This window comes from Microbacterium sp. NPDC055521, from assembly GCF_053619695.1.
The window spans coordinates 56776-114446 of the sequence record NZ_JBSHJX010000010.1 but is presented as its reverse complement, the minus strand read 5'-3'; the positions used below and the strand labels follow the sequence as shown (position 1 = coordinate 114446).

Here is a 57671-nt window from a genome sequence, read left to right as displayed (position 1 = left end):
TTCGAAGAGGGCCGCGGGCCCTTCCGCTGGGCCGCGCTCTCGGGCGACCCCGAGGACATCTACAAGACCGACCGCGCCATCGCAGAGCTGTTCCCCGACGACACCGCGCTGCACCGCTGGCTGGAGAAGGCAGGCGAGAAGGTGCACTTCGAAGGTCTTCCCGCACGCATCTGCTGGCTGGGATACAAGGAGCGTCACCTTGCCGGGCTGAAGTTCAACGAGATGGTGGCCTCCGGAGAGCTCTCGGCGCCCATCGTGATCGGCCGCGACCACCTCGACTCGGGCTCCGTCGCATCGCCTTACCGTGAGACCGAGGCGATGAAGGACGGCTCGGATGCCATCGCCGACTGGCCGCTGCTCAACGCTCTGCTGAACACCTCGTCGGGTGCCAGCTGGGTCTCGCTGCACCATGGCGGCGGCGTCGGCATCGGCCGCTCGATCCACGCCGGTCAGGTGACCGTGGCCGACGGCACCCCGCTCGCGGCCGAGAAGCTCGAGCGTGTGCTGACCAACGACCCGGGTACCGGCGTGATGCGGCACGTGGATGCCGGGTACGACCACGCACGCGACATCGCCCGGGAACGCGGACTCAAGGTGCCGATGCTATGAGCACCACGCTCATCACGAACGTCGGCGAGCTGACGACGAATGTCAGCACCCCGGCTGACCGGTGCGGCACCGTGCACGACGCCGCCGTGCTGATCGAAGACGGACTGATCTCGTGGGTCGGCTCGTCGCGCGACGCACCGGCCGCCGATGCGATGGTCGACGCCGGCGGGCGCGCGGTCACCCCGGGCTTCGTCGACAGCCACAGCCACATCGTCTTCGGCGGCGATCGGGCAGCCGAGTTCGAAGCGCGCATGGCGGGGCAGAGGTACGCCGCCGGCGGCATCCGCTCCACCGTCGCCGCCACCCGCGACGCGAGCGACGACGAGCTGCGGGCGCGGGTGCGCGGCTTCGTCGCCGAGATGCTCGCACAGGGCACCACGACCGTCGAGATCAAGAGCGGCTACGGGCTCGACGTCGAGACCGAGCAGCGCCTGGTGCGTCTCGCCGCCGAGGTGACCGAGGAGGTCACCTACCTCGGCGCGCACGTCGTGCCGGTCGAGTACGCCGACCGCGGCGACGACTACGTCGATCTGGTGATCGGTGAGATGCTGGATGCCTGTGCCCCGCACGCGAAGTGGATCGACGTCTTCTGCGAGACCGGCGCGTTCAGCGTGCCGCAGTCGCGGCGGGTGCTCGAAGCGGGCGTCGCCCGGGGACTGCAGCCGCGGATGCATGCCGGCCAGCTCGGCCCCGGCGACGGTGTGCGGCTGGCCGTCGAGCTCGGCGCCGCGTCGGTCGATCATGGCACGTACCTGACCGACGACGACGTCGCTGCGCTCGCAGCCTCCCTCACCGTGCTCACCCTGCTGCCGGGCGTGGAGTTCTCGACCCGGCAGCCGTACCCCGATGCGCGTCGCCTCATCGACGCCGGCGTCACGGTCGCCATCGCCTGCGATACGAACCCCGGCTCGAGTTTCACCTCGTCGATGCCGTTCTGCATCGCCGTCGCCGTGCGCGACATGGGCATGACGCCGGCCGAGGCGGTCTGGGCGGCCACCGCCGGGGGAGCGGCGGCGCTGCGGCGCTCGGACATCGGCGTGATCGCCCCCGGCGCGCGCGCCGACGTCGTGCTGCTGGACGCCCCGACGCGGGTGCACCTCGCGTACCGGCCGGGAGTGCCGCTCGTGCAACAGGTGTGGAAGGACGGCGTGTCCGTCTGGCGGAAGGGATGAGCATGGCACTCTCACACGACGAGCTCTGGCCCCGCGCCGGGTCGTGGCCCGCGGCGAGGCCGGAGGTCAGCGCGGATGCCGCGCTGATCGGCATCCCGACCTGGCGTACCTCGCTCTCGCCGACCGGAGCGCACGCGACGCCCGCCGCGATCCGCGATGCGCTATCGCGCTACAGCGCAACGCTGATGGGACGGCCGGTCGTCGATCTGAACGAGGCCCTGCGCATCGTCGACGCCGGCGACGTGCACGAGCCAGACGGTGACGAGGGGACCGAACGGGCCGTGCGGCGCGTGCGCGACCTCGCCGAGCAGACCCGGCTCGTGATCGCACTCGGCGGCGACAACTCGCTCACCTACCCGGTCGCGCGCGGTGCCGCAGCCGATGGGCTGATCACGCTGGACGCGCACTTCGACCTGCGCGACGGCATCTCCAACGGCTCCCCGGTGCGTCGCCTGATCGAGGACGCCCCGGACGGTGAGCGCATCGACCCGGCTCGCATCGTGCAGATCGGCATCGCCGACTTCGCCAACTCCGCCGCCTACGCACGGCGTGCTGCCGACTGGGGCATCCGGGTGATCACGCTCGACGAGGTGCGCGAGAAGGGCATCCGCCCGGTGGCGGCGCAGGCGCTCGCGATCGCGGGGGCGGGGGCGCGGATCCATCTCGACGTCGATGTCGACGTCGTCGACCGCGCGGTCGCTCCCGGCTGCCCGGCGAGCGTCCCCGGCGGGCTCGCGGCGTGGGAGCTGCGCGCGCTGGTGCGCGCGATCGCGTCGGATGCGAAGGTGGTCAGCGCCGACATCGCCGAGGTCGACGCGACGGCGGATGCCGACGACGCCCGCACCGTGCGTCTCGCCGCGCTCTGCGTGCTCGAGCTGCTCGCGGGCCTCGCCTCGCGCTGACGTCGCCCCGGCGCCGAGAAACCACATTCTGCGTGACACACCACGCGCGCACGTGTTCCTCGTGCGCGACGTGGGTTATCACGGGGCGGGGTCGCAGTGGCCCTGGGCGTGCGTCGACCGCGTAGCGTGGAGCCATGACTCGTATCGTGATCTTCGGCGGCCACGGCAAGGTCGCCCTTCTGCTCGCCCCTCTTCTCTCGGCCCGCGGTGACGAGGTGACCGCCGTGATCCGCAATCCCGACCATGCCGACGACGTGCGCGCGACCGGCGCGCAGCCGGTCGTGTTCGACGTCGAGCACGAGGATCAGGCGGCGATCGCCGCGCTGCTCGCCGGGCACGACGCCGTGGTGTGGTCGGCGGGCGCCGGCGGCGGGGACGCCGCGCGCACCCGCGCCGTGGATCACGACGCGGCCGTTCGGTCGATGGACGCCGCGACGGATGCCGGGGTGCGCCGCTACGTGATGGTGTCGTACTTCGGCGCGTCGCCCGACCACGGCATCCCGGCCGACAACCCGTTCCACACCTACGCGGAGGCGAAGGCCGCAGCCGACGAGCACCTGCGCTCTTCTGAACTCGACTGGACGATTCTCGGGCCGAGCAGCCTCACCCTCGGTGAGGCGACCGGCCGCATCGACGTCGCCGCCGACGAGTCGGGCGAGGTGTCGCGCGCAGACGTCGCGCAGGTCATCGCCGAGACGCTGCGCCAGGACTCGACCGTCAGACGCACCATCCGGTTCAACACCGGTGACCAGCCGATAGCCGACGCGCTCCGGGCCTGACCTCAGCCGAGTCCCACGGGGATCAGGGCGTGCGCGGTCGCGTAGATCGCGAGCCCCGCGAGCGCACCCACCACCGTGCCGTTCAGCCGGATGTACTGCAGATCGCGCCCGACCATGAGCTCGATCTTCTCCGTCGTCTCGGCCGGGTCCCACTTCTCGACCGTGTCGGTGATGATCGAGGCGATGTCGTGCCGGTACCGGTCGACGAGGAACACGGCGGCATCCGTCACCCACCCGTCGACGCGCGCCTGCAGCGCGGGCTCGGTGGCCAGCCGCTGCCCGATCTCGGCCACCGCGGCCGTTGCCCGACGGCGCAGCCCGCTCTCGGGGTCGGCCAATGCGGTGAGCAGGCCGGTCTTGGCGGTGTTCCAGGCCTGCGCTGCGAGCTCGCCCACGCGCGGGCTGTCGAAGAGTGTCGTCTTCGCGCTCTCCAGCCGGTCGCGCATGGCGTCGTCGTGCTGCAGCCCGTCGGCGAGCCGGGCGAGGTAGCCGTCGAGGGCGATCCGGGCCGGATGTCGGGGGTCGGCGTGCACGGCGCGGACGAATTTCAGCGCCTCGCTGTACGCCGTCTCGTCGACGAAGCGGTGCGCCAGACGGGGCACCCACGACGGCAGGCGGCGCGAGATGAGCCCCTGGAACGCTGCGGCGTTGTTCTCGAGCCACGCGCCGAGACTGTCGACGGCGAGGTCGACGGCTCCGCGATGGGCGTCGGCGTCGACGATGCGCTGCAGCCAGGAGCCGGCCGACGGCGCCCAGTCCGGCTCGATGAGATGCTCTCGTGCGAGATCGGCGATCAGGCTCTGCACGTCGTCGTCGCTCAGGGCGCGCAGCACCGCGGATGCCGCCGTCGAGGCCTCGGATGCCACGCGCTCGGCGTGCGCCTCGTGGGTGAGCCACTCGCCGAGCCGCCGGGAGAGCGCTGTCGTCGACAGCTTCGCGCGCACGACGTCACCGGCCAGGAAGTTGGTCTCGACGAACTCGCCGAGGGTGTGGCCGATCTCGTCCTTGCGGTGAGGGATGATCGCGGTGTGCGGGATCGGCAGCCCGAGTGGGCGGCGGAACAGCGCCGTCACCGCGAACCAGTCGGCCAGAGCGCCGACCATGCCGCCCTCCGCAGCCGCACGGACGTAGCCGAGCCACGGCTGCCGCGATTCGAGCCAGAAGGAGAAGACGAACACGACGGCCATGAAGATGAGCGCACCGAGGGCGACGGCCTTCATGCGTCGCAAGCCGCGCAGTCGGCCCTGATCGGCGGGCGAGAGCAGCGCCATCGGTGTTCGCGACATGCCGTCATCCTTTCACGATGACTACGCTTGAAGGGTGATCGACGACATCAAGAAGCGCGCACTGCACCGCACGAGCATCCTCGAGGGTCAGCTGCGCGGCATCGCGCGGATGATCGAGAACGAGGAGTACTGCATGGACATCATCACGCAGTCGCGCGCCGTGCAGCGTTCGCTGGAGTCGCTCAACCGCCTGCTGCTCGAGAACCACCTGCGCACGCATGTCACGGACATGTTCGAAGAGGGCGGGGACGAGCGCGAAACAGCGGTCGGTGAACTGCTGAAGGCGTTCGACTTCGACCGCAAGTAGAGCATATCGGCAGAATCAGGTTCGCTTGACGACGGATATCGTCGCTGACCTCAACGCATTCTTCGTTTTTCGCTGTACCTCCCTGCGTGACTGTGCTTGACTGACGCTAGTCAGATCTCAACGTGGAGGTTCCATGGCACAGCCCGCACCCGCGGTTCCCGCCCCGACCGGCGACCTCGGAACCGGAGGCGTCGACATCGCCGGCGTCACGAAGCACTACGGTGACGCGACAGCAGTCGACGACCTGTCACTGTCGATCCAGCCGGGCGAGTTCCTCTCCCTGCTCGGGCCGTCGGGCTGCGGCAAGACCACGACCCTGCGCATGATCGCCGGCTTCGAGCATCCGGACAGCGGCGATATCCGCATCTCGGGCCGCAGCGTTCTCGGCCTGCCGCCGCACCGGCGCGAGGTGAACACCGTCTTCCAGGCGTACGCGCTCTTCCCGCACATGACCGTCGCAGAGAACGTCGCCTACGGCCTGCAGCAGCGACGGGTGCCGAAGGCCGAGCAGCGCGAGCGCGTCATCGCCGCGCTCGACATGGTGCAGCTGCGCCGGTTCGCCGACCGCAAGCCGACCATGCTCTCCGGCGGGCAGCAGCAGCGCATCGCCCTGTCGCGTGCGCTCATCAACCGGCCCAGCGTGCTGCTGCTCGACGAGCCGCTCGCCGCGCTCGACCGGCAGCTGCGCGAGGAGATGCAGGTGGAGCTGAAACTGCTGCAGGCGCGACTCGGCACGACATTCGTGTTCGTCACCCACGACCAGGGCGAGGCGCTGTCGATGAGCGACCGGATCGCGGTGATGCGCGCCGGCCGCATCGAACAGCTCGACGCTCCCGACCGCATCTACGCCGCTCCGGCGTCGGCGTACGTCGCCTCGTTCATCGGCCAGCAGAACTTCCTCAGCGGCACCGCCCGGGGCGACGCCGTCGACACGGGCGTGGGGCTGATCCACGGCAGGTGGGGAGCGGAGCAGGTCACCGCGGGGGAGGCTGCCGTCGCCGCCATCCGTCCGGAGTTCGTCCGTCTCGAGCGCCCTGACACCGTGGGGTTCGGCATCGACGGTCGCGTGCTCAGCGTGTCGTACCTCGGCGAGACCCTTCAGGTCGTGGTCGGCATCGACGGCGGGCAGACCCTGCTCGTGCGCACCCCGGCGCCGACGGCACCTCCGGTGGCGGTCGACCAGGCGGTGCGCTGCACGTGGTCACCCGTCGACGTGCGGCTGTTCGCGGCAGAGGGCGCGCCCACTGCCGCCACCCATGTGATCGCCCTGCCCGACCGCGCCGCCCGCTGAGCGGCATCCACCCACCAGCACAGCACCCGCAGCACCGCACGAAGGAGTGCCCCTCATGAACGACAACAGCATCCGCATCCTCGCCGACAGCAGCATCGCACCCGTCGTGCGTCATCAGCTCACCCGGCGCGGCTTCATCGGCGTCGTCGCCGCACTGGGCGCAGCAGGCGTGCTCACCGCGTGCTCACCGGGCGGCTCCGCGAAGCCCGGCCCCCGGGCCACCGGCGGTGCCGTCGAGGACAAGCTCTCGATCTACAGCTGGGGCGAGTACGACGCTCCCGAGGTGATCGAGGCGTTCACGAACGACGAGGGTGCGAAGGTCGTCATGGACACCTTCAACTCGAACGAGGAGATGATCGCCAAGCTCGTCGCAGCCAAGGGCACCAGCGGCTACGACCTGGTCGTGCCGACCGGTGTGTTCATCCCGCAGATGATCGAGAACGGGCTGCTCGCCAAGCTCAACCTCGACCTCATCCCCAACATGAAGCACATGGATCCCGCCTTCCTCGGGCGCGACTGGGACCCGAAGAACGAGTACTCCATCTGCAAGGCGTGGGGCACCACCGGTTTCGTCTACGACAAGACCGTGATCACCCGCGAGCTGAAGACCTGGAGCGACTTCATCGATGCGGCGCAGAACGAGGCATCCGGCAAGACCTCCGTGCTCGACGACCCGGCGCCGCTCGGCGGCATCTACTACTGGGCCAACGGCATCGACTGGAACACCACCGACCCCGCCGACCTCGACGCGTGCGAGAAGTTCCTCGTCGACGAGCTCGCCCCGCACATCTCGGCGTTCGACTCGTACCCGGGCGGTGCGGCGATCCCGCAGGCGTCGCACGTGCTCATGCAGTCGTGGAACGGCGACGCGCGCATCGGCATCCAGGAGTCGCCCGACCCCGACCGCTGGCAGTGGGTGCTCGGCGCGCCCGACACCGAGCTGTGGATGGACAACTGGGCGCTCGCCGAGGGCGCGCCTCACCCCGAGGCGGCCCACGCCTTCCTCAACTACATCCTCACCCCCGAGAACCAGCTCGCCCAGGTCGACTACATCGGCTACGACACGGGAGCGGCGGGCATCAAGGAAGCGGCTGAGAAAGCCGGACTCGAGATGCTCGACATGGTCTTCTTCGACGAGGCGCAGGTGAAGACCATGCACGAGGGCAAGGTCACCGAGGCGCAGGCGCGCATCGTCGAGATCTGGAACAAGACGAAGGCAGCCGCCGGTGCGTAGTCCCCGCTTCGGGCTGGCTGTGCCCGCGTGGGTGTGGCTGGCGCTGTTTTTCATCGCGCCCATCGCCATGGTCGTGTGGTTCAGCTTCGGGTACAAGCCCGGCATCTTCGGCACACACGCCAACGACGTGCTGTCCTTCGACCGGTACGCCGAGGCCATGTCGCCGACGTTCTTCGCGACCTTCCAGAACACCCTCTGGGTGGGAATCCTCGGCACGCTGCTGTGCCTGCTGATCGGCGCCCCGGTGGCGTACTGGATGGCGGTCAAGGCCCCGCCCGCCCGTCGGGGCCTGCTCATCGCGCTCGTCATGGTGCCGTTCTGGACGAACTTCCTCGTGCGCACCCTCGGCTGGCAGGTGATCCTCTCGCCCGAGGGGTGGCTGTCGTCTCTGCTGCAGGGTGCGGGCATGATCGACGGGCCGATCGAGGTGCTCTACACCCGCACAGGCGTCCTCATCGGCGTCGTCTACAACTACCTGCCGCTGATGATCCTGCCGCTGTACGTCGCCTTCGACCGCGTCGGAACGCCGCTTCGCGAGGCCAGCAAGGACCTCGGGGCGAACGGCATGCGCACCTTCCTGCAGGTCACGGTGCCCCTGGCGCGGCCCGGCATCATCGCGGGCGTGCTGCTGGTGTTCATCCCGCTGATGGGCGACTACATCACCGCGACCGTGCTCGGTGGAGCGCAGGGCAACATGATCGGCCAGCTCGTCGCCAGCCAGTTCGGCACTGCGCAGAACTGGGCGCTGGGCTCGGCCATGGCGGTGCTGCTGATCCTCGTGATCATGCTGACGATCGGGGTTGCCGCGGGCATCCTGTGGCTGATCTCGCTGCCGTTCAGGAACCGCAGCCGACTCGTGCTCGGAGAGGCCTCATGACCGACATCCCCACCCGCCGCCGCGGCGTCGCCGTCGGCGACCGCATCCTCGGGATCTGGTCGATCGCGGTCTACGCGTTCCTGTTCCTGCCGATCGCCGTGATCATCATGGCTTCGTTCAACTCGGGCCGTCTGCTGGTGGCGTGGGACGGCTTCAGCCTCGCCCCGTTCGCGGCCCTGGTCGAGAAGCCGGTGATCCGCGACGCGGTGATGGTGTCGCTGCGTACCGGTGTGATCGCGGCGCTGTTCGCCGCGGTGCTCGGCACCCTGGCGGGCATCGCGATGGCACGCCGCCCCGGCAGGTGGGTCTGGTGGTTCCTCGGGCTGCTGCTGCTCGTGTCGGTCACGCCCGAGATCGTCGACGCCGTCGCCCTGCTGCCGTGGCTCGTCTTCCTCGGGCAGGACCTCGGGCTGGGGATGTTCAACGACGGCACGGTGCGCCTCGTGGTCGGCCACTCGCTGTTCTCGATCGCCATCGTGTCGTACATCGTGCGGGCCCGGCTGGTCGGGCTCGACGCGCGCCTGGAGGAGGCGTCGGCCGACCTGTACGCGCCGCCGGTGCGCACCTTCCTGCGCGTGACGCTGCCGCTGGCGATGCCGGCGGTGCTCGCCGGATTCCTGCTCTCGTTCACGCTCAGTCTCGACAACACGGTCGTGTCGGCGTTCGTGCAGGTGTCGGGAACCACACCCTGGCCGGTGTACGTGCTGAGCTCGCTGCGCAGCGGCCTGCGGCCCGAGATCGCCGCCGTGTCGACGGTCATGCTGCTGCTCACGCTGGCATCGCTGGCGCTCGTCGCCTACGTGCTGAAGCGGGCCGGCGACTCGACCACCGAGATCGCCCGGACCATGGCGGGAGGCTGAGATGACCCACGCAGATCTCGTGTTCACCGGCGGCGCCTACGGCGGCCGGGTGTTCGTCTCCGACGCGTCGCGCTCGCGAGCCGACGCCGTCGCCGTGCGCGACGGGCGGATCGTCGCGCTAGACCGGGACGCAGTCGCCCTGATCGGCCTCGACACAGAGGTGGTCGATCTGGACGGCCGGATGCTGCTGCCGGGCTTCCAGGATGCCCATGTGCACCCGCTCTGGGGCGGGCTCGACATGCTGCGCTGCGACCTCGCCGACCTGTCGAGTCAGGACGCGTACCTGCAGCGGATCGCGGAGTACGCGGCCGAGCATCCGGACGACGAATGGGTGCTGGGCGGCGGCTGGCAGATGTCGGCCTTCCCCGGCGGCACGCCGACCGCGGCGGCCCTCGACCGGGTCGTGACCGACCGGCCCGCCTTCCTGCCCAACCGCGACGGGCACGGCGCGTGGGTGAACTCGCGCGCGCTGGCGCTGGCGGGCATCACCCGCGACACCCCCGACCCTGACGACGGGCGGATCGAGCGGGATGCCTCGGGCAACCCGTCCGGCACGCTGCACGAGGGCGCGATGACGCTCGTCAACCGGCTGCTGCCGGCCGAACCGCACGAGAGACTGCGGGAGGCGCTCGCCGTCGGTCAGCGGCACCTGCACTCGTTCGGGATCACCGCGTGGCAGGACGCCATCGTCGGCACGCAGTACAGCGATGCGGGAGACCCGCTGCCGGTGTACATCGCCGCCGATCGTGCCGGTGAGCTCAGCGGTCGTGTCGTGGGCTCGCTGTGGTGGGACCGCACGCGCGGCCTCGAGCAGATCGTCGACCTCGTCGCGCTGCGCGAGAGCGCCGCCGGGGGACGCCGCTTCGCGGCGACGAGCATCAAGATCATGCAGGACGGCGTGGCCGAGAATTTCACCGCGTCGATGCTCGAACCGTACTGCGACGGCCACGGGCACCCGACCGAGAACGCCGGCATCTCGTTCGTCGACCCCGAGGTGCTGAACGAGGCGGCCGCACGGCTGGATGCCCTCGGCTTCACCCTGCACTTCCATGCGATCGGCGACCGGGCGGTGCGGGAGTGCCTCGACGCGGTCGAGACCGCGCTGCAGCGCAACGGCCCGCGCGGCAATCCGCACCACATCTCGCACATCCAGGTGGTGCATCCCGACGACGTGCCGAGGTTCCGCCGGCTCGGCGTGACCGCCAACATGCAGATGCTCTGGGCGACGCTCGAGCCGCAGATGGTCGACCTCACTCTGCCGTTCCTCGGCGACCAGCGCTCGAGCTGGCAGTACCCGTTCGGCGATCTGCTGCGTTCGGGAGCCGCGCTCGCCGCGGGAAGTGACTGGTCGGTGTCGACGCCCGACCCGATGGCGGCCATCCACACCGCGGTCAACCGGCGCTCGGCCCCGTCGGAGTGGGAGGGCGACTACCCGCCGTTCCTGCCCGAGCAGGCCATCGACCTCGGCACGGCTCTGCAGTCGTACACCGCCGGTTCGGCGCGGGTGAACAGCCTGCCCGAGACGGGAGCGATCAGGGCCGGGATGCTCGCCGACCTCGCCCTGCTCGACCGCGACCCGTTCGAAGGCGTTCCGGAGCAGATCGGCGACACCCGCGTGCTCGGCACCTGGGTCGAAGGAGTGCGGGTGTTCGAGGCCTGATCCGCCCGGAAGGAGCGCTCAGTCCTCCAGGGGGCCCAGCCAGGCGGACGCGGCGGTCGAGTGAGCGGACTCCGGATCCGACGGGTGGAACATACCCGCGAGCACATCCCGGTACAGCCGGGAGAGTTCGTTCGACGAGAAGTATGACCCACCGCCGGCGACGAGCATCGCCTCGTCGACGACCTGCTTCGCCATCACGACGGCACGGTGCTTGAGGCCCGACAGCAGCGCGAACCAGCGCGCCCCGTGGTCGGCGAGCTCGTCGACGTCGCGCGCGAGGGCGGCGATCTGCGGCGGCAGAGCGTCGTACGCCAGCGCCATGTCGGCGATCCGCCACCGGATGTCGGGATCCTGGCTGTACGGCCGCTGAACCGGTCCCTGAGCCCGCCGAAGGGTGGAGGTGCGCTTCTGCGCCGTCGCGACGGCGAGGTCGAGACCGCGCCGCGCGATGCCGGTGTAGACCGATGCCAGGAGGATCTCGAAGACGCTGAAGATTCCGAAGAGGATCGGGTCGGGGTTCGGACCCGGGTCGATCCGGCGCACGACGTGCTCGGGCGCGGCGATGGCTCCGTTCAGACGGGTGGTGCGACTCTGCGTGCCGCGCATGCCCAGGGTGTCCCAGTCATCGCTCGTGGTCACCGCGTCGGTGCGGTCGATGAACGCGAACACCAGCTTCGGGCCGTCCGGGCTCGTCGTGTCGAGGCCGTGCAGACCGAGCTTCGTCCACACCGGAGCCAGCGAGGTGAAGATCTTCGTGCCCGTGAACGCGTAGCCCCCGTCGGGTTGCGGCACGGCATCCGTATTGCTGCCGAACAGCACGAGATCGTTGCCGCCCTCGCTGATGCCGAACGCGAACACCTCGCCCGCAACGGCGCCGTCCTGCACGAACTCCAGCCCCGGCACGCCGCGGTCGCTGAACACCTTCGCGACGCCCGTCCACACCAGGTGCATGTTGATCGCCAGCGCCGTGGCGGGGGCGGCCGAGGCGAGGCGCTGCTGCAGCACCGCTGCCTCGGCGAGGCCGAGACCTGCGCCGCCGCGCTCGCGGGGGACGAGGATCGACAGGTAGCCGGACTCGCGCAGCTCGTCGAGGTCGTGCTGCGGGAAGGTGTTCTCGCGGTCGTGCACGGCGGCGCGTTCGCGGATGCGCTCGAGCAGGTCGTCGGGAAGGTGGCGGGCGGGGTCGAATGCGCTCATGACAGGGCCTCCAGGATCTGCCGGATCGTCTCGTCGGGGCGATCGCGGTGGGGTGAATGCCCGGCGTCGGGCACGACCGACATGGTGATGCGCGGGTTCTCGAGCACCGAGTCCGCCAGCTCGCCGGTGAACAGGCTGTAGACGTCGGGGTCGGCTCCGACGATGTGGGTCGGGAGGCCGAGCTGCGCGGTCTGCGCGCGCACGTCCCACGGCTCGTTCTGCACGCTGGTCTGCTCGACCGCCCACCGGCTGGCCCGCAGCACGGCGTCCACCTTCAGCTCCACGTCCTGCGGATGCCACTCAGGATGCTCCGCCCGCACCGACTCGACGTCGGGGGAGGCGAAGGCGCGCTGCTGGCTGCGGCGGATGATCCCCTCGTCGCGTCCGGCGACGCGGATCGCGGGGTCGATCAGAACAAGACGGCGCGCCCATCCGGATGCCGTGGTCGCGGCGATCACGGTGCTCGCAGCGCCCAGGGAGTGACCGATCACGGCATCCCATTCGTCGCCGTCATCCGGGCGGACGGCCGCCACGTCGGCGCCGTAGGCCGCGACGGAGTAGTCGAGCGCGCGGGGCGCGCCGCCGTGGCCGCGCAGGTCGACGGCGGTGGCCTGCCATCCGGCATCCGCCAGTGCGGTGCCGATCCGCCACATCAGCGCGGCGGACGACCCGAGACCGTGGACGAGCAGGGCGCGGCGGGGGCCGTCGCCCCAGACCAGACGAGGGAGTGTGAGCGGTGCGGGCACGCCACCAGCCTAAAGGCGGGCGGTCTGGATCGGCTCTGTGTCGGGGTAGGGGGACGGGTCGCGGTGACGCAGATCGGGGAACGAGCGGACGAACACGACCGAGACCACGAAACCCACGAGGGCGAACAGCGCGGCCGCCAGGTACGCACCGGCCGGGCCGGACTGATCGATCAGGATGCCGGCCACGGCCGAGCCTGCGGCGGCGCCGATCAGCTGACCCGTACCCGCCCAGCCGAACGCCTCCGCCGTCTCGCTGAACTTCACACTCGCGGTGGTGATCGCGAACAGCACGGCCAGGGCCGGCGCGATGCCGATGCCGGCCAGCACCAGCGTGCCGCCGAGCCAGAAGGTGTTCAGCGACACCATCGTGAGACCCAGACCGACCGTCACGATCAGCAGGCGCCGGGCCATCGCCCACGGGCCGATCGGGATGTGCCCGAACGCGAGACCGCCGACCAGGCTGCCGACCGAGAAGACTGCGAGCACGAGGCCCGCCTCGAGCCCGCCATGGCCGAAGGTCGCCACGACGCCGACCTCGACCGCCGAGCAGGCGCCGATGAGCAGGAAGCCGATGACCGTGGCGAGCATGACCGGAGGCTTGAGCACCACGCGGCCGAATGCGCGACGGCTGCGCGGGATGCGCACGCGACCGACTTCGGGGGAGAGGATGAACCACGTGCCGCCCAGCACGAGGATCGCCGCGACCAGCAGCAGGCCCTGCATCGTGCCGACCTGCGTCGAGACGACGGTGATCACCACCGGCGCGACGATCCAGATGATCTCCTGCAGCGAGGCGTCGAGGGAGAAGAGCGGGGTGAGCTGGCCGGCGTTGACGAGCTTGGGGTAGATGGTGCGCACAGCCGCCTGCACCGGGGGAGTCGACAGCCCGGCGAGCAGAGCGAAGACCATGTAGCCGGGCAGGTCGAGTGGGAGCAGCGCGAGACCCAGCACCGCCAGCACGCAGACGGCCAGGGTGAGCGTGAGCACTCGGCGCATGCCCCAAGCGCCCATCCAGCGGCTGGTGACGGGGCCGGCGACGGCCTGACCCACGGAGGCGGCGGCGAGCACGATGCCGGCCGCGCCGTACGATCCGGTCTGCTGCTCGACATGCAGCAGGATCGCGAGGCTGGTCATGCCGTTGGGGAAGCGAGCCACCAGCTGTGCGGCGATCATCCGCGCCACGCCGGGCGTGCGAAGAAGGTCCCGATATCCCGCCATCAGAAGAGATTATCGGGGGCGCGCGTCGCGGCGCGAGGCGGCCCGGCGACGACACGCCGCGACACGCCGAGACCGCTTCTCCACAGGAAAACGGATGTCGGTGGCCCGGCGTACCGTCCTGCCTGTGGATGGATCCGGAAGGGGGTCACGAGAGCCGCGTGAATCCGCGGTCCGAGCGACCTGCAGAGCGGCCGCGGGCTGTGGAAGAAACGGTGGACAAGCTGTGTTGTATCTGGGGAGAGCAGTGGAAAACTACACGGATGTAACTACTACCCCTTGTGGTCGCTTCCAATGTCCGTCCCCATATGTAGTATTGAAGTCCCGGCGGAGGTCTGCCGGGAGAACCACCTGGAACAGAGGGGAATCAGACATCACCATGTCGATCACGGTCTACACCAAGCCTTCCTGCGTGCAGTGCAACGCGACCTACCGCGCCCTCGACGCCAAGGGCATCGAATACCAGATCACCGACCTCTCCGAAGACGCATCGGCGCTCGAGCAGGTCAAAGCGCTCGGCTACATGTCAGCACCCGTCGTGGTCACCGACGACGGCCACTGGTCGGGCTTCCGTCCCGACAAGATCGACGAGCTCGCAGCCCGTCTCGCCTAGGGGTTCTTCGGCGGCGCTCAGGAACCGGGGTGAACTGTGAACATGGTCGCGACCGCGGTGCCGCTCCTGGTCTACTTCTCGAGCGCGTCCGGCAACACCGCACGATTCATCGAGAAGCTCGGCCTTCCCGCCCGCCGCATCCCTCTGCACCGCGCCGAGGAGCCGCTCGTCATCGACGAGCCGTTCGTGCTCGTCACTCCGACGTACGGGGGCGGGCAAGGGCGCGGTGAAGAGAAGGGCGCCGTGCCCAAACAGGTCATCCGGTTCCTCAACGACGAGCGCAACCGGCGCCACATCCGCGGGGTCATCTCCGCGGGCAACACGAATTTCGGCGAGTCGTTCTGCCTCGCCGGAGAGGTCATCAGCCGCAAGTGCGACGTGCCCCACTTGTATCGCTTCGAGGTATTCGGCACACAGGACGACGTGGATCGCGTGAGCGACGGATTGGAACGATGGTGGAAGCGACAGTGACAGAGGCAGTCGAGTTCAAGATGAACCCTGCGTACGAGGGGCTCGACTATCACGCCCTCAACGCGATGCTCAACCTGTACGACGCGAACGGCAAGATCCAGTTCGACGCCGACAAGCGCGCCGCACGCGAGTACTTCCTGCAGCACGTCAACCAGAACACGGTGTTCTTCCACTCCCTCAAGGAGCGCCTCGACTACCTCGTCGAGAAGCAGTACTACGAGGGCGCCGTCATCGACCAGTACTCGTTCGACTTCATCCAGAAGCTCAACGACCTCGCGTACTCGAAGAAGTTCCGCTTCGAGACCTTCCTCGGCGCGTTCAAGTACTACACGAGCTACACGCTGAAGACCTTCGACGGCAAGCGCTACCTCGAGAGGTTCGAGGACCGCGTCGTGATGACCGCGCTCGCGCTCGCCGAGGGCGACGAGCAGGTCGCCATCGACCTCGTCGAGGAGATCATCTCGGGCCGCTTCCAGCCCGCGACGCCCACCTTCCTCAACGCCGGCAAGGCGCAGCGCGGCGAGCTCGTCAGCTGCTTCCTGCTGCGTATCGAAGACAACATGGAGTCGATCGCCCGCGGCATCAACTCGTCGCTGCAGCTGTCGAAGCGCGGCGGCGGCGTCGCCCTGCTGCTGTCGAACATCCGCGAATCCGGCGCACCGATCAAGCAGATCGAGAACCAGTCATCCGGCATCATCCCCGTGATGAAGCTGCTCGAAGACAGCTTCAGCTACGCCAACCAGCTCGGAGCCCGTCAGGGCGCGGGTGCGGTGTACCTCAACGCGCACCACCCGGACATCATGCGCTTTCTCGACACCAAGCGTGAGAACGCCGACGAGAAGATCCGCATCAAGACGCTCTCGCTGGGTGTCGTCGTGCCCGACATCACGTTCGACCTCGCCAAGAAGGGCGAGGACATGTACCTGTTCTCGCCGTACGACGTCGAGCGCGTCTACGGCGTGCCGTTCGGCGACATCTCGGTGAGCGAGAAGTACCACGAGATGGTCGACGACTCGCGCATCAAGAAGACGAAGATCAACGCGCGCGAGTTCTTCCAGACCCTCGCCGAGATCCAGTTCGAGTCGGGCTACCCGTACATCATGTTCGAGGACACGGTGAACAAGGCGAACCCGATCAAGGGCCGCATCAACATGTCGAACCTGTGCAGCGAGATCCTGCAGGTGAACACGCCGACCACGTACAACGACGACCTGTCGTACGACCAGATCGGCAAGGACATCTCGTGCAACCTCGGCTCGATGAACATCGCCCTGGCGATGGATGCCGATGACCTGGGCAAGACCGTCGAGACCGCGATCCGCGCGCTGACCGCCGTCAGCACGCAGAGCCACATCAACTCGGTGCGCTCGATCGAGGACGGCAACGACCGCTCGCACGCCATCGGCCTCGGCCAGATGAACCTGCACGGCTACCTCGCCCGCGAGCGCGTCTTCTACGGTTCGGAAGAGGGCATCGACTTCACGAACATCTACTTCTACACCGTGCTGTTCCACGCGCTGAAGGCGTCGAACACGCTCGCCATCGAGCGCGGGCAGACCTTCGACGGCTTCGAGGACTCCACCTACGCGTCGGGTGAGTTCTTCGACAAGTACATCGACCAGGCCTGGGTGCCCGCGACCGAGAAGGTCAAGGAGCTCTTCGCCGGCCACCACATCCCCACGCAGCAGGACTGGGCGGCGCTGAAGGACAGCATCCAGCAGCACGGCATCTTCAACCAGAACCTGCAGGCGGTGCCGCCCACCGGCTCGATCTCGTACATCAACAACTCGACGTCGTCGATCCACCCGATCGCGTCGAAGGTCGAGATCCGCAAGGAGGGCAAGCTCGGCCGCGTGTACTACCCGGCGCCGTTCATGACGAACGACAACCTGGAGTACTACCAGGATGCATACGAGATCGGCTACGAGAAGGTCATCGACACGTACGCCGCCGCCACGCAGCACGTCGACCAGGGCCTGTCGTTGACGCTGTTCTTCAAGGACACCGCCACCACCCGTGACATCAACAAGGCGCAGATCTACGCATGGCGCAAGGGCATCAAGACGATCTACTACATCCGTCTGCGTCAGCTCGCCCTCGAGGGGACCGACATGTCCGAGTGCGTCAGCTGCATGTTGTAATTGCCTTCTGATCAGGCTTTTTTCTAGAACAGGATTGGTGGAATGACTCCGTCTCCCAAGCTCACGCTGATCGACCACGTGCAGGCGATCAACTGGAACCGCATCGAGGACGAGAAGGACCTCGAGGTGTGGAACCGCCTCGTGAACAACTTCTGGCTTCCTGAGAAGGTGCCGCTGTCGAACGACGTGCAGTCGTGGAACACACTGACCCCCGACGAGCAGCTGATGACCATGCGCGTGTTCACGGGGCTGACCCTGCTCGACACGATTCAGGGCACCGTCGGCGCCGTGTCGCTGATCCCCGATGCGATCACTCCGCACGAAGAGGCGGTCTACACCAACATCGCGTTCATGGAGTCGGTGCACGCGAAGAGCTACTCGTCGATCTTCTCGACCCTGTGCTCGACGAAGGAGATCGACGAGGCCTTCCGCTGGTCGGTCGAGAACCAGAACCTGCAGAAGAAGGCGCAGATCATCGTCGACTACTACCGTGGCGATGACCCGCTCAAGCGCAAGGTGGCCTCCACCCTGCTCGAGTCGTTCCTGTTCTACTCGGGCTTCTACCTGCCGATCTACTGGTCGTCGAAGGCGAAGCTGACGAACACGGCCGACCTGATCCGCCTGATCATCCGCGATGAGGCCGTGCACGGCTACTACATCGGCTACAAGTACCAGAAGGGCCTCGAGAACGAGACCGAGGAGCGCCGCCAGGAGCTGAAGGACTACACCTTCAACCTGCTGTTCGAGCTCTACGAGAACGAGGTGCAGTACACGCAGGACCTCTACGACTCCGTCGGTCTGACCGAGGACGTCAAGAAGTTCCTGCACTACAACGCCAACAAGGCCCTGATGAACCTCGGCTACGAGCCGATGTTCCCCTCGACCGTCACCAATGTGAACCCGGCGATCCTGTCTGCTCTGTCGCCGAACGCCGACGAGAACCACGACTTCTTCTCGGGGTCGGGCTCGTCGTACGTGATCGGCAAGGCCGAGGCCACCGAGGACGACGACTGGGACTTCTGATGAGTTGTGCGGCGTCACGGAATGTGGCGCCGCACCACGTTGAAGTTGGCACACGTCACAGCATCTGGCGCCGATTTCGTAGTTGGCGCATGCAACCCCTGACATCGGGCAGGGAGTGGGGTGCCGAACAAGCCCCACCCGACTCCCGCTGAGTCGACCGTCTCGTGGCCGGACCGCGAGTCGGAGGGCCCGGCCGGTGAAGCGGTTCGCGGGCTCCTGGTGAAACCTGCGTGCGGCGATGGGGGAGAAGAGCAGCAGAAGCGCGGCTGCGGATGCCTGGCTGCTCGTCGTTCGCGACGTGAGCGCGGTCACCGTGAGCGCGATCTCGCTGAAGCTCTTACCGACGCGTCGTCGGATCTGATGCGCAGCCTGCTGCAGACCATGATCATCGCGCTGCTGATCGCTGACCCGGACGCCGTGGTCGGCGCGGAGTGGGGCAAGCCGGGCTCTGACCGGATCGCGCAGCGCAACGGCTGACGGCACCGCGACTTGGACACCCGCGTCGGCGCCATCGACGTCGCGATTCCGAAGCTGCCGCAGGGACCTACTTCCCCGACGGCTCCTCGAGCGCCGCAAACGGGCGGAGACCGCGCCGATCACCGGGATCGCGGACGGCGACCTCGCCGGCGTCTCGACCCCGGCGCTGTCTGGCAACGCTGCCGCGCCCATCACGCCGCGAACCCGGTGTCCGAGACTCCGAAGGCCATGCGGCCCGCCGCGAAGCGATGCTGCACTCCGTCTACGACCAGCCTGACGCGGCTTCCGTGAACGCCCAGTTCGACCGGCTCCTGGGTTACGTCGGCGGCGAGCTCCCGACGCGCATGACCAGCTTGATGCTGCAAGGGTGGAGATCCTCGCGTCTACCGCGGATTCCGCCGGCCTGCTGGGTGGACGCTGCCTGAACTCCACAGTTCTGCATATTTCGACTGGTTCTCGATGTGCAACACGCACAATCGGTGCTCTAGCGCGGAGAGATAATTCATGGAACGGCGGCGCGGATGCCGCACATCTCAGGTGCGGCGCCGCCCCGAGACGATCGATACAAGGGAGTACGACAACTCATGATCCGCTCGATCCTGATCTTGCACACATCGCGGGCGCAGTCCGACTCGGTGCTGGAGCTCTACCGTCGCGAGGCGATTCTGCAGGAATCGCTCGACCTGACCCGTGCCATCAGCTCAGAGATCGCCACCGCGATCGACGGCTCAGGCGAGATCATCGTGACGGCCGTGTGGCCCGATGAGGCCGCGTATCAGGAGTGGCTCGACCACCCGAATCGCGGGCGCACCGCCCCAGAGCTTTCTGCACTGCTCGCCGATGCCCGGATCGGGGCCGGACGGCTGTACGAGGTCGACCATCGCGTATCCAGAACCGAGATCTGACCCCCGAAACCCCTCACGAAAGAAGAATGCAATGACGCACCTCCCACGGATCATCGCCGGCGCCGGCGTGCTCGCGCTCGGTGTCTCCCTCGCCGCCTGCAGTGCCGATGGCGGCGGGAGCGGTGACGGCGACGGCTTCTCGATAGTGTTCCTCGCTGCCTCGTCTCAGAACGGCTACAACCAGGCCGTCTTCGAGGGAGTGCAGAACAAGGCGAAGGAGCTCGAGAAAGAGCTCGGCATCAGCATCACGACAAGAATCCAGGACGGCCAGTTCGACGCCAACACGCAGCTGTCCCAGCTGCAGAACGCGGGGACGACCGGCCAGGCGAGCGGCGTCATCGTCGTGCCGCAGGACGGGCCGGGCCTCGCCGCAGCGTTCCCCCTCGGCAACGACATCCCCGTTGTGTCGGTCTTGAACCCGATCGGACCTGACATCGACAAGATGGAGCCGCAGATCGACGGGGTCGTGTCCACTGTGGCCTCCTCGCCCTCGGCGGGGGCCGAGCGCCAGGCGGAGAGCGTCGTCGAGTACTGCAAGGACATCGATCCCTGCAAGATCGGTCTGCTGGCGGGCCTTCTGAACTCGCCGCTCGACGTCGCACGCATCAAGGCGTGGAAGGACGTCCTCGGGCCGCACGACAACATCGAGATCGTCGGCACCGTCGAGGGCGCCTACGATCGCGACAAGTCGCTGACGGCGGTGTCGAACCTGCTGCAGGCGAATAGGGACATCAACGGCATCCTCAGCAACGCCGACCAGCAGACGATGGGCGCGCAGATCGCGCTCGAGAACGCGGGCATCGATCCGTCGTCGATCTTCCTCACCGGCGGGGGCGGCACCGCCGAGGCAGTGAAGGCGGTTCGTGAGGGGACGTGGACGAACGCGTACCTCAACTACCCGGTGAGCATGGGCGAAGCTGCGCTCGAGCAGCTGATCAGCAAGCTGCGCGGCGAGAAAGTGCAGGCAGTCGTCGACGCGGACTTCCTGGTCGACATCCCGTCGATAGCGACCAAGGCGGACCTCGATGCCGTGCCCGACTTCACCGGCGAATGGGACGGCTGATCTGATGCGGGAATCCGAGATGGGTCCGGTTCTCCTCGAGCTCCGAGGAGTGGACAAGCGATTCGGCGCGACCCAGGCTCTCGACGGCGTCTCTCTCGAGATACGCGGCGGGGAGATCCATGCGCTCGTCGGCGAGAACGGCGCAGGCAAGTCGACGCTGGGAAAGGTGATCGCGGGCGTCTATGCCGCCGATCAGGGCGACGTCGTTGTCGACGGAGCGCCGGTCGACCGATGGAATCCGGGGATCGCCCAGCGACGTGGAGTAGCGATGATCGCGCAGGAACTAGCGCTCGTCCCCGACCTGACGGTCGGTCAGAACGTGTTCCTCGGCGCGGAGGATCACCGCTTCGGCATCGAACGCTCCAACGTCGCGGAGCGCTTCGCAGCGCTCGACGCGCAGGTCGGATTCCACCTCGACCCGGCGAAGAAGGTACGCGATCTGCGTATCGCCGACCAGCAGAAGGTGGAGATCCTGCGCGCGCTCGCGCGAGAAGCGCGGATCATCGTGATGGATGAACCGACCTCATCGCTGACCGCGCAGGAGATGGCGCAGCTCGAGGAGCTGATGCGGACTCTGCGGGATCGAGGCTGCTGCGTGATCTACGTCTCGCACTTCCTCGACTCGGTGCTCGGCGTCGCCGACCGGATCACCGTCATGCGAGACGGTCGGCGGATCGAGACCGTCGACGCGGCGTCGGTGTCGAAGCACGATCTGGTGACCTCGATGCTGGGTCGGGAGATGGTGCAGGCATACCCGGATCGTCCGCCACGACCTGAACCGGGGGACCCGCTCCTCTCGGTGCGGGAGCTGCGTACGGGTACGGGCGTCGAGCGAATGAGCTTCGATGTGCGTCCTGGTGAAATAGTCGGCCTGCTCGGCCTCGTCGGCAGCGGGCGCACGGAGTGCCTGCGTGCGGTGTTCGGTCTGGACCAGGTCGTCTCGGGAGAGATTCGATTCGATGGCCGGGACTGGGTCGGCCAGACTCCCAACCACTCGATCGAAGCGGGTCTGGTGCTCGTCTCGGAGGACCGCCATAAGGACGGGCTCGTCTTGCAGCGATCGGTGCGCGAGAACATCGGCCTCTCGAGTCTGCCTGCCCGCTCGCGCGGCGGGATCGTCGATCGCAGGAGCGAGAAGCGCACCGCTCGGGAACTCGCGGAAGCACTTGAGATCCGCCCGCCTGACATCGAGCTGCCGGTCGGATGGTTCTCCGGCGGCAACCAGCAGAAGGCTCTGCTCGGCAAGGCGCTCGCAGCCGATCCGAGGCTGATCATCCTCGACGAGCCGACCCGCGGCGTCGACGTCGGCGCAAAGCGCACCATCTATGAGCTCATCGTCCGGCTCGCGGCAAGGGGCATCGGCGTGCTGCTGATCTCGTCCGAGCACGAGGAGATCATGGAGCTGGCACATCGCGCTTACCTGGTCTCTGAGGGCCAGACCTTCGGGGAGATCATTCCCGAGCAGACCACCGTGGAGGACGTTCTGTTCCAGCTCTTCCACGTGACCAACGGAGAGGAGTCGGCAGCATGACCGAAGCCGCAAACACCACAGTGACGCGCACCCGCGCAAGCAGGAAGTTCTCGACCACGGAGCTCGCCATCGAGTATGCGGTCCTGCTGCTGCTTGGAGCCGTGCTCGTCGCGCTCGCGATCCTGTCGCCGTCGTTCTTCACCTTCGGCAACATCGTCAACATCCTGAACCAGAACTCACCGCTCGTCATCATCGCGGCGGCCGGTACGTTCGTGATCATCTCCGGGAACTTCGACCTGTCGACCGGTGCGATATACAGCGTCGCCGGAGTCGTGGCCGCGTGGCTCGCGGTGACCACGGGAAACGTCGTGCTCGCCCTCATAGCAGGCCCTCTGATCGGCATGCTTCTCGGGGCGTTCAACGGCGCGGTCATCACCCGCCTCCGAGTGCACTCGTTCCTCGCGACGCTCGCGTCTTCGATGATCTTCACGACGATCGCCGTGCTCATCACCGGCGGCAGCCTGATCACCGTGACCACCCCCGGCTTCACCGCTCTGGGGCGTAACCGCATCGGCGGCATCTTCGTCGCGGTGCTCGTGATGATCGTCGTCGTGGCGATCCTCTGGTTCGTGCTCTCGCGCACTCTGTTCGGACGGTACGTCTACGCCGTCGGCGGCAACGCAGAGGCGGCCGAGCTCTCCGGCATCCACGTGGATCGCACGCGCGTCCTGGTCTTCGTGATCAGCGGTCTCGCGGCCGGCACGGCCGCGGCGATCGGTGTCTCGCGGATCGCATCCGGGCAGCCGCTTGCAGGCGCCGGGCTCGAGCTGAGCGCGATCGCGGCGGTGATCCTCGGCGGCACGAGCATCTACGGCGGCATCGGCGCGGTCTGGCGGTCGGTGGCCGGCGTCTTCCTCATCGCCCTGATCGGCAATGGCTTCGACCTGCTGAACCTGAACCCCCAGCTCAAGGACATGGTGACCGGCTTCATCATCCTCGCGGCGGTCGGCCTCGCCGCGGCCGGGCGAGGCAAGCGCTAGCAGCGCCACCTCCCTGCAGCTCCTTCGGAGACGGCCCGGGTCACCCCGGGTCTCCACGGGCTGCCCGAAACATCAACAATCCCTCACGGAAGGACCCCTGAAATGTCCGAGAACGTCCGAATCGCCATCGACGTCGGAGGCACATTCACCGACGTGGTGAAGCTCGTGCCCGAGACCGGCGAGCTCCGCTTCGAGAAGGTGCCGACCACACCGAGCGAACCGACGGCGGGGGTGCTCGCCGCCTTCGAGAAGGCCGACGCCGACCCAGCCCTGGTCTCGACCTTCAACCACGGCAGCACTCTGGGCCTGAACTCCCTGCTGACCCGAACGGGGGCGCGTATCGCGACGATCGCGACGCGCGGCTTCCGAGACGTCTATCTGCTCGGGCGCACCGACCGCAGGGTGATGTACGACATCGCCTACCGCAAGCCGGAGGCTCTGCTCGAGCGGTACGACACCTTCGAGGTGACCGAGCGCAGCATGTTCGACGGCTCGGTCGCGACGCCGTTCGACGACGACGACGCCCGCGAGGTCGCTCGTGAGATCCTTCGTCGCGGGTACGCCGCGGTGGCGGTCGCCTTCCTGCACGCGTATGCGAACCCCGCGCACGAGCTGCGCATGCGCGAGATCCTCGAGGAGGAGGCGCCGGGCGTCGAGATCACCCTGTCGCATGAGCTCTCGCGCGAGTACCGCGAGTACGAGCGCACCAGCACCGCCGTGCTGGACGCCTACATCAAGCCCATCATGCGCGGCTACCTGAAGGCGCTCGAGGGCGAGTTGGAACGGCGCGGTTTCGACGGGCGCTTCCTCATGTCGCGCTCGGGAGGAGGGGCGATGACCGCGTCGTCCGCGCGCGAACAGCCCGTGAACCTGATCCTCTCTGGTCCTGCCGGCGGTGTCGTCGGCGCCGCCGCCTTCGCGAAGCTGATCGACAGGCCCAACCTCATCACGATCGACATGGGCGGCACCAGCCTCGACGCGTCGCTGGTGCAGGACGGCAGCCCCGTCCTCTATCACGGCGCGGAGTTCGAGGGACTTCCCATCAACACGCCTTCTCTGTACATCCACACGATCGGGGCCGGCGGCGGGTCGCTCGGCTATCTCGATGAGGCCGGCGCCCTGCAGGTCGGACCCAAGAGCGCCGGCGCCATGCCCGGGCCGGCCGCATACGGCCGTGGCGGAACGGAGCCCACGTTCACCGATGCCGCGCTCGCCATCGGCTACCTCGGGACGGACACCCCCCTCGGCGGTGAGCTCACACTCGACCGGGAGAAGTCGCTGACGGCGCTCCGCCCGATCGCCGAGGCCCTCGGACTCAGCGTCACCCAGCTCGCGCGGGGGATGGTGAAGATCTCGAACACCAAGATCATGGGCGCGGTGCGCGCGATCACCATCGAGCTCGGTCACGACCCCAAGGACTTCTCCCTGCTGTCATTCGGCGGCGGCGGGGGACTCGTCGCGGTCGACGTGGCGCGTGAGCTGGGCATCCCCGAGGTCATCGTGCCGCCGGGGCAGGGGGCGTTCTCAGCGCTCGGGATGCTGATGGCCGACGTGCAACACGACTACTCGCGCACGAGCCTGCAGGCTCTCGACGAGCTCGACGCCAATGCAGCCGATGCGCTCTACGCAGGTATGGAGGCGGAGGCGCGTGAGACGCTGCGCGCTGAGGGGTTCGACGACGACAGCATGCTCTTCCACCGGGTCGTGGCCGTGCGGTACTCCGGCCAGGAGCACTCGGTCACGGTCGATTACCCGGAGAACAGCACGGACCCCCGAGAGGCCATCCGCTCGGAGTTCGACCGCCTGCACCTGCGTCAGTACGGCCACACCATGGACGATCCGATCGAGACGACGACGCTGCGTCTCGGGGCGGTCGGCATCGTCGACAAGCCGGATCTCCCGAAGGCGGCGCTCCGTCCGGAAGGCGGAGGACCCGAGCTGCGAACGCGCACGGTCGTGCTCGACGGCGACGAGGCCGCGGAGTACGCCCTGGTCTCGCGTGAGGAGCTCATGGCCGGCGACGTCATCGAAGGGCCTGTGGTCGTGACCGAGCACACGGCGACCACTGTGCTGCACGCCGGCGACCGACTCGAGGTCGGTGCATACGGCGAGCTCATCATCTCGATCCAGTACGCGAAGAAGGGGGCCTGACATGGCCGACGCCATCACCACCGAGATCATCAGGCACGGCCTGCTGGCGGCCGCGGAGGAGGTCGCGCGCAACCTGTGCCGCACCGCTTACAACACCGTTGTCTACGAGATCCATGACTACGGCATCGGGATCCACGACGCCAACGGAGACGTGGTCGCCGACGCGCCGGGTATCGCGGTCTTCACCAGGGGCAACGATGCCGGCATCAAGCACTCGGTCGAGTTCCTCGGCCGCGATGCGATGGAGCCCGGAGACGTCTTCATCATCAACTTCCCCTACTGGTCGAGCGCTCACACTCTCGATCCGCTCGTCTTCGCCCCGATCCATGTGAACGACGAGCTGATCGGGTTCGCCTCCTGCCGTGTGCATGTGACCGACCTGAATCAGAAGGACCCGGGCTACGTGCTCGACTCGACCGATCGCTCGCAGGAGGGGCTCATGCTGCCCGCCTCGAAGCTGTACCGACGGGGGGAGCGCAACGAGGATGTGTTCAACATCATCCGATTCAACAGCCGCATGCCGAAGCACACGATCGGCGACATCCAGGCGCAGGTGTCAGCGTGCGTAACGGGCGTGCGCCGCACGCAGGAGCTCGCGGACAAGTACGGCGTCCCCACACTCATCGAGGCGATGGTGACCATCAACGAGCACGGTGAGAGGCTCGCCAGGCTCGCGCTCGCCAAGCTGCCCAAGGGCACCTGGAGCGCGGTCGACTACGTCGATGATGACGGCATCAACAAGGACGACCTCGTCAAACTGCAGTGCACGGTGACGGTCACGGACGAGGAGATGGTGGTCGACTGGACCGGCAGCGCCGAGAACGTCGAGGGCCCCATCAACCTGCCGCCGGGCCAGACCGAGGCGCTGTCCAGCCTCATCTTCAAGTCGCTCACGACTCCGGACTCCCCGGTCGTCGCGGGCAACTTCGCCCCGCTGCGGGTGGTCACGGTGCCGGGGTCGGTCATGCACGCCGTGCCGCCTATGCCGACCTTCACCCTCTGGACCGGCCTGCTCGCGGGCGAAGTCATCCTGAAGGCTCTGGCCAAGGGCATGCCGGAGCTGGTTCCCGCCTGCTCGGGCGGTGACGTGTGCTCGATGATGGGCCTCGGCGTCAACCCGCGAACCGGTGAGCCGTGGCAGGAGGCGACCAACGAGGCGGTTGGCTTCGGCGGTACCGCGCACCACGACGGCGAGGACGGGATCATGCATCTCTCGGAGCCTGGCTGCCGGAACAACCCTGTCGAGGTGCTCGAGGCGAAGTCCTCGATGATCATCGATCATTACGGCTACCGTCCCGACACCGGCGGCGCAGGTGAGCAGCGAGGTGGCGTGGGCGTGAGCCGCTCGTACCGCTTCACCGCCCCTGCCACGGGCATCTGCCTCGTCTACAAGACGAAGACCGAGCCGTGGTCCATCGCGGGCGGGTCGGTGGGCAAGCCGAACCGGATCGTGCTCAACCCCGGTACCGATCGCGAGGTCATTCAGGGCGGCAGCTACAACCGACTGGACGCAGGTGACGTCCTCGTCAACCAGACCGGTGGGGGTGGCGGCTACGGCGATCCGTTCCGCAGAGACCCCGCCGCCGTCGCGCACGACGTGCGTAACGGGTTCGTGTCGCGACGCGCTGCAGAACAGGACTACGGGGTCGTCGTCGCGTCCGACTTCAGCATCGACGAGGCCGCGACGGCCGCCATCCGAGGCCGCTGAGTCACCATTGAAGGCGGTGCGCCCGGAACACGGGCGCACCGCCTTCGGCGTTCGCCGATTGCGACGACTCGCCACATCCGGGTTGCGTCGGCCATGCCCGGTACTCCCTGCGTTAACGAGATGTTCGCCGAGCCGCTCCCTGTCGTTGCCCGGCCGACCCTACGGTCAGTCGGGTGCGTGCCAGACGGAACTCTCCCCCCTCGTCCCTTTCCTCCCGCTCCTTAGGCGGCATCGCCCTGGCGACCGCGGTCGGCATCGGTGTCACTCTGCTGACTCCGGCCGGCGCTCATGCCGCAGATGGCACGTCGATCGACGGCAGAGACCCCCATCCGGTGTTCCTGGGCAAGACGCACTTCACCGGCGAGTTCCATTCCCACACCGCGATCAGCGATGGTGTGCAGCGGCCTGACGACGCCTACGCGTACGTGGCGGCGAACACCGACGTCGACTTCTTCTCTGCGAGTGAGCACGACGTGACCATGGACGTGCGCTCGGCCGACGACTGGATCGATGACCACGGAAAGGCCCACTCGGAGGAGTGGAAGCACCTCAAGAACGGGGCGGAGCGGCACAACGCCGACGGTTCCAGCGACCTTGTGGCCGTCCCCGGCGAAGAGGTCACCTGGTACGACGCCACCGGCCACATCAACCTCTTCGACGCCGAATGGTTCGTCACCGCACCCGGATACGCGCGTGGATCGGGTGACAACCTCGCCGGTGTGTTCTCGCCGGGCGACCACATGTACGACCTGCCCACCTTCTACGCCAGGCTCGCACTCGACCCCGATGTCATCGGCCAGTTCAACCACCCGTCGCCGACCGGTAAGGGCAACTTCGGCGGTTTCGCGCACCTCACCCCCGAGGCGGACGCGCACATGTCGCTGTTCGAGCACAAGGGTCCGGGGTACGACGCTCAGTGGCAGCTGGCGCTCGACAACGGCTGGCACGTCGCTCCCGTCTTCAACGGCGACGAGCACAGCGCCAACTGGGTGACCTCGAACCCGGCGCTGACCGGCGTGTGGGCGGAGGAGAAGAGTCTCGACGGTGTGCACGCGGCGATGCGTGATCGCAGCATGTACTCCACCCTCGACCAGAACGCACTGCTGGCATTCAGCGGAAACGATCAGATGATGGGATCGATCCTTCCCGCCGACACGCCGCGCCTGGACGTCGACATCCGCCTCGCCGATCCCGATGCCACTGATTCGTTCACCAAGGTCCAGGTGATCGGCAACAAGGGCACCGTCGCACACGATTTCGGACAGATCACGGGCAACGTGCATGAGCTGACGGCGACCATCGACGTGCGCGCCGGCGATTACTACTTCGTCAAGGCCATGCAGGCCGACGGTGCACAGCTCGTCTCCGCGCCCATCTGGATCGGCGAGAAGGTGCGCGACGCGAACTACGCCCCGCAGATCAGCCTGAAGGGGAAGGCGCCGAGCAGCGCGGGCGAGGGGGACCGCGTCGAGATCCCGAGCTTCACCGCAGCGGACGATTCAGGAACCGAGCCGCGAACGACGGTAGAGGTCTACAACTCGCAGCATCGTCTTCCCGTCGCCGACGGAGCGTTCACGGTCGAGGGCCTGGACGATCACTTCATCGTGATCAAGGCGACCGACGACAAGGGCAGCACCGCGGCGACCGTGCACCGGATCCAGGTCGAGGCCACCGAGCTGGACCCTGAGAGCGTCTTCCGCCACTTCGGCACGGTGGCGACGGTGGGGGCGAAACCCGGCGATGTGGGCCTGAGTGTCGCGACCGACCTGGCGGTGAAGAACACCTGGGCGCAGATTCGCCCTACCGACGCCTGGTTCGGCGCAGGCGCCGCCGTCATCGCCTCGACGAACAGCCGGGTCTTCGAAGTCGACTCGATCGCGACGGAGGCCGACACCTACCTCAACAGCCTCACCGCGCACGCCCTTCGCAGCCACGAGTTCGATCTGACCGGTCTCGACCCCGGGCGTCGCTACGAATACCGATTCGGCGCGAGCGAGAACGGCCCCTGGACGGACGTGCGCGGCGAGTTCGTCGTGGGCGGCGAGAAGGATGCCCCGGTGTACGTGCTGGGAGACGTGCAGGTCAACTCGGCAGACCCCGACGACTTCCGCCTGCCGGTGAAGATGCTGGAGCAGCTTCAACAGCAGCGCGCAGGTGGCGAGACGGTGATCCAGGTCGGCGACCTCGTCGACAACGGCGGCAACGCATCGCAGTGGGCCTCGACCTTCCAGTACACGCTGGCGCCGATCGACCTGCAGTTCGCGTCGATGGTCGGCAACCACGAGACCTACGGCGACCGCGAGGTCAACACAGTGCTCTCGACCGAGCGCAGCCGGATCTTCTCCTCCATGTTCAACCTGCCCAAGAACGGCAGCGCCGTGGGTGAGAGCAACTACTCGTTCGACCGCGGCAGCATTCACTTCTCGGTGCTTAACTCCAACTACGACCTCGACACCCAGCTCGCCTGGCTGGTCGACGACGTGCGGGACAGCGACGCGCAATGGAAGGTCGTGATGGGCCACTTCCCCTACTACGGCGGTCGCCACAGCAGTGACGCGGGCATGTCGATCGCGCGGGCGAAGATCACCCGCACCCTCGCGCAGCTCGGCGTCGACCTGCACATCGGCGGGCACGACCACGTATACAAGCGCAGCACCATCCTCGATGGAGCATTGGTGACCGACGAGGCGCAGCGTGACCTCGGCACGACCTTCGTGACCATGGGCTCCAGCGGACCGAAGTTCTACGACAACCAGGTGCAGTGGTGGGACGAGACCGTCTACGACGAGAACATCCAGACCGGTCTGGTGCTCGAGGCCGCCGGCGACAAGCTGCAGGCGCGCGTCTACACGATCGAAGGCGAGCTCGTCGATGAGTTCTCGGTGGCCGAGCCTGAGGGCCTCCTCCGTGTCACCTCGCACGACGTGCGGGACGGAGAGCTGGCCGAGGTGGGCATTCTCAGCACCCCGGGTGCCCCCTCGGAGGCTGTGGTCGTCGCCGCCGCCTACGACCTCTCCGGCGAGGCGCTGGTCGATGTGCGCACGGCCGACATCGAGGTGCGGCGCACAGGTACCGAGCAGGTGGTGCGCTTCCCGAGCCCGCTGCCGGTCCGCTCCGACACGACCGTGCGCCTGTTCGTCTGGGATCGCCTTGCCAGCGGGAGAGTGCTGACCGAACCCGTGCTTGTGCGCGAAGGCATGCCGGGTGCGGGAACCGCGGAGAGACCGTACGAGCTGCGGTCCTGGAGCGATGTGGAGAAGATCGCGCAGGATCCCGCTGCGCACTACGCGCTCATGAACGACCTCGAGCTGGATGACACGGAGCGGGGGCAGATCGGCGCGGGCGCGACGCCGTTCACGGGCATCTTCGACGGCCGCGGGCACACGGTGCGCGGTTTCCGGGCCGAGCCGAACAACGGATCGGGTCTGTTTCAGACCAACGACGGCACGATCCGCGATCTCGCCGTCGTCGACGCCGACATCACCACGACCGTGGGCACCGCGGGCATTCTCGCTGATGTCAACAATGGAACCATCGAACGCGCCTGGACAACCGGCTCTGTGCACGCACCGTCGCGCGCCGGGGGGCTGGTCGGTGATTCGTCGGGAACCATCAGGGACAGCTACTCGACCGCGCGGGTGCGGGTGTCCGGCACCGAGTCGGGAGGCCTGATCGGGGTGGCCCTCGGTGGCTCTCTGACGGAGAACGTGTACGCCGCCGGCCCGGTCGCCTCGGACACCCGAAACGCCGGCGGTGTCGTGGGGTACGGGTACAACGAGACCGTGATCCGCAACGCCATGGCGCTCAACCCCGCCGTCACCGCGCCCGGATACGCGCATGCGGTGCTCGGGCGCGTGCTCGGGGGCAACGCGGCGACGCTCGAGAACAACCATGCCTCGGCGGACGCGTTCGTCTCGGCCCAGTCGCTGGCCGACGCGCCGGCAGCTGACAACCTCAAGGGCGCGACCGTGACCGGCGACGTCGCGCGCACCGCCGCTCACTTCGCTGCGGCCCTCGGGTGGGACCTCGAGACCATCTGGGAGTGGAACGCCGACGCCGGCCGCCCCGTGCTGCGCTCGAACCCCGAGGCGTACGAACGACCGCAGCCGCAGCTGCCCGTCAACGCGGAAGGCTACTTCGAGCTGTCGACAGCAGAGCAGCTCGCGTTGATGAACGACTTCCCCGGCGAGAAGTTCACTCTCACCGCCGACATCGAGCTGCAGGGCCGACCTCTCGGCAAGCTGGCCGAGACGGTGCCGTTCACCGGTGAGCTGCACGGCGCAGGCCACGTGATCTCCGGCCTGCGCTCCGAAGCGGGGGGCCTGTTCGGACTGAACAGCGGATGGATCCACGACCTCGGCGTGGAAAGCGCCGAGGTGACAACCGCCAAGCCGCGCGCAGGCGTCCTCGTCGACGTCAACAGCGGCACCGTGGAACGGGTGTACACGAGCGGATCGATCTCGGGGCCGAGCAGGATCGGCGGGCTGCTGGGCGATTCGAGCGGCGTGCTGCGCGACGCGTACACCTCAGCGACGGTGAGCGCGTCGGGCACCGAGGCGGGGGGAGCGGTCGGGATCGCGTTGGCCGGATCACTCTCTGAGCGGGTAATCGCTTCGGGCACGGTGTCGGCGGCGGTGCGCAACACCGGCGGTGGCTTCGGATATGCGTACACCGGAACCGAGATCCGAGACTCACTCGTCACGGCGCCGAGCGTCACGGCACCGAGCTGGGCTCACCGTGTGCTCGGTCGTGTCCTCGCCGGAAACTCGGCGACGCTGTCGAACAACTGGGCGTCGGCTGCGACGACCGCCACGGTGCCGACCGACCTCGCCTCTCCGGCCGCCGACAACCTCCACGGTGCCACGGCCTCCGACGCAGACCTCAGTCGGCCGGCTTTCTACCACGACACGCTCGGCTTCAATCGCGAGGTCTGGAAATGGAGCACCAGCAACGGGCGTCCGCTGCTGCGCGGCGTCGGCGAGTCTCGCGGGCTTGGGGCCGAAGACGAGCAGTCGCCGCAGAGCCCCACGGGCCCCGCGTTGCCGCAGGCAGAGGACGGCGCCTACCTCGTCGACGCCGCCGCCGACTTCGTCGAGATCGCGGCGTTCCCTGGCGAGCGATTCCGGCTGACGGAGGACCTCGATCTCTCTGCCGCTGCGATCCGGGTGACACGTCCGTTCACGGGCGAACTCGACGGCGCCGGGCACCGGATGACCGGGTACCGGTCGACCGAGGGAGGGGTCTTCGCCGAAGTGAGCGGCACAGTGCGGCGGGTGATGCTGGTCGACGCGCACGTCGAGTCGGGTCGAGCCGACGTGGGGCTGCTGGCCGACCGCGTCGCCGATACGGGCGTGCTCGCCGAGGTCGGGACGACCGGATCCGTCAGCGGTGTGGCCACGGTCGGCGGACTGGTCGGCACCTCCGTCGGCACGGTGGAGGATGCCTTCTCGGAGGCGACGGTGACAGCGACATCCGGGCGCCAGGCCGGCGGCATCCTCGGTATCGCCGGGCGCGGCAGCACCACGCGACGTGTGTACGCCGCAGGAGACGTGGAAGCAGCGGCCAACCAGAACGCCGGCGGGATCGTGGGATACGCGTACGCCACCACCACGGTCTCGCAGTCGGTCGCGCTCAACCCGTCGGTGAGCGCCACCGCACATGCGTCGCGGGTCGTCGCGCGAGAACTGGGCACGGAGAAGGCCACCCTGATAGACAACCTCGCCGTCGACTCGATGGCGGTCGCCGGTCAGAGCGTGACGGACGAGGGTCGCGGCACGCGAAACGGGGAAACCATCACCAGCGCGGCCGCGAGGGACCAGAGCACCTACGCGGCCATCGGCTGGGACTTCGGGCGGGTATGGAGCTGGGATGCCGCGGCATCCCGACCGACCCTGTCGAATGTCCGCTGACGAGACCAGGAGAACAGAGATGAACAAGAACACCATTAGCGCGGCATGCGCGATCGGACTCGCCGGACTCTTCGTACTCGGCACCGCCGTGTCGGCGGGCGCGGTCGAGCATGATGCCTCATCGAGTGACGGCGTCGCGACGATCCGCATCGCCTACGGACCCGAGTTCGCCGATCATCGGGCAAGTGTGCTCGTGCTGGATGCCGAGGCCGATCCGAACGCGCCCCGTCAGGACGACATCGCCTTCGTCACCGAGGTGGTCGCCGACGCGGAGGGAACGGCGCAACTGCGGGTGCAGCTGCCCCGTGGCCTGGACTACTGGCTGGCGAGCTCTGCGGACGGCGGGGAGCGTTACGTGGCCAGACTCGACGGAAGCGCGGACGGGGGCGGCGAGGACGGCGACGGCGATGACGGCGGAAGCGGCGATGACGGCGATGGCGGCGGGGGCGGCGGCGGGGGAGACAACGGCGGCGGAAACGGCGGCGGAAACGGCGGCGCTGACGCGGACGCGGGTGGCCGGGGCCCAGGCTCAGATTCCGGCGATGCGTCCGAGAGCGACCTCGCCACCACGGGGATGCCCGCCTGGATCCTGCCCGGTGGACTTCTCCTCGCTGCAGCGCTCGGCGGCGCCGGGCTGGCACTGAGGCGCGCAGGCGTCCGCGCCGAGTGAGAGATCGAGAACCGGTGTCGTTCGTCGGCAGCGCGGACGGCGCCGGTGGCGTCACTCGGAACCCGGTTCGGCTCACGGGCCGATACATACCGGTCCGCGCATGTCGACCGGCGTAGCGTGGGCACCAGCGATCGGCATCCGCCCTTCGCTACCACAGCTCAAGGGCATCCGATCGGCAGGAGAGCATCATCAGTTCCACGCACATCGCCACCGACGTCGAGACCGGCGCAGCCACCCTCGGACCGATCCGCCAGACTTACTCCGGCACTGCGGAGTTCCCACCGATGGCGCACGCTTACAAGCAGGTGTCGCAGGTCGTGCGCGAGACCGGCCTCCTGCAGCGCACCTCGTGGTTCTACATCTCCGTGGCAGCCGGCATCGTGCTCGCCCTCGGGGGAGCGATCACCGGATTCATCCTGCTCGGCGACAGCTGGTTCCAGCTGCTGATCGCCGCAGCGCTGGGAATCATCTTCACGCAGATCGCCTTCCTCTCGCACGAGGCGGCGCACCGGCAGATCCTGTCGTCGGGGCCCGCGAACTTCAAGCTCGCCCGCATCCTGGCCGGCAGCATCGGCATGAGCTACTCCTGGTGGGACTCGAAGCACACCAAGCACCACGGCAACCCGAACCAGGTCGGCAAGGACCCGGACATCGAGGTCGACACCATCTCGTTCCTCGAAGAGGACGCCGCGAAGTCGCGGGGCCTGGTGCGTCTGATCACTCGCAAGCAGGGCTGGCTGTTCTTCCCCCTGCTCACGCTTGAGGGCCTGAACCTCCACTACATCGGCCTGAAGCACCTCCTCACGAAGAAGAAGGTCAAGGGGCGTTGGACCGAGCTCGGCATCATCGCGGTCCGCTTCGCGATCCTCCTGATCCCGGTGTTCATGATGCTGCCGCTCGGTATGGCGTTCGCGTTCCTGGGCGTGCAGCTGGCCGTGTTCGGCGTCTACATGGGCGCGTCGTTCGCACCCAACCACAAGGGCATGCCGATCATCGACCCGAACGCGCGCCTCGACTTCTTCTCGAAGCAGGTGCGCACCTCGCGCAACATCCGCGGAGGCTGGTGGGCGACGGCGCTCATGGGAGGTCTCAACTATCAGGTCGAGCACCACCTGTTCCCGAGCATGCCGCGTCCGCACCTGTCGAAGGCGCGCGAGATCGTGCGCGACTACTGCGCGTCGAACAACGTGCCGTACACAGAGACCAGCCTCGGTCGTTCTTACGCGATCGTCATCGAGTACCTGAACCGGGTCGGCCTCGCGGCCGGCGCCGATCCGTTCGACTGCCCCGCGGCGACGAGCTTCCGCCGCGCCTGACTCGTCGTCGAGCTTCGCGGCTTCGCAGCCACGGACGTGCGACGAATCGGCCCCCGGAACGTACCGCGCACACCGTACCGCGCACCGAGCGCCGCGCGGTCCGGCCGACGCCTCGAGCTCAGGCCACCGGGTACGCCGACGACTTCAGCGCGCGAGCCAGGTGCGCGGCGTTCGCCGTGGCCGTCGTGAGCGTCTGCGTGACCTTCTCGGGCGTCTCGGGCAGATCCTTGTAGTCGGTCGATCCCATCGCCTCGCCGTTCCAGTAGATCGAACCCTGCGCGGGGATCGTGTATCCGACGTCGTTGAGCGACTGGAACACGATGGCGGTGATGTGGTGCGCGCCGTCCTCGTTGCCGACCACGACCGCGAGCGCGACCTTGTCGAACAGGCTCGGCCTGCCCTGCTCATCGGTCTCGCTGAGCTCGGCGTCCAGTCGCTCGAGCACCCGCTGGGCAACGCTGGAATGCTGGCCCATCCAGGTCGGCGTGGCGAACACGAGGATGTCGGCGGCGAGCACGCGCTCGCGCAACGACGGCCACTGATCGCCGTCGCCCATGTCGGTCTGCACGCCGGGCCGAATGTCATGGTCGACCGCCCGGATGCGGTCGGCGGTCACACCGTGCGCGGCCAGGGCGTCGAGCACCTGCTCGCCCAGCACCTCAGTGCTCGATCCGGCAGGGGAAGGCTTGAGGGTGCAGTTGATGAGAAGAGCGCTGAGCGTGTCGTCCATGAACGGCACGAAACCACCCATCGGCACGCTGGGGGAGGGGCTTTCGTGCTGCTCGGAGATCAGCTAGACATCCCACCCAGCACCGGGACCCGATCTTGGCCGATCCGAATCACACGATGCGGCGATCCTGGCAAGCACAGAGCCCGACCTGCAGGAGAAGGCCGGCGATATGCTGTGCGCTATGACCACGCGCAGAGAAGGTGCTGCCTCCCGCGGCCGCGCCATGATCGATCCGCGCGTGATCGACCCCGGCCAGCAGCTGGTCAGCTTCGGCGGCATGGCCGATGCCGAGATCGACGAGGTGGTGCGCGTGCTGGGCGCCCTGCGCACCTGGCGCGAGACCGAGCAGCGCATCAGCTGGCAGTCGCGCACCGAGATGAAGCTCAACGAGACCGATATGGAGGCGCTGCGCTTCCTCGTCGCGTCGCTGGGCAACGGCATCGTCGTCACCGCCGGCATGCTCGCCGATCACCTCGGCATCTCGACGAGCTCGACGACGAAGATGCTCGACCGCCTCGCCACGGCCGGCCACATCTCCCGCACCCCGCATCCGACGGACCGCCGAGCGGTGATGGTGAGCATCACCCCGCACACGCACGAGCAGGTGCGCGACAGCGTCGGCCGAGTGCACGCCGAACGCTTCGCCGCGGTCGCGGCGCTGACTTCGGCTGAGCGCGACGTCGTGGCCCGCTTCCTCGAGCGACTCGCTCGAGGCGGTGCCGAGCTCGGCTGAGGCTCAGTACGTCCGGTTGGCCGCGTAGTACGCGAGCAGCGCTTTCGTCGACGGGTCCTGTTCAGCGAGGGCATCCGCATCTCCCTCGAGCGCGGGAGCGATCTGCAGGGCGAGCTGCTTGCCGAGCTCGACGCCCCACTGGTCGAAGGAGTTGATGCCCCAGACGACGCCCTGCGTGAACGTGATGTGCTCGTACAGGGCGATGAGCTGACCGAGCACGGCGGGCGTCAGCGACGGCGCGAAGATCGACGTCGTCGGTCGGTTGCCGGGGAACGTCCGTGCGGCGACGAGGGCGCCGCTCGTTCCCTCGGCCTCGACCTCTTCCGCGGTCTTGCCGAACGCGAGCGCCTTGGTCTGCGCGAGGAAGTTCGCGAGGAACAGCCCGTGCACGTCGCGACCGTCGTCGGTGAGCGGGTACGCGGGGTTCACGAAGGCGATGAAGTCGGCGGGGATCAGCCGGGTGCCCTGGTGGATCAGCTGGTAGAAGGCGTGCTGTCCGTTGGTGCCGGGCTCGCCCCAGAACACCTCGCCGGTGTCGGTCGTGACGGGCGTGCCGTCCCAGCGCACCGACTTGCCGTTGGACTCCATGGTCAGCTGCTGCAGGTACGCCGCGAAGCGGCTGAGCTGCTGCGCGTACGGCAGCACGGCATGAGTCTGCGCGTCGAGGAAGTTCGTGTACCAGACGTTGAAGAGCCCCATCAGCACGGGCACGTTCTGCCCGAGCGGGGTGGTGCGCACGTGCTCATCGACCGCGTGGAAGCCCGCGAGCAGCTCGCGGAACACGGGCGGGCCGAAGACCATCGCGAGCGACAGCCCGATCGCGGAGTCTACCGAGTAGCGACCGCCCACCCAGTCCCAGAATCCGAAGGCGTTCTTCGGGTCGATGCCGAACGCCTCGACCTTGTCGAGCGCGGTGGACACCGCGACGAAGTGGCGCGCGACGGCGCCCTTGCGGCTCGCGTCGTCGTCTTCCATCGCTCCGGATGCCTGAAGGCCCGCCCACAGCCAGTCGCGGGCGAGGCGCGCGTTGGTCAGCGTCTCCAGGGTGGTGAACGTCTTCGACGCGACGATGAACAACGTCGTCTCGGGATCGAGGTCGGCGGTCTTCTGCGCGATGTCGGTCGGGTCGATGTTCGACACGAAGCGCGCTTCGATGCCCGCGTCGGCGTAGGGCTTGAGCGCCTCGTAGACCATCACCGGACCGAGGTCCGACCCGCCGATGCCGATGTTCACCACGTGCGTGACCTTCTTGCCGGTGACGCCGAGCCAGTCAGCCGAGCGCACCCGGTCGGCGAACGCCGACAGCGATGCCAGCACGTCCTGCACATCGGCGTCCACGTCCTGCCCGTCGACGACCAGCTCGGGCGACGCGCCCTCGGGCCGGCGCAGCGCCGTGTGCAGCACAGCGCGGTCCTCAGTGGTGTTGATGTGCTGACCCTCGAGCATCGCGGCGTAGCGCTCGGCGACCCCGGTCTGTTCGGCCAGGCGCACCAGCGCGGCGACGATCTCGTCTGTCACGAGGTTCTTCGACAGGTCTACGTGCAGGTCTGCGAGCGGCAGCGACAGGCGCTCGACCCGCGTCGCGTCGTCGGCGAACCAGCCGCGCAGGTCGGGCGAGAACGAGTCCCGGATGGCCGACAGCTCAGCCCAGGCGGACGTGGAGGTGGGGTCGATCGGTGCGCTCATGCAAGCAACGTTAGCGCTGCGACCGCATCTCGGCGCGGCCGATGACGCCACTGCCGCAGGCCGGTAGCGTGGTCAGCGACCTCAGGAGGAACGATGAAGACGATCCCATTCGGCAGCCGCACCGCACCCGCCGTGATCGCCGGAATGATGCGCATCACCGAGAAGACTGATGCCGAGGTGCGCGAGCTGTACGACACCGCCCGCGGGGCGGGGATCGACTTCTTCGACCACGCCGACATCTACGGCGGTGCCATGCACGTCTGCGAAGACCGCTTCGCGGCCGCCCTGCAGCTCTCGTCGGCCGAGCGCGAGGAGATCGTGCTGCAGACCAAATGCGGCATCGTGCCCTCGCAGCAGATGTTCGATTTCTCGTACGAGCACATCATGACCCAGGTCGAGGGGTCGCTGAAGGCGCTGCAGACCTCCTACATCGACGTGCTGCTGCTGCACCGCCCGGATGCGCTGGTCGAGCCCGACGAGGTGGCTCGAGCATTCGACGAGCTGGAAGCCGCCGGGAAGGTGCGCGCGTTCGGCGTCTCGAACCACACGCCCCGTCAGATCGATCTGCTGCGCACCGCGGTGACCCAGCCGCTCGTCGCGAACCAGCTGCAGCTGTCGATCACGCACTCGCCGATCATCGCGCAGGGGATCGCGGCGAACATGATGGGGGAGCAGCAGAGTGTCGTCCTCGACGGCGGCGGCATCGTCGACTACTGCCGCATCAACGGCATCACGGTGCAGGCCTGGTCGCCCTACCAGGCGGGGTTCTTCGACGGCGTCTTCCTCGGCGACCCGCGCTACGCCGAGCTCAACGCGGTCATCGACCGGCTCGCGGCGACGTACGACGTCACCCCGACCGCGATCGCCACGGCGTGGATCACCCGTCACCCGGCGCGCATGCAGGTCGTGCTCGGCACGACCACGCCGCAGCGGGTCGCGGATGCCGCGTCCGGTGCTGACATCGAGCTCACCCGCGCCGAGTGGTACGAGCTGTTCCGCGTCGGTGGCCACATCGTCCCCTGACGGGAGGAGAACGCCATGCATCCGCTCATCTCCGCCACCGAGCTGGGCGAACAGCTCGCCCGGACTCACGTGCTCGACGTCCGCTGGTCGCTCGGCCGCTCCGACGGACACGAGCAGTACCTCGCCGGACACATCCCCGGTGCGGTGTTCGTCGACGTCGAACGCGACCTGACCCGACACGGCGAACCGCACGAGGGCAGGCACCCGCTGCCCGCCGACGCGGCGCTCGCCGCTGCCGCGCGCCGATGGGGAGTGCGCCGGGGCGTGCCCGTGGTGGTCTACGACGACGACCGGATGCTGCCGGCGTCCCGCGCGTGGTGGGCACTGCGACGTGCCGGACTCGACGTGCGCGTGCTCGACGGCGGCTGGCAGGCATGGCTCGCCGCGGACGGCGAGGCGCACACGGGTGAGGTGATCCCGCCGGAGGGCGACGTCGTGCTGGGGTCGCCCGGCGATGCCGGCACCATCGACACGCGCTCCGCGGCATCCTGGCCGGGTGCCGGGGTGCTGCTCGATGCACGCGCCGCCGAGCGCTACCGCGGTGAGGCGGAGCCGATCGATCCGGTCGCGGGCCACATCCCCGGCGCGAAGAGCCTGCCGATCGCGAGCGTGCTCACGGACGACGGCAGGTTCCGACCGGAATCCGAGATCGCCACCGCCTTCGACGCCGTGGGGGCGGAGGCGGGCACGCCGATCGCCGCCTACTGCGGTTCGGGTATCACCGCCGCGCAGCTCGCGCTCGCGGGCACCCTCGCGGGCCGCGAGGTGAGCGTGTATCCCGGCTCGTGGAGCGCGTGGTCGAACACGCCGGGACGACCGGTCGCCACCGGCGCGGAGTAAGGGCGCCACGATCTCACCGGTCGTCTACTCTGAGATCATGCCGTTCCTGTTCACCCTGATCACCATCGCGCTGATGGTGTTCGCGCTCGTCGACATCATCCGTCGCGACGACAGCCAGGTGCGGTTCATGCCGAAGTTCGTCTGGCTGCTCCTCGTCGTGCTGATTCCCTTCCTGGGCAGCGTGCTCTGGCTCGCCCTCGGCCGGGAATACCCCGAAGGCGGCATCCAGCTCGGCCGTCCCGTGCGTCGCGAGACGGCGCCCGGATCGGATCGTTCATGAGATCCGACGCTACACGCCCGTTCCGGAGCGGAACGAGAGGCTTGCGGTGGCGCGATCTGCTCCGCTCGAGCCAGCTGCTCGGGGGCGGCGTACCATCGAGAGATGCCCGAGAACCAGGCGTCCGAGATCCCGTCGCGCATCCTCACCGCACCGCCGGGACTGAGACCGGTCGGGCCGGATGCCGTCGGTGTCTGCGCCGACGGGCATTGCGCGCTGCCATCGGCGGCGTCGACCAGCGCCGAGAGCGAGGGCGACCACGCGGATGTCGATGACGGGGATGCGCGGGCATCCGGTTCCGACGTGGACTGGCCCGTCTACCCGTCGCGACGCTCCGCCCGATGACGGAGCGCGGCGGCGAGCTCCGGCGCGATGAGCGGATCGTCGTCGAGCGGCACGGTGAGTGCCATCAGCGAGCGGCTGAAATGATTGCGCAGCCCCGCGGCGAGGGTGATGTCGACGATCTGCCGATCGCTGAAGCCGTGCGCGCGCAGCGTCTCGGCGTCGGCATCCGTCATCTCCTGGGGTGACGACGAGAGCCGCGCGGCGTAACGGATCACGGCCTGCTCGGCGTCGGTGAACGCCGTATCGTCATCGTCGGCGAAGGCTCGCAGGCCCGCCTCGTCGATGACGCCCGCCGTCAGGGACTTGCGGCCGTGGGCGAGCAGGCAGTGCGGCGAGCCGATGGCGCGGGCGGCGCCGAGCGTGGCGGCCTCGTAGATGCGGACGCCGATAGAGGGCAGCACGGTTCTGACCAGGGCGACGAACGCCTCGTGCGCCTCGGGGTTCACCGCCATGGCTGCGGTGTAGGAATGCACGAAGCCGTCGTCGGCGAGGTCGTCCCCGTACATCTGCGCGACGGCGCCGCTTGCGCCCTCCGGCGCCGGCGTGGTGATGATCATGAAGCGGACGGTACTCCGCCGCGTGCGCGCGCGGAAGAGCGTCAGTGAGCGCTGTGCGCGGGTGTGCCGTCGTTCTCGTCTTCCGGCTTGCGGATCAGGAACGCTCCGACGATCGTGACCGTCGCGATGACGGCGCCGATGGTCAATGCCGTACGCGTTCCCGCCGCCACGGCCGTGGGCACCTCGGTGCCGCCGCCGGCGTTCACGATGGCGGTGAAGACGGCCATCATCACGGCGATCCCCGCCGCTCCCGCGACCTGCTGGACGGTGCCGATCACCGCGCTGCCGTAGGAATAGAACTTGGGTTTGAGTGACGCGAGGGATGCCGTGAACAGCGGAGTGAACGACAGTGCGAGGCCGACCGAGAGCAGCGTCTGGGCCCCGAGCACGAGCCAGATCGGGGTGCCGACGGTCAGGGTCGTGAACAGCCACAGCATCGACGCCGCGAGGATCGACCCGGGGATGAGCAGGATGCGGGTGCCGTGGCTGTCGTAGATGCGACCGATCACCGGGCCCAGGAAGCCCATGGCCAGGGCGCCGGGCAGCACGACGAGCCCGGCCTCGAGCGCCTTCAGCTGCAGGGCATCCTGCAGGAACAGCGGGATGATGGTGATGCTGCCGAAGAACGCGAGCGACAGCAGGAACATCTGGATCATCGACAGCGAGAAGTCCCTCGAGGCGAACACCCGCAGGTCGAGCAGCGCGTCATCGTCGCGCTGCAGCAGCACCTGACGCCAGAGGAACAGGGCCAGTCCGACCACGCCGATCGCGAGGGCGATCGCCATCGGCGCCCAGTTGGCGCCGTTGCCGAGTCCGCCGATCTGGCTCAGGCCGAACACGAGCCCGCCGAATCCGAACGCCGACAGCACCACCGAGAGCAGATCGATCGGGGCGTAGACGGTCTCGCCGACGTTGGTCAGCCAGCGCCACCCGATGAACATCGCGATCAGGGCGATCGGCAGCACGACCACGAAGATGGCCCGCCATCCGAAGTGGTCGAGCAGGAAGCCCGACATCGTGGGTCCGATCGCCGGAGCGAGCGATATCACGATGCTCACGCGGCCCATCATCCGGCCGCGCGACGACGCGGGTACCAGGTTCATGATCGTCGTCATCAGCAGCGGCATCATGATGGCCGTCCCCGACGCCTGCACGACCCGGGCGACGAGCAGCACGACGAATCCGGACGCGAGCGCTGCGATCAGCGTGCCCAGTGAGAACAGCGTGATCGCTCCGAGGAACATCTGCCTCGTCGTGAAGCGACGCAGCAGGAATCCGGTGATCGGAATGACGACGGCCATGGTCAGCATGAACGCACTGGTGACCCATTGCGCCGCCAGGGGAGTGATGCCGAGATCGCTGATCAGGTGGGGGATCGCGATGCCCATCGTCGTCTCGTTGAGGATGGCGACGAAGGCTGCGGTGAGCAGCACCCAGATCACGGCCATGTCCTTCGCAGGGATGAGGCCCGCAGAAGGACGCACGACAGGAGTGGACCCGGTGTGGACGGTGGACATGGGTCTCCTCGAGAGTGGATGCGAACGGCGAAAGTGCTCCGACGATGGAGCAGAACACGGCCAGCCGACGCCGGTCGAGAAGATCAGCCGTCCATCCTAACCCTTGTGCGCCCAGCGGTATTCCCCCGTCTTGCGCGCACTAGCCTGAAGGGATGAGCATGGGTGGTGGAGGAGGGCGCGGCGCAGTCTTCCGCGGGGTCGACGAGGCTGCGCAGCGGCGCATGAACGCCGCGGCCCCCACCGTGCCGGGTCTCGGTCGCCGCGTCGTCGCGCTGTTCACTCCGTATCGCGGGCGTCTCACGATCACCGCGCTGCTGGTGATCGTCGGGGCCGGGGTGGCCGTCATCCCCCCGCTGCTCGTGCAGCACATCTTCGACGACGCGCTGTTCCCCCTCGACGGCGGCGGACCGCGCATCCCGCTGCTCACGATGCTGGTGAGCATCACGATCGGCCTGTTCCTGCTGTCGGCCGTGCTGGGCGTGGCGCAGACATGGCTCACCTCCACGGTCGGCAACGAGGTCACCGGCGACCTGCGAGTCCAACTGTTCGAGCACCTGCAGGCGATGGAGCTCGGCTTCTTCACGCGCACGAAGACCGGAGTGATCCAGTCTCGGCTGCAGAACGACGTCGGCGGTGTGTCGGGTGTGCTCACCAACACCGTCACGAGCGTGCTGGGCAACACCGTGACGGTGATCGCGTCGCTCGTCGCGATGCTCCTGATCGACTGGCGCCTCACACTCATCGCGGTGATCCTCATGCCGATCCTCGTGCTCGTGCAGCGCCGGGTCGGGCAGGTGCGCGCGCGCATCGCAGGTGAGACGCAGGAGTCGCTGTCGGAGCTGTCCAGCATCACGCAGGAGACGCTGAGCGTCTCGGGCATCCTGCTGTCGAAGTCGTTCAACCGTCAGCGCACCGAGTCGGTGCGCTACCAGGCCGAGAACCGCAACCAGGTGCGGTTGCAGGTGCGACGGGCGATGAGCGGCCAGGGCTTCTTCGCGGTCGTCCAGGTGATCATGGCCAGCGTGCCGGCGATCGTCTACCTCGTGGCCGGGTTCTTCCTCACCGGCGGCGCACCCGAGATCACCGCCGGGGCGATCGTCGCATTCACGACCGTGCAGGCGCGGCTGCTCATGCCGCTGATGGGCCTGATGCGTGTGGCACTCGACCTGCAGACCTCGGCGGCGCTGTTCGCGCGCATCTTCGAGTATCTCGACATGGTGCCTGAGATCCAGGACGCACCCGACGCCATCGACGCCGCAGATGCGCCGGGGCCGAGCGGTCGCATCGCATTCACGGACGTCGTGTTCCGGTATCCGGATGCCGCCCCCGACGCGCGCCCGACTCTGGACGGCGTCTCGTTCGTCGCCGAGCCCGGCACGCACGTCGCCTTCGTCGGGCCGTCGGGTGCCGGCAAGACGACCATCCTCTACCTCGCGCCACGTCTCTACGAGGCGTCCGGCGGCACCGTGGAGTTCTCTGGGGCCGACGTGAAGACGCTCACGCAGGAGTCGATCATCGACCGGATCGGGATCGTCTCGCAGGAGACGTACCTGTTCCACGCGACGATCCGCGAGAACCTGCGGTACGCGAAACCGGATGCCACCGACGAGGAACTCGAGCGCGCGTGCCGCGCGGCGAACATCCACCACGTGATCACGTCGTTCGACCAGGGATACGACACCGTCGTGGGGGAGCGCGGCTATCGGCTGTCGGGCGGTGAGAAGCAGCGCATCGCCATCGCCCGCGTGCTGCTGAAGGATCCGCCGGTGCTGCTGCTCGACGAGGCGACCTCGGCGCTGGACACCGTCTCGGAGCGGGTGGTGCAGGAGGCGCTGGATGCCGCTGCGCGAGGGCGCACGACGCTGTCGATCGCGCACCGGCTGTCGACCGTGATCGACGCCGACGTGATCCACGTCGTCGAGGCCGGCCGCATCGTCGAATCGGGCACGCACGCGCAGCTGCTCGCCACGGGCGGGCTCTATTCCACACTCGCGGCGCAGCAGATCGCGGCCGCGCGGATCGTCGACGGCGCCGGCCGCTGACCGTCCCCGACGCTTCTCAGTGCACGGACAGCCCGCCGTCGACGAACAGCGACTGCCCGGTGATGTAGCCCGACGATCGGCCGGCCAGGAACACCGCGACGCCCGCGAAGTCGTCCGGCAGTCCGTTGCGGCCCACCATCGTGCGCTCCGCGAGCTGCTGCACCTGCACGGGGTCGGCCTGCAGGCGCGCGTTCAGCGGGGTCAGAACGAATCCGGGAACCAGCGTGTTGGCGGTGACCCCGGCCGACGACCAGGCTTCGGCCTGCGAGCGAGTGAGCGATTCGAGGGCGCCCTTGGACACCCCGTAGACGCCGCTCGTGACGAAGGCGCGGTGCGCCTGCTGCGAGCTGATGTGGATCAGCCTGCCGAAGCCGCGCTCGATCATCTGCGGAGCGAAGCGCCGGCTGAGCAGGAACGGCGCCTCGAGATTGACGGTCATCGTGGCGTCCCACGCAGTCATGTCGATCTCGTCGAACGGCGGGCGCAGGTTGATTCCCGCAGAGTTCACGAGGATGTCCGGGCCACCGAACGGCTCCACGGCGGCATCCGCGGCCGCGAGGATGCCCTGGCGCGAGCCGAGGTCGCCCACGACGCCGGCGGCACGGCCACCGGCGTCGGAGATCTCGCGCACCGCGGCGGCGATGCGCTCGCCGCCGCGCGCGACGATCACGACGGATGCTCCGGCGCCGGCGAGCGCGCCCGCGATCGCGCGTCCGATTCCCGACGACCCGCCGGTGACGATCGCGGTGAGTCCGCGCAGGGAGAAGAGCGCGTCGACGTTCACCATGCCAGCGCCTCTGTCAGCGTCGCATCGAGCTCGACGTCGTCGTACTCGGGCAGGGCGCGCAGGGCCGCCTCGAACGCGTCGACGGCGGCCCGGTACGCGGGATCCGGATGCTCGGCTGCGATCGCACGCAGCGACGGCAGGTCCATCGCGAGGATCAGCGCGATGCGCGATCGCACCGCACCGCTCTGACCTGCGGCGGTGAGCACGTCGATGCCGCCGAGCAGAGCTGCGAGGTAGTCGTGCAGCACGGGGAGCCGGCCTTTGCCCTGCGTGATCGACGTGCCGTCGGCGCGCACGCGCCAGTGCACCGCGACGTCGGGGATGACGTCGAACGCGCGCGCCTCGGTGTACATCCGCTGCGCGACGACCTGATCCTCGTAGGCGACGTTCTCGGGAAAGCGCAGCCGCTCCCAGAGGGCGGCGCGGCTGAGCTTCGACCACGCGACGATGTTGGCGGATGCGTCGGGATGCTCGGCGAGCGTCGTACCGAGACTCCGGGGCGCGGTGGCCGCCGCGACCCACGGCTGAACGCGGCCGGGACGGTACCCGCCGTCGACGAGCCGGGAGCGCACGTACGCGGCGGCCACGAAGTCGCTGCCGGATTCGTCGAGCGTGGCGAGCCAGGTCTCGATCGCGCGCGGCGTCAGCTCGTCGTCGGCGTCGAGGAAGCCGACGAACGGCGTGTCGACGAGGTCGAGAGCGACGTTGCGGGCGGCGCCCAGCCCCCGGGACTCGTCGTGCCGGAGCACCTGGAAGCGAGCGTCTCGGGCTGCGGCAGCGGCGAACACGGCGCAGGTGTCGTCGTGCGAGCCGTCATCGACCAGCAGGGCGTGCCAGCGGGTCTCGGTCTGCGCCTGCAGCGAGGCGAGCGCGGCGGGTGCGAAGGCGGCGACGTCGCGTCCTGGCACGATCATCGTCACAAGCGGGGTCACGACGCCGAGTCTACGGTTCGCGGGGCCGTGCCCGACGCCGCTGGGGAGGCATAGCGTGCGACGCATGAGCTCGCTGACGAAGGCCACCGCCGACTCGGTGGTGAGTCATGGCACCACACGATCGGATCACCGGCACACTGCGGCGACGGCGTCGGCGACGAGCCTCGCGATGTGGTGAGCCGCGCCGTCGGGCAGAGGCGTGCGCCCGAAGGTGAACCGCACCGAGGTCTGCGCGACGTCCGCCGGGATGCCTATCGCGAGCAGCACGGGCGAGGGCTCGTCGCTTCCGGCGGCGCAGGCCGACCCACTCGACGAGACGACGCCGCGACGCTCCAGCTCGAGCAGCACGGCCTCGCCGCTGGTGCCCGCGAAGGTGAAGCTCGCAAGGTTCGGCAGCCGGCGGTCGGCGGAGCCGGTGAGGGCGGCCCGCGGCACGGCATCCCGCACCGCGGCGATGAAAGCCGCGGTCTGCGCGGCCACCGCGGCCACGTTCTGCGCCCGCTCGACCTCAGCGAGGTCGATGGCGGCGGCGAGGCCGACGGCTCCGGCCACGTTCTCGGTTCCGCTGCGACGCCCGCGCTCCTGCCCGCCGCCGTGCAGCAGCGGCTCCACAGGCACGCGTGAGCGCACGCCCACCGCACCGATGCCCTTCGGCGTGCCGAGCTTGTGACCCGCGATCGAGACCGCGTCGGCGCCGAGCGGGCGCAGATCGAGCCATCCGGCCGACTGCACCGCGTCGACATGAACGGGCACCCCGCGCTCACGGGCGACCGCGATCAGCCCGGTGGCGTCCTGCACGGTGCCGATCTCGTTGTTCGCGTGGCCCACGCTCACCAGGGCCGCGTCGGTGTGTTCCAGCGCGGTGCGCAGGTCGTCGACCGCGACTGCACCGTGGTCGTCGACCGGCAGCAGGGTGATCTCGACATCGTGCAGACGGTGCAGATACTCGGCGGAGCCCAGGATCGACTCGTGCTCGATCGGGGTGGTGATCAGCCCGCGCCGCCACACACCCTGCCGCGGTGCACCGAGCACGATGCCCTTCACCGCGAGGTTGTTCGCCTCCGTTCCTCCGGAGGTGAAGATCACCTCCGACGCCCGCATGCCCAGCGCTGCGGCGACGCGCCCTCGGGCCCACTCCAGTGCCTCGGACGCCGCCTCGCCGACCGTGTGGTGACTCGACGGGTTGCCGTACACCCCCGTGAGGAACGGATGCATCGCCTCGAGCACCTCCGGACGCGCCGGGGACGTGGCAGCGTGATCGAGATACAGCACGTCAGTCGATTCGCAGATCGAGCCCGAGGTCGAGGGCTCGGGCCGAGTGCGTGAGCGCACCCACCGAGATCACCTGCACACCGGTCTCGGCGATGGAGCGCACCGTGTCGAGAGCCACGCCACCCGATGCCTCGGCGACGGCCCGGCCGGCGATCAGGACGACGCCGGCGCGCAGATCGTCGAGGGCGAAGTTGTCGAGCAGCACCGTGTCGGCGCCGCCGTCGAGCACGGCGGGGATCTGATCGACCCGGTCGACCTCCACGACGACGTGCGTGGTGTGCGGCAGACGGCCGAGCGCCTCGCGAAGCGCGGTGGCGAGGTCCTGCCCGCTCTGGCGCAGCACGGCGAGATGGTTGTCCTTCGCCATCACGGCGTCGGACAGCGACCGGCGGTGATTGCTTCCGCCGCCCGAGACGACCGCGTGCCGTTCGAATTCCCGCAGCCCCGGGGTGGTCTTGCGGGTGTCGGCGATGCGCACGCCCGTCCCGGCGACGGCGTCGACGTAGGCGGCCGTGAGGGTCGCGATGCCGCTCATCCGCTGCGTGAAGTTCAGTGCGACGCGCTCGGCGGTCAGCAGGCTGCGCGCGGGTCCGCTGACCGACGCGAGAGCGTCGCCGGTCTCGAAGCGGTCGCCGTCGGCGACATGCAGGTCGACCTGCACACCCGGGTCGGTGAGGGTGAAGGCCGCGGCGAACACCTCGCCGCCGCTGAACACACCCGGTTCGCGGGCGACGAGATCGGCGCTCGCGTGCGCTGACGCGGGCAGCAGGGCCGTGCTGGTCAGATCGCCCCACGGTGCGTCTTCTTCGAGGGCGGCGGACACCGTGCGTCGCAGGGTGGCAGGCGTGATCATGCGGCTCCGATCAGGGCGTGCGAGGGCAAGGTGGGCGAGAGCAGGGAATGCGCGCCGAGCGAGTCGGTGCGGGCGAGGGCGGCGGATGCCACCGCGCGCGCCACGGTGAGCAGATTCGCGTCTTCGTGCGCAGCCGGTGATGTCGGTGCTGGTGCCGACCAGGCGTGAAGCTGGGCCAGGGCATCCCGCATCCCCTGCGCGGTGCGGATCAGACCCACCTCGTCCCACATCAGCCGCTGCAGTGCCGCTCGCGAGAACGGCGGACGGGCCGACGAGCCCGCCGACCCGTCGCGATGGGGACCGGCGTCCTGGTTCTCCGCGGGCCCTTCGGCAGGCCCAGGGGCCCGGGTCGGTCGCGCCGGCCGCGCGAGCGAGTCGGCCGCGCGGGCGCCGAACACCGCAGCCTCGAGCAGCGAGTTCGACGCCAGCCGGTTCGCACCGTGCACTCCCGTGCGCGCCGTCTCGCCCACCGCCCACAGCCCGGGCAGGGAGGTGCGTCCATCGACATCGGTGGTGATGCCGCCCATCAGGTAGTGCGCGGCCGGTGTCACCGGCACGGGATGCCGCGACCAGTCGATTCCGCGGTGCCTCAGCTCGGCGTCGATGGTGGGGAAGCGGGCGGCGAGCGTCACCGTGCCGAGCCGCGTGGCATCGAGCAGCACCGGCGCGTCCTGCTCGCCGGCCTTCCGGGCCACCGCCCTGGCGACCACGTCGCGCGGGGCGAGTTCGGCATCCGGATGCTCGTCGAGCATGAAACGGCATCCGGCGGCATCCCGCAGCACCGCACCCGCCCCGCGCACCGCCTCCGAGATGAGGAAGGGCCGCTCGCCCGCCAGCACCGTCGGGTGGAACTGCACGAACTCCAGGTCGGACACCGCCGCGCCCGCGCGCAGCGCCAGGGCGATGCCGTCGCCGGTGGTGCCGCCGGGGTTGGTCGTGTGGGCGTAGAGCCGGCCGGCACCGCCGGTGGCGAGCACGACGGCATCCGCCTCGAGTTCCGCGCCGTCGATCGTGCGGATGCCGATCACCCGGCCCCCGGAGGTCAGCAGGTGTGTGACGACGAGGCGCTCGCACACCTGCACCGATGACGCCCGCAGCCGCCCGACCAGCGCCGCCGAGATGGCGGCTCCGGTGGCGTCGCCCCCGGCGTGCGCGATGCGCGGCCGGCTGTGCGCGGCCTCCAGTCCGCGGGCGAGCCCGCCGTCGTGTGCACGGTCGAAGGCGACACCGACGTCGATCAGCCCCGTGAGCGCCGCCTGCGCCCCGTCGACCAGCGCGGTGATGGCGAGAACGTCGCCGTGACCGTCGCCGGCCTGCAGCGTGTCGAGAGCGTGCAGCGCGGGGGAGTCGCCCACCCCGTACGCCCCGGCGATACCGCCCTGTGCGTGCGGAGTGCAGCCGTCGCCGAGCGTGCCCTTGGCGAGCAGGGTCACGCGGTGACCGAGAGCGTCGGCCCGAAGGGCGGTCGTGAGCCCCGCGATGCCGCCACCGACGACGATCACGTTCATCGCGGTCGCGCCGCCAGCATGCGCTCGAGCGCGACCTTGGCGGGCCGCGCGACGTCGTCGGCGACGCGGATGCGGTTCTGCACGCGGCCGGCGACGAGCTCTTCCAGCACCCAGGCGAGGTAGCCGGGGTGAATGCGGTACATGGTCGAGCAGGGGCACACGACCGGGTCGAGACAGAAGATCTCGTGCTGCGGATGCTGCGCCGCGAGGCGCCGGACGAGGTTGATCTCCGTGCCGATCGCGAAGGTGGTGGGCTCGGCCGCGCCGGCGATCGCCCTGCGGATGTAGTCGGTCGAGCCTGCCTCATCCGCGGCGTCGACGACCTCGACCGGGCATTCCGGATGCACGATGACCCGCACCCCGGGGTGCTCGGCGCGGGCCCCCTCGATCTGGTCGACGGTGAACCGGCGATGCACCGAGCAGAAGCCGTGCCAGAGGATCACCCGGCCGTCGCGCAGCTCGTCGGCGCGGGATCCGCCGAGCGGCCGACGCGGGTTCCACATCGGCATCCGCTCCAGCGGCACCCCCATCGCCTTCGCGGTGTTGCGTCCGAGGTGCTGATCGGGGAAGAAGAGCACGCGACGGCCGCGAGCGAACGCCCACTCCAGAACCGTCGCGGCGTTCGACGACGTGCATACGATCCCGCCGTGCCGGCCGACGAATCCCTTGATGGCCGCCGAGGAGTTCATGTACGTCACCGGGATCACGGGCAGCAGGCCCTCGGCATCCGGCTCATCGAGCGGCCCGAGCACCTCGGCGAGCTGCTCCCAGCAGTCCTCGACCTGGTCGATGTCGGCCATGTCGGCCATCGAGCACCCGGCGGCGAGGTTGGGCAGGATCACCGACTGGTCGGGGCCGGAGAGCAGGTCGGCGGTCTCGGCCATGAAGTGCACGCCGCAGAAGACGATCGCCTCGGCGCCCGGATGCTCGAGTGCCGCGTTCGCGAGCTGGAACGAGTCGCCCACGTAGTCGGCGTGCCGCACGACCTCCTCGCGCTGATAGAAGTGGCCGAGCACCACGACGCGATCGCCGAGGGCCTGCTTCGCCGCGCGGATGCGCGCGTCGAGCTCGTCCTCCCCGGCCTCCCGGTAGGCGGCCGGCAGCTCTCCCTGACGCGGGGCTCCGACCGGGATGACGTCGCCCATCGACGATCCCGGGCCGTACCCGGGCCGGGAGTCGAAGTCCCAGGGGCCGGCGGCGAGGTCGGTGCTGCACGTCGGATCGAGCGAGGCGCCGGTGACGATCGCCTGCAGAGCGTGGTCGACGGACGGGTCGATGGTGCGGAGGGGAGACATGCGGGATCGCCTTCTGGTCGCTGTGACATTTACTGTCCGCGATCAGATTAGGTCGATCCGACCTGAAGTGCAATCGGATGCCGGGGCGTCGACCGCGCGGCGGCGTTCAGGCGTGCGCGACGTAGCGGTAGAGGCGCGCGGGGCGGTGCTTGCCGGTGCGGAACGAATCGGTGGGCACGAGCTCGTCCGATCCTTCCAGCAGGCGGCGGAAGTTCGACGGATCGAGACGCTGACCGAGCACGGCCTCGTAGACCTCGCGCAGCTCGGTGAGGGTGAACTCGTCGGGCAGCAGGCCCGCGGCGATGCGACTGTAGGCCACCTTGTTGCGCAGCCGCCACAGCGCATACTCGGCGATGCGGTTGTGGTCGAAGGCGAGCGGGGGCAACGTGTCGACATCGAACCACTCGACGTTCTCGGGTGCGCCCGCCTGCGCACGCTGCGCGTCGACGAGGTCGGAGCGCAGCAGCGCCCAGTAGACGATCGAGATGGTGCGCGAGGGGGAGCGGTCCACGTCGCCGAAGGTGTACAGCTGCTCGAGGTAGCTCGGCTGCAGGGCGGTGGTCTCGGCGAGGGTGCGGGATGCCGCGGCATCCAGGTCCTCCGCCGGATCCAGCCACCCGCCGGGCAGCGCCCACCAGCCGAGATGCGGCTCGCGCGTGCGCCGCACGAGCGGGAGCATGAGGCGCTCGCCCTCGTCGGCGCTGCGCAGCGAGAAGATCACCGTCGACACGGCGACGCCGATCGCGGCCCTGTCACCGGTCGTGCCACTCACATCGACGAGCCTAGACGGTATGCTGGGAGGCCTAATCGAACACAGGCCGCATGACTCGTGCGGGAGAGCCCGATGAACGCGATCGGGCACCGAAGGAGCAAGCCTCCCCGCCAATCTCTCAGGTACCCCTACCGCCCCGGTCCGGCCGCTCTGAAAAGAGATGCTCACGCATCCGCCGACGGTGAAAGCCTCGCCACCTGCTCTTCCAGCCGGTGGCGGTGGCGAAGCTCTCAGGCCCGATGACAGAGGGGGAGTTCCGAGGATGCCGACGACGTCGTCCTACCCGATCCTGACCGGGAGAACTCCATGACCGAACCCATCGCGCCGCGCGAGAGCGCGCCGTCGACCAGCAGAGACACCCCGCTGCGCGAACGCCATGAGGCGCTCGGAGCGTCCTTCACCGACTTCGGCGGCTGGCAGATGCCCGTCCGCTACACGTCGGACCTCGCCGAGCATCACGCCGTCCGTGAGGCCGCCGGTGTGTTCGACATCTCGCACATGGCCGAGTTCACGGTGCGAGGTGCCGCTGCCGCCGACTATCTCGACTACGCCCTCGCCGGACGCCTGTCGGCGATGAGCGTCGGCAAGGCGAAGTACTCGCTGCTGCTCGGCGAGGACGGCGGCATCATCGACGACGTCATCGTCTATCGGCTGCAGGACGACGATTTCCTCATCATCTCGAACGCCGGCAATCGGGATGCCGTGCGCGAGGCGCTCGTCGCCCGCGTCGAGCAGGTCGACGGCGACGTCGCCCTGGAGGACGTCTCGGACGGCTACGGCCTGATCGCCGTGCAGGGACCCAAGGCCGCAGAGATCGTCGCCGCGATCGACGGCATCGACGAGCTCAGCGTGCCGTGGGACGAGCAGAAGTACTACTCCTGGGCGAGCGCGACCTTCGCCGGCAGGCCGCTGCTGCTCGCGCGCACCGGCTACACCGGAGAGGACGGCTTCGAGCTGCTGGTGGATGCCGGCGACGCCGCCGCCCTGTGGGACGTCGTGCTCGAGGCGGGCGAATCGCATGGCCTCGTACCCGCTGGTCTCGCCGCACGCGACACGCTGCGCCTCGAGGCGGGGATGCCACTCTACGGTCACGAGCTGACCCGCGAGATCGTGCCGGCGCAGGCCGGCCTCGGCCGCGTGGTCGTCGCGGACAAGGAGCGCTTCGTCGGCAAGGACGCCCTCGCCGCCGGCACTGCGGGAGTCGGCGCGCAGGCCGGCCGCACCCTGATCGGCCTGACCGCCGAGGGGCGCCGCGCCGGACGTGCCGGGTACCCCGTCGTGCTCGAGGACGGCACCGTCGTCGGTGAGATCACCAGCGGCGCCCTCAGCCCCACGCTCGGCCACCCGATCGCGATGGCCTACGTCGACCCCTCATCCGCCGAAGACGGAGTCGACCTGTTCCTCGATGTCCGGGGGACGAAGATCCCCGCCACCCGCACCGCCCTGCCTTTCTACCGGAGGAAGAAATGACCGATCTCACCGCCCTCAAGTACAGCGAAGAGCACGAGTGGGTCGCCGTCGACCCGTCGACAGGCTCAGGAAACCAGATGGCGACGATCGGGATCACCGACTTCGCCGCTGACGCGCTCGGCGACATCGTGTTCGTCGAGCTGCCCGAGGTCGGCGCCGAGCTGACCCGCGGCGACGTGTTCGGCGAGGCGGAGTCGACCAAGTCGGTCTCCGAGCTGTACGCCCCCGTCACCGGCACGGTCGTCGAGATCAACGACGCCGTCGTCGACGACCCCGCGCTGCTGAACTCCGCGCCGTTCGGCGACGCGTGGCTGATCAAGGTCGAGGTCGCCGAGGGGGCCCTCGACGGTCTGCTCGACCGCGACGCCTACGTGGCGCACACGGAGGCGTGAGAGTGACCTCTTTCGCTGATCGCCACATCGGCATCACGTCCGAGGCGCGCGAGCGGATGCTCGCCGCTCTCGGGCTGACGGCCGCCGGATCCTCGGAGGACCCGACCGCCGAGGAGCCCATCGAGGCGCTCATGCGCCAGGCCGTGCCGGCATCCATCTTCACCGGCCCATCCGACGACTCGATCATCCCGGCCGCGGCGAGCGAGGCCGAGGCTCTCGCCGAGCTGCGAGCCCTCGCGAGCCGCAACACCGTGAACCGTCCGATGATCGGCCTGGGCTACTACGGCACGCTGACGCCGTCGGTCATCCAGCGCAACGTGCTCGAGAACCCGTCCTGGTACACGGCCTACACGCCTTACCAGCCCGAGATCTCGCAGGGGCGCCTGGAGGCGCTGATCAACTTCCAGACGATGGTCGCCGACCTCACCGGGCTCTCGACCGCCAACGCGTCGATGCTCGACGAGTCGACCGCGGTCGCCGAGGGCATGCTGCTGGCACGACGCGCGTCGAAGTCGAAGTCGAACGTGTTCGTCGTCGACGCCGACGCACTTCCGCAGACCAAGGCGCTGCTGCGCACCCGGGCGGATGCCGTGGGCGTGGAGCTCGTCGAGCGCGACCTCGCCGGCGGCGAGCAGCTTCCCGACGAGCTGTTCGGCGTGCTCGTGCAGTACCCGGGTGCCTCAGGCCAGGTGTGGGACCCGAGCGCCGTGATCGACGCTGCGCACCTCGCGAAGGGCATCGTCGTGGCGGCGGCCGACCTGCTCGCCCTGACGCTGCTGCGCTCACCGGGCTCGCTCGGCGCCGACGTCGGCGTGGGCACGACCCAGCGCTTCGGCGTGCCGATGGGCTTCGGCGGACCGCACGCCGGCTACATGGCGGTGCGCGCCGGCCTCGAGCGCCAGCTGCCCGGCCGCCTCGTCGGCGTCTCGGTCGACGCGTCCGGCTACCCGGCCTACCGCCTCTCGCTGCAGACGCGCGAGCAGCACATCCGCCGCGAGAAGGCCACGTCGAACATCTGCACCGCGCAGGTGCTGCTGGCCGTGATGGCCTCGATGTACGCGGTCTACCACGGGCCCGACGGCCTGCGTGCGATCGCGGCCGAGGTCGCCGGCAAGGCGACCGTGCTGCGCGACTGGCTCGTCGAAGCCGGCGCCGAGATCGTGCACGACGCGTTCTTCGACACGATCACCGTGCGAGTCCCGGGTTCTGCCGACGCCGTCGTCACGAAGGCGCACGCCCAGGGCATCCTGCTGCGCGGGGTGGATGCCGACACCGTCGGCATCTCGGTCGACGAGACCACCACGTTCACCGACTTGCACCGCGTCGCGGTGCTCTTCGGCGGCAAGGAGGAGCGCGTCTTCGGCTTCATGGTCGGCGATGACGCGCTGCCCGAGGCCCTGCTGCGCGACGACGAGTACCTCACACATCCGGTCTTCCACTCGCACCGCTCCGAGACGGCCATGATGCGCTACCTCAAGCAGCTCGCCGACCGCGACTACGCGCTCGATCGCGGCATGATCCCGCTCGGCTCGTGCACGATGAAGCTCAACGCGGCGACTGAGATGGCGGCCATCACATGGCCGGAGTTCGCCCAGCTGCACCCCTTCGCCCCGGCGGAGGATGTCGAGGGCTCGCTCGCGATGATCGACCAGCTCGAGGGGTGGCTCGCCGAGGTCACCGGGTACGACGCCGTCTCGCTGCAGCCGAACGCCGGCTCGCAGGGTGAGCTGGCCGGGCTGCTCGCGATCCGCGGCTACCACCACGCGAACGGCGACACGCACCGCGACGTGTGCCTCATCCCGAGCTCGGCACACGGCACCAACGCCGCGTCCGCGGTGCTCGCCGGCATGAAGGTCGTGGTCGTGGGCACCGACGAGTTCGGCAACGTCGACCTCGACGACCTGCGCGCGAAGATCGCCCAGCACTCCGACACGCTGTCGGCGCTGATGATCACCTACCCGTCGACCCACGGCGTGTACGAGCAGCAGGTGGTCGACATCAACTCCGCGGTGCACGACGCCGGCGGCCAGGTGTACGTCGACGGTGCGAACCTCAACGCGCTGCTCGGCTACGCGCGCTTCGGCGACCTCGGCGGCGACGTGTCGCACCTCAACCTGCACAAGACGTTCGCCATCCCGCACGGCGGCGGCGGGCCCGGCATCGGCCCGGTGGCGGCCAAGGCACACCTCGCGCCCTACCTGCCAGGCCACCCGCAGGCGCAGAAGAGCGAGCACGCCGGCGGCTACGTGTTCGACGGCGGCCCGGTCTCGGGTGCGCCGTACGGGTCGGCCGGCGTCCTGCCGATCTCATGGGCGTACGTGCGGATGATGGGGGCCGAGGGCCTGCGCAGCGCCACTGCGGCGGCGGTGCTGTCGGCGAACTACATCGCCCACCGTCTGCGCGACCACTACCCGGTGCTGTACACCGGCAAGAACGACCGGGTCGCGCACGAGTGCATCCTCGACCTGCGCCCGCTGCGGGAGGCGACCGGAATCACGGTCGACGACGTCGCGAAGCGTCTGATCGACTACGGATTCCACGCGCCGACGATGTCGTTCCCCGTCGCCGGCACGCTGATGGTCGAGCCGACCGAGTCCGAGGACATCGCCGAGGTCGATCGCTTCATCGAGGCGATGATCCAGATCAGGACGGAGGCGGATGCCGTGGCCGCCGGCACCTGGCCCGCCGACGACAACCCGCTCGTGAACGCGCCGCACACCGCGGCATCCCTCATCACGGGGGAGTGGGAGCACGCCTACCCGCGCGAGGTGGCCGCATACCCGGTGCGCGCGCTGATCTCGGCGAAGTACTGGCCGCCGGTGCGGCGCATCGATCAGGCCTACGGCGACCGCAACCTCGTGTGCGCCTGCCCGCCCATCGAGGCGTTCGCCTGATATCAGCCTCTCGAGATCACCCCTGTCGCAGTCGCGGCGGGGGTGATTCGGTTAAGGGTGCATAACAGTTCTTCGGGCGTGCTGGCGCCATCCCCGACGGGACCTAGGATCGAACCTGAGCGCGTTCGGTGTCGAGCGCGTGCTTGTCCCGGTCCACAGGAGGACACTGTGAAGCACAACAAGATCACCCTCGCGGGCATTGCGCTGCTCGCGGCGAGTGCCCTGGCACTCTCCGGCTGCGCAAGCAGCGGCGATTCGCCCGACGCAGACAAGGGCTCCTCGAGCGCCGATGCGTCCGCGATCATCAAGGTCAACGGCTCTGAACCTCAGAACCCGCTGATCCCGACCAACACCAACGAGACCGGTGGTGGCAAGATCCTCGACGCGATCTTCGCCGGACTCATCGGCTACGAGGCCGACGGCAAGGTGTTCAACGAGGTCGCCGAAGACATCAGCGTCGATGACCCGCAGAACATCACGGTCAAACTGCGCAAGGGCCTGAAGTTCACCGACGGTGAAGAGGTCACCGCCGACAACTTCATCAAGGCGTGGAACTACGGCGCACTGGCGTCGAACGAGCAGCTCTCCAGCTACTTCTTCGAGGACATCGAGGGCTTCAGCTACGACGAGGACTCCGAGCTGACCGGCCTGAA

48 protein-coding genes, 1 pseudogene and 2 riboswitches (2 of these 51 only partly in view) are annotated in these 57671 nt (G+C 68.8%); of the genes and pseudogenes, 34 read left to right on the top strand and 15 right to left on the bottom strand.

Features of this window, described 5'->3' with window-relative positions; genetic code table 11:
- The 4 genes from hutU to ACWGSM_RS10920 all read left to right on the top strand — a co-directional run.
- A protein-coding gene (gene hutU, locus ACWGSM_RS10935) for a urocanate hydratase (RefSeq protein ID WP_452322941.1) crosses the window boundary here: on the top strand, positions 1-609 show its end. It extends 1071 nt beyond the left edge of the window; 609 of the gene's 1680 nt are visible here — the last part of the coding sequence; its start codon lies beyond the left edge, outside the window; the stop codon is at positions 607-609.
- On the top strand, positions 606-1781 hold the full coding sequence (hutI, locus tag ACWGSM_RS10930; RefSeq protein WP_452322940.1) for an imidazolonepropionase: 1176 nt from the start codon (positions 606-608) through the stop codon (positions 1779-1781). Before hutU ends, hutI begins: the two co-directional genes overlap by 4 nt.
- Positions 1778-2683: an arginase family protein gene (locus tag ACWGSM_RS10925; RefSeq protein ID WP_452322939.1), complete on the top strand. Its 906-nt coding sequence runs from the start codon at positions 1778-1780 to the stop codon at positions 2681-2683. The genes hutI and ACWGSM_RS10925 overlap by 4 nt, the downstream gene beginning before the upstream one ends.
- A gap of 134 nt (positions 2684-2817) precedes the next feature.
- Positions 2818-3462, top strand: a complete 645-nt coding sequence (locus ACWGSM_RS10920) for an SDR family oxidoreductase (protein ID WP_452322938.1) — start codon at positions 2818-2820, stop codon at positions 3460-3462.
- Between the two features lie 2 nt (positions 3463-3464).
- On the opposite strand, the gene ACWGSM_RS10915 is transcribed toward ACWGSM_RS10920, so the two are convergent.
- Positions 3465-4748, bottom strand: coding sequence for a DUF445 domain-containing protein (locus tag ACWGSM_RS10915; RefSeq protein ID WP_452322937.1), 1284 nt, complete (start codon positions 4746-4748; stop codon positions 3465-3467).
- A 34-nt stretch (positions 4749-4782) separates the two neighbouring features.
- On the opposite strand from ACWGSM_RS10915, the gene ACWGSM_RS10910 reads away from it, so the two are divergent.
- The 6 genes from ACWGSM_RS10910 (at position 4783) to ACWGSM_RS10885 (ending at position 10977) form a co-directional block, all read left to right on the top strand.
- A complete protein-coding gene (locus ACWGSM_RS10910; RefSeq protein WP_452322936.1) occupies positions 4783-5055 on the top strand; it encodes a metal-sensitive transcriptional regulator in 273 nt (90 codons plus the stop codon).
- A gap of 133 nt (positions 5056-5188) precedes the next feature.
- Entirely contained in the window at positions 5189-6346 is a 1158-nt protein-coding gene (locus tag ACWGSM_RS10905) for an ABC transporter ATP-binding protein (protein WP_452322935.1), read from the top strand.
- 55 nt (positions 6347-6401) lie between these two features.
- Positions 6402-7580 (top strand): polyamine ABC transporter substrate-binding protein, encoded by a 1179-nt coding sequence (locus ACWGSM_RS10900; RefSeq protein WP_452322934.1) that lies wholly within the window; start codon positions 6402-6404, stop codon positions 7578-7580.
- Positions 7573-8457, top strand: coding sequence for an ABC transporter permease (locus ACWGSM_RS10895; protein ID WP_452322933.1), 885 nt, complete (start codon positions 7573-7575; stop codon positions 8455-8457). Before ACWGSM_RS10900 ends, ACWGSM_RS10895 begins: the two co-directional genes overlap by 8 nt.
- Positions 8454-9317, top strand: a complete 864-nt coding sequence (locus tag ACWGSM_RS10890; RefSeq protein ID WP_452322932.1) for an ABC transporter permease — start codon at positions 8454-8456, stop codon at positions 9315-9317. The genes ACWGSM_RS10895 and ACWGSM_RS10890 overlap by 4 nt, the downstream gene beginning before the upstream one ends.
- 1 nt (position 9318) lies before the next feature.
- Entirely contained in the window at positions 9319-10977 is a 1659-nt protein-coding gene (locus tag ACWGSM_RS10885; RefSeq protein WP_452322931.1) for an amidohydrolase, read from the top strand.
- Positions 10978-10995: 18 nt separating this feature from the next.
- On the opposite strand, the gene ACWGSM_RS10880 is transcribed toward ACWGSM_RS10885, so the two are convergent.
- From ACWGSM_RS10880 to ACWGSM_RS10870, 3 genes are read right to left on the bottom strand one after another with little or no spacing between them, the layout of a single operon-like run.
- Positions 10996-12174: an acyl-CoA dehydrogenase family protein gene (locus tag ACWGSM_RS10880; RefSeq protein WP_452322930.1), complete on the bottom strand. Its 1179-nt coding sequence runs from the start codon at positions 12172-12174 to the stop codon at positions 10996-10998.
- The gene (locus tag ACWGSM_RS10875) at positions 12171-12920 is read right to left on the bottom strand and encodes an alpha/beta fold hydrolase (RefSeq protein ID WP_452322929.1); all 750 of its coding nucleotides are present in this window, start codon (positions 12918-12920) and stop codon (positions 12171-12173) included. The genes ACWGSM_RS10880 and ACWGSM_RS10875 overlap by 4 nt, the downstream gene beginning before the upstream one ends.
- Positions 12921-12929: 9 nt before the next feature.
- Entirely contained in the window at positions 12930-14138 is a 1209-nt protein-coding gene (locus tag ACWGSM_RS10870; protein ID WP_452322928.1) for an MFS transporter, read from the bottom strand.
- A 376-nt stretch (positions 14139-14514) separates the two neighbouring features.
- Between ACWGSM_RS10870 and nrdH the strand changes: the two genes are divergently transcribed.
- From nrdH to ACWGSM_RS10800, 14 genes and pseudogenes are all read left to right on the top strand, one after another.
- Positions 14515-14748, top strand: a complete 234-nt coding sequence (gene nrdH / locus ACWGSM_RS10865) for a glutaredoxin-like protein NrdH (protein WP_313355674.1) — start codon at positions 14515-14517, stop codon at positions 14746-14748.
- 42 nt (positions 14749-14790) lie between these two features.
- On the top strand, positions 14791-15219 hold the full coding sequence (gene nrdI / locus ACWGSM_RS10860; protein WP_452322927.1) for a class Ib ribonucleoside-diphosphate reductase assembly flavoprotein NrdI: 429 nt from the start codon (positions 14791-14793) through the stop codon (positions 15217-15219).
- A complete protein-coding gene (gene nrdE / locus ACWGSM_RS10855) occupies positions 15201-17360 on the top strand; it encodes a class 1b ribonucleoside-diphosphate reductase subunit alpha (RefSeq protein WP_452322926.1) in 2160 nt (719 codons plus the stop codon). The genes nrdI and nrdE overlap by 19 nt, the downstream gene beginning before the upstream one ends.
- 42 nt (positions 17361-17402) lie before the next feature.
- Positions 17403-18383, top strand: a complete 981-nt coding sequence (gene nrdF / locus ACWGSM_RS10850; RefSeq protein WP_452322925.1) for a class 1b ribonucleoside-diphosphate reductase subunit beta — start codon at positions 17403-17405, stop codon at positions 18381-18383.
- Positions 18384-18659: 276 nt separating this feature from the next.
- Positions 18660-19248, top strand: a pseudogene (locus ACWGSM_RS10845) (transposase); the annotation flags it as partial.
- A 196-nt stretch (positions 19249-19444) separates the two neighbouring features.
- A complete protein-coding gene (locus tag ACWGSM_RS10840) occupies positions 19445-19765 on the top strand; it encodes a hypothetical protein (RefSeq protein ID WP_452322948.1) in 321 nt (106 codons plus the stop codon).
- 31 nt (positions 19766-19796) lie between these two features.
- Positions 19797-20828, top strand: coding sequence for a sugar ABC transporter substrate-binding protein (locus tag ACWGSM_RS10835; protein ID WP_452322924.1), 1032 nt, complete (start codon positions 19797-19799; stop codon positions 20826-20828).
- Between the two features lie 19 nt (positions 20829-20847).
- Entirely contained in the window at positions 20848-22359 is a 1512-nt protein-coding gene (locus tag ACWGSM_RS10830) for a sugar ABC transporter ATP-binding protein (protein WP_452322923.1), read from the top strand.
- Positions 22356-23339 (top strand): ABC transporter permease, encoded by a 984-nt coding sequence (locus ACWGSM_RS10825; protein WP_452322922.1) that lies wholly within the window; start codon positions 22356-22358, stop codon positions 23337-23339. Before ACWGSM_RS10830 ends, ACWGSM_RS10825 begins: the two co-directional genes overlap by 4 nt.
- Positions 23340-23441: 102 nt before the next feature.
- Entirely contained in the window at positions 23442-25490 is a 2049-nt protein-coding gene (locus tag ACWGSM_RS10820; RefSeq protein WP_452322921.1) for a hydantoinase/oxoprolinase family protein, read from the top strand.
- 1 nt (position 25491) lies between these two features.
- Positions 25492-27198: a hydantoinase B/oxoprolinase family protein gene (locus ACWGSM_RS10815; protein WP_452322920.1), complete on the top strand. Its 1707-nt coding sequence runs from the start codon at positions 25492-25494 to the stop codon at positions 27196-27198.
- A 173-nt stretch (positions 27199-27371) separates the two neighbouring features.
- A complete protein-coding gene (locus ACWGSM_RS10810) occupies positions 27372-33107 on the top strand; it encodes a metallophosphoesterase (RefSeq protein WP_452322919.1) in 5736 nt (1911 codons plus the stop codon).
- Positions 33108-33126: 19 nt separating this feature from the next.
- Positions 33127-33777 carry a hypothetical protein gene (locus ACWGSM_RS10805; protein WP_452322918.1) on the top strand — a complete coding sequence of 217 codons (651 nt, stop codon included), beginning with the start codon at positions 33127-33129 and terminating at the stop codon, positions 33775-33777.
- A 185-nt stretch (positions 33778-33962) separates the two neighbouring features.
- A complete protein-coding gene (locus ACWGSM_RS10800) occupies positions 33963-35093 on the top strand; it encodes a fatty acid desaturase family protein (protein WP_452322947.1) in 1131 nt (376 codons plus the stop codon).
- Between the two features lie 118 nt (positions 35094-35211).
- Here the strand turns inward: ACWGSM_RS10800 and ACWGSM_RS10795 are convergent, their stop codons facing one another.
- Entirely contained in the window at positions 35212-35823 is a 612-nt protein-coding gene (locus tag ACWGSM_RS10795; RefSeq protein ID WP_452322917.1) for a flavodoxin family protein, read from the bottom strand.
- Positions 35824-36004: 181 nt separating this feature from the next.
- Here ACWGSM_RS10795 and ACWGSM_RS10790 point away from each other — a divergent pair, with 181 nt between their 5' ends.
- Positions 36005-36556: a MarR family winged helix-turn-helix transcriptional regulator gene (locus tag ACWGSM_RS10790; RefSeq protein WP_452322916.1), complete on the top strand. Its 552-nt coding sequence runs from the start codon at positions 36005-36007 to the stop codon at positions 36554-36556.
- A gap of 3 nt (positions 36557-36559) precedes the next feature.
- Here the strand turns inward: ACWGSM_RS10790 and pgi are convergent, their stop codons facing one another.
- Positions 36560-38242: a glucose-6-phosphate isomerase gene (gene pgi / locus ACWGSM_RS10785; RefSeq protein WP_452322915.1), complete on the bottom strand. Its 1683-nt coding sequence runs from the start codon at positions 38240-38242 to the stop codon at positions 36560-36562.
- Positions 38243-38335: 93 nt separating this feature from the next.
- Between pgi and ACWGSM_RS10780 the strand changes: the two genes are divergently transcribed.
- The 4 genes from ACWGSM_RS10780 to ACWGSM_RS10765 all read left to right on the top strand — a co-directional run bounded on the left by ACWGSM_RS10780 (position 38336) and on the right by ACWGSM_RS10765 (position 40727).
- Positions 38336-39265 (top strand): aldo/keto reductase, encoded by a 930-nt coding sequence (locus ACWGSM_RS10780; RefSeq protein ID WP_452322914.1) that lies wholly within the window; start codon positions 38336-38338, stop codon positions 39263-39265.
- A 15-nt stretch (positions 39266-39280) separates the two neighbouring features.
- Entirely contained in the window at positions 39281-40105 is an 825-nt protein-coding gene (locus tag ACWGSM_RS10775) for a sulfurtransferase (protein ID WP_452322913.1), read from the top strand.
- Positions 40106-40142: 37 nt separating this feature from the next.
- Complete coding sequence (locus ACWGSM_RS10770) at positions 40143-40385, top strand: PLD nuclease N-terminal domain-containing protein (protein WP_452322912.1); 243 nt, start codon at positions 40143-40145, stop codon at positions 40383-40385.
- Positions 40386-40487: 102 nt separating this feature from the next.
- Positions 40488-40727, top strand: coding sequence for a hypothetical protein (locus ACWGSM_RS10765; RefSeq protein WP_452322911.1), 240 nt, complete (start codon positions 40488-40490; stop codon positions 40725-40727).
- On the opposite strand, the gene ACWGSM_RS10760 is transcribed toward ACWGSM_RS10765, so the two are convergent.
- Together ACWGSM_RS10760 and ACWGSM_RS10755 are read right to left on the bottom strand one after the other, a co-directional pair.
- Complete coding sequence (locus tag ACWGSM_RS10760) at positions 40700-41284, bottom strand: carboxymuconolactone decarboxylase family protein (protein ID WP_452322910.1); 585 nt, start codon at positions 41282-41284, stop codon at positions 40700-40702. The two genes, ACWGSM_RS10765 and ACWGSM_RS10760, sit on opposite strands and share 28 nt — an antisense overlap.
- 41 nt (positions 41285-41325) lie before the next feature.
- Positions 41326-42801 (bottom strand): MDR family MFS transporter, encoded by a 1476-nt coding sequence (locus ACWGSM_RS10755; protein WP_452322909.1) that lies wholly within the window; start codon positions 42799-42801, stop codon positions 41326-41328.
- Positions 42802-42959: 158 nt separating this feature from the next.
- Here ACWGSM_RS10755 and ACWGSM_RS10750 point away from each other — a divergent pair, with 158 nt between their 5' ends.
- A complete protein-coding gene (locus ACWGSM_RS10750) occupies positions 42960-44843 on the top strand; it encodes an ABC transporter ATP-binding protein (RefSeq protein ID WP_452322946.1) in 1884 nt (627 codons plus the stop codon).
- A 16-nt stretch (positions 44844-44859) separates the two neighbouring features.
- Here the strand turns inward: ACWGSM_RS10750 and ACWGSM_RS10745 are convergent, their stop codons facing one another.
- The 7 genes from ACWGSM_RS10745 to ACWGSM_RS10715 form a co-directional block, all read right to left on the bottom strand.
- Positions 44860-45630: an SDR family NAD(P)-dependent oxidoreductase gene (locus ACWGSM_RS10745; protein ID WP_452322908.1), complete on the bottom strand. Its 771-nt coding sequence runs from the start codon at positions 45628-45630 to the stop codon at positions 44860-44862.
- On the bottom strand, positions 45624-46562 hold the full coding sequence (locus tag ACWGSM_RS10740) for a glycosyltransferase family 2 protein (protein WP_452322907.1): 939 nt from the start codon (positions 46560-46562) through the stop codon (positions 45624-45626). Before ACWGSM_RS10740 ends, ACWGSM_RS10745 begins: the two co-directional genes overlap by 7 nt.
- Positions 46563-46688: 126 nt before the next feature.
- Positions 46689-47834, bottom strand: coding sequence for a cysteine desulfurase family protein (locus tag ACWGSM_RS10735; RefSeq protein ID WP_452322906.1), 1146 nt, complete (start codon positions 47832-47834; stop codon positions 46689-46691).
- A gap of 1 nt (position 47835) precedes the next feature.
- The gene (gene nadC, locus ACWGSM_RS10730; protein WP_452322905.1) at positions 47836-48687 is read right to left on the bottom strand and encodes a carboxylating nicotinate-nucleotide diphosphorylase; all 852 of its coding nucleotides are present in this window, start codon (positions 48685-48687) and stop codon (positions 47836-47838) included.
- The gene (nadB, locus tag ACWGSM_RS10725) at positions 48684-50195 is read right to left on the bottom strand and encodes an L-aspartate oxidase (RefSeq protein WP_452322904.1); all 1512 of its coding nucleotides are present in this window, start codon (positions 50193-50195) and stop codon (positions 48684-48686) included. Before nadB ends, nadC begins: the two co-directional genes overlap by 4 nt.
- Positions 50192-51490: a quinolinate synthase NadA gene (gene nadA, locus ACWGSM_RS10720; protein WP_452322903.1), complete on the bottom strand. Its 1299-nt coding sequence runs from the start codon at positions 51488-51490 to the stop codon at positions 50192-50194. The genes nadB and nadA overlap by 4 nt, the downstream gene beginning before the upstream one ends.
- A 106-nt stretch (positions 51491-51596) precedes the next feature.
- Positions 51597-52262 (bottom strand): NUDIX hydrolase, encoded by a 666-nt coding sequence (locus tag ACWGSM_RS10715; RefSeq protein WP_452322902.1) that lies wholly within the window; start codon positions 52260-52262, stop codon positions 51597-51599.
- Between the two features lie 50 nt (positions 52263-52312).
- Positions 52313-52406: riboswitch (glycine riboswitch) on the top strand.
- 1 nt (position 52407) lies between these two features.
- Positions 52408-52515, top strand: a riboswitch (glycine riboswitch).
- 53 nt (positions 52516-52568) lie between these two features.
- Here ACWGSM_RS10715 and gcvT point away from each other — a divergent pair.
- From gcvT to ACWGSM_RS10695, 4 genes are all read left to right on the top strand, one after another.
- Positions 52569-53732: a glycine cleavage system aminomethyltransferase GcvT gene (gene gcvT, locus ACWGSM_RS10710; protein ID WP_452322901.1), complete on the top strand. Its 1164-nt coding sequence runs from the start codon at positions 52569-52571 to the stop codon at positions 53730-53732.
- Complete coding sequence (gene gcvH, locus ACWGSM_RS10705) at positions 53729-54124, top strand: glycine cleavage system protein GcvH (protein WP_452322900.1); 396 nt, start codon at positions 53729-53731, stop codon at positions 54122-54124. Before gcvT ends, gcvH begins: the two co-directional genes overlap by 4 nt.
- Before the next feature lie 56 nt (positions 54125-54180).
- Positions 54181-57018: an aminomethyl-transferring glycine dehydrogenase gene (gene gcvP / locus ACWGSM_RS10700; protein WP_452322945.1), complete on the top strand. Its 2838-nt coding sequence runs from the start codon at positions 54181-54183 to the stop codon at positions 57016-57018.
- Positions 57019-57186: 168 nt separating this feature from the next.
- Positions 57187-57671: the start of a peptide ABC transporter substrate-binding protein gene (locus ACWGSM_RS10695; protein ID WP_452322899.1), read on the top strand. 1153 nt of this gene lie beyond the right edge of the window; 485 of the gene's 1638 nt are visible here — the first part of the coding sequence; its start codon is at positions 57187-57189; its stop codon lies off the right edge, out of view.

What these genes read in the sequence shown, in the direction of transcription:
- hutI (WP_452322940.1), top strand. Translation starts at nt 606, where the DNA reads ATGAGCACCACGCTCATCACGAACGTCGGCGAGCTGACGACGAATGTC.
- ACWGSM_RS10925 (WP_452322939.1), top strand. Translation starts at nt 1,778, where the DNA reads ATGAGCATGGCACTCTCACACGACGAGCTCTGGCCCCGCGCCGGGTCG.
- ACWGSM_RS10920 (WP_452322938.1), top strand. Translation starts at nt 2,818, where the DNA reads ATGACTCGTATCGTGATCTTCGGCGGCCACGGCAAGGTCGCCCTTCTG.
- ACWGSM_RS10915 (WP_452322937.1), bottom strand. Translation starts at nt 4,748, where the DNA reads ATGTCGCGAACACCGATGGCGCTGCTCTCGCCCGCCGATCAGGGCCGA.
- ACWGSM_RS10905 (WP_452322935.1), top strand. Translation starts at nt 5,189, where the DNA reads ATGGCACAGCCCGCACCCGCGGTTCCCGCCCCGACCGGCGACCTCGGA.
- ACWGSM_RS10900 (WP_452322934.1), top strand. Translation starts at nt 6,402, where the DNA reads ATGAACGACAACAGCATCCGCATCCTCGCCGACAGCAGCATCGCACCC.
- ACWGSM_RS10890 (WP_452322932.1), top strand. Translation starts at nt 8,454, where the DNA reads ATGACCGACATCCCCACCCGCCGCCGCGGCGTCGCCGTCGGCGACCGC.
- ACWGSM_RS10885 (WP_452322931.1), top strand. Translation starts at nt 9,319, where the DNA reads ATGACCCACGCAGATCTCGTGTTCACCGGCGGCGCCTACGGCGGCCGG.
- ACWGSM_RS10880 (WP_452322930.1), bottom strand. Translation starts at nt 12,174, where the DNA reads ATGAGCGCATTCGACCCCGCCCGCCACCTTCCCGACGACCTGCTCGAG.
- ACWGSM_RS10870 (WP_452322928.1), bottom strand. Translation starts at nt 14,138, where the DNA reads ATGGCGGGATATCGGGACCTTCTTCGCACGCCCGGCGTGGCGCGGATG.
- nrdH (WP_313355674.1), top strand. Translation starts at nt 14,515, where the DNA reads ATGTCGATCACGGTCTACACCAAGCCTTCCTGCGTGCAGTGCAACGCG.
- nrdI (WP_452322927.1), top strand. Translation starts at nt 14,791, where the DNA reads ATGGTCGCGACCGCGGTGCCGCTCCTGGTCTACTTCTCGAGCGCGTCC.
- nrdE (WP_452322926.1), top strand. Translation starts at nt 15,201, where the DNA reads ATGGTGGAAGCGACAGTGACAGAGGCAGTCGAGTTCAAGATGAACCCT.
- nrdF (WP_452322925.1), top strand. Translation starts at nt 17,403, where the DNA reads ATGACTCCGTCTCCCAAGCTCACGCTGATCGACCACGTGCAGGCGATC.
- ACWGSM_RS10840 (WP_452322948.1), top strand. Translation starts at nt 19,445, where the DNA reads ATGATCCGCTCGATCCTGATCTTGCACACATCGCGGGCGCAGTCCGAC.
- ACWGSM_RS10835 (WP_452322924.1), top strand. Translation starts at nt 19,797, where the DNA reads ATGACGCACCTCCCACGGATCATCGCCGGCGCCGGCGTGCTCGCGCTC.
- ACWGSM_RS10830 (WP_452322923.1), top strand. Translation starts at nt 20,848, where the DNA reads ATGGGTCCGGTTCTCCTCGAGCTCCGAGGAGTGGACAAGCGATTCGGC.
- ACWGSM_RS10825 (WP_452322922.1), top strand. Translation starts at nt 22,356, where the DNA reads ATGACCGAAGCCGCAAACACCACAGTGACGCGCACCCGCGCAAGCAGG.
- ACWGSM_RS10820 (WP_452322921.1), top strand. Translation starts at nt 23,442, where the DNA reads ATGTCCGAGAACGTCCGAATCGCCATCGACGTCGGAGGCACATTCACC.
- ACWGSM_RS10815 (WP_452322920.1), top strand. Translation starts at nt 25,492, where the DNA reads ATGGCCGACGCCATCACCACCGAGATCATCAGGCACGGCCTGCTGGCG.
- ACWGSM_RS10805 (WP_452322918.1), top strand. Translation starts at nt 33,127, where the DNA reads ATGAACAAGAACACCATTAGCGCGGCATGCGCGATCGGACTCGCCGGA.
- ACWGSM_RS10795 (WP_452322917.1), bottom strand. Translation starts at nt 35,823, where the DNA reads ATGGACGACACGCTCAGCGCTCTTCTCATCAACTGCACCCTCAAGCCT.
- ACWGSM_RS10790 (WP_452322916.1), top strand. Translation starts at nt 36,005, where the DNA reads ATGACCACGCGCAGAGAAGGTGCTGCCTCCCGCGGCCGCGCCATGATC.
- pgi (WP_452322915.1), bottom strand. Translation starts at nt 38,242, where the DNA reads ATGAGCGCACCGATCGACCCCACCTCCACGTCCGCCTGGGCTGAGCTG.
- ACWGSM_RS10780 (WP_452322914.1), top strand. Translation starts at nt 38,336, where the DNA reads ATGAAGACGATCCCATTCGGCAGCCGCACCGCACCCGCCGTGATCGCC.
- ACWGSM_RS10775 (WP_452322913.1), top strand. Translation starts at nt 39,281, where the DNA reads ATGCATCCGCTCATCTCCGCCACCGAGCTGGGCGAACAGCTCGCCCGG.
- ACWGSM_RS10770 (WP_452322912.1), top strand. Translation starts at nt 40,143, where the DNA reads ATGCCGTTCCTGTTCACCCTGATCACCATCGCGCTGATGGTGTTCGCG.
- ACWGSM_RS10765 (WP_452322911.1), top strand. Translation starts at nt 40,488, where the DNA reads ATGCCCGAGAACCAGGCGTCCGAGATCCCGTCGCGCATCCTCACCGCA.
- ACWGSM_RS10760 (WP_452322910.1), bottom strand. Translation starts at nt 41,284, where the DNA reads ATGATCATCACCACGCCGGCGCCGGAGGGCGCAAGCGGCGCCGTCGCG.
- ACWGSM_RS10755 (WP_452322909.1), bottom strand. Translation starts at nt 42,801, where the DNA reads ATGTCCACCGTCCACACCGGGTCCACTCCTGTCGTGCGTCCTTCTGCG.
- ACWGSM_RS10750 (WP_452322946.1), top strand. Translation starts at nt 42,960, where the DNA reads ATGGGTGGTGGAGGAGGGCGCGGCGCAGTCTTCCGCGGGGTCGACGAG.
- ACWGSM_RS10745 (WP_452322908.1), bottom strand. Translation starts at nt 45,630, where the DNA reads ATGGTGAACGTCGACGCGCTCTTCTCCCTGCGCGGACTCACCGCGATC.
- nadC (WP_452322905.1), bottom strand. Translation starts at nt 48,687, where the DNA reads ATGATCACGCCTGCCACCCTGCGACGCACGGTGTCCGCCGCCCTCGAA.
- nadB (WP_452322904.1), bottom strand. Translation starts at nt 50,195, where the DNA reads ATGAACGTGATCGTCGTCGGTGGCGGCATCGCGGGGCTCACGACCGCC.
- nadA (WP_452322903.1), bottom strand. Translation starts at nt 51,490, where the DNA reads ATGTCTCCCCTCCGCACCATCGACCCGTCCGTCGACCACGCTCTGCAG.
- gcvT (WP_452322901.1), top strand. Translation starts at nt 52,569, where the DNA reads ATGACCGAACCCATCGCGCCGCGCGAGAGCGCGCCGTCGACCAGCAGA.
- gcvH (WP_452322900.1), top strand. Translation starts at nt 53,729, where the DNA reads ATGACCGATCTCACCGCCCTCAAGTACAGCGAAGAGCACGAGTGGGTC.
- gcvP (WP_452322945.1), top strand. Translation starts at nt 54,181, where the DNA reads ATGCTCGCCGCTCTCGGGCTGACGGCCGCCGGATCCTCGGAGGACCCG.